General features: G+C 72.6%; 52 protein-coding genes (1 of these 52 running past the window's edge). 26 read left to right on the top strand and 26 right to left on the bottom strand.

What is annotated here, in order from left to right:
- Window positions 1-15, top strand: the 3' end of a protein-coding gene (locus tag IEZ00_RS33910; protein WP_189227473.1) for an MFS transporter. 1161 nt of this gene lie to the left of the window's left edge; the window shows 15 of its 1176 coding nt (coding positions 1162-1176); its start codon lies beyond the left edge, outside the window; it ends in the stop codon at window positions 13-15.
- A gap of 30 nt (window positions 16-45) precedes the next feature.
- Here the strand turns inward: IEZ00_RS33910 and IEZ00_RS33905 are convergent, their stop codons facing one another.
- From IEZ00_RS33905 to IEZ00_RS33895, 3 genes are all read right to left on the bottom strand, one after another.
- On the bottom strand, window positions 46-603 hold the full coding sequence (locus IEZ00_RS33905) for a nucleotidyltransferase family protein (RefSeq protein ID WP_189227472.1): 558 nt from the start codon (window positions 601-603) through the stop codon (window positions 46-48).
- 5 nt (window positions 604-608) lie between these two features.
- Window positions 609-794, bottom strand: a complete 186-nt coding sequence (locus tag IEZ00_RS33900; protein WP_189227471.1) for a helix-turn-helix domain-containing protein — start codon at window positions 792-794, stop codon at window positions 609-611.
- 61 nt (window positions 795-855) lie between these two features.
- Window positions 856-1686 (bottom strand): alpha/beta fold hydrolase, encoded by an 831-nt coding sequence (locus tag IEZ00_RS33895; protein ID WP_189227470.1) that lies wholly within the window; start codon window positions 1684-1686, stop codon window positions 856-858.
- Window positions 1687-2036: 350 nt separating this feature from the next.
- On the opposite strand from IEZ00_RS33895, the gene shbA reads away from it, so the two are divergent.
- From shbA to treZ, 12 genes are all read left to right on the top strand, one after another.
- Window positions 2037-2717 (top strand): RNA polymerase sigma factor ShbA, encoded by a 681-nt coding sequence (gene shbA, locus IEZ00_RS33890; protein ID WP_189227469.1) that lies wholly within the window; start codon window positions 2037-2039, stop codon window positions 2715-2717.
- 22 nt (window positions 2718-2739) lie between these two features.
- Window positions 2740-3780, top strand: a complete 1041-nt coding sequence (locus tag IEZ00_RS33885; RefSeq protein WP_189227468.1) for a carbohydrate kinase family protein — start codon at window positions 2740-2742, stop codon at window positions 3778-3780.
- A gap of 234 nt (window positions 3781-4014) precedes the next feature.
- Window positions 4015-6105, top strand: coding sequence for a transglycosylase domain-containing protein (locus IEZ00_RS33880; RefSeq protein WP_229796372.1), 2091 nt, complete (start codon window positions 4015-4017; stop codon window positions 6103-6105).
- 460 nt (window positions 6106-6565) lie between these two features.
- Window positions 6566-7414 carry a M23 family metallopeptidase gene (locus IEZ00_RS33875; protein ID WP_229796371.1) on the top strand — a complete coding sequence of 283 codons (849 nt, stop codon included), beginning with the start codon at window positions 6566-6568 and terminating at the stop codon, window positions 7412-7414.
- Window positions 7415-7485: 71 nt separating this feature from the next.
- Entirely contained in the window at window positions 7486-8436 is a 951-nt protein-coding gene (locus IEZ00_RS33870; RefSeq protein WP_189227491.1) for an LLM class F420-dependent oxidoreductase, read from the top strand.
- A gap of 130 nt (window positions 8437-8566) precedes the next feature.
- Entirely contained in the window at window positions 8567-9115 is a 549-nt protein-coding gene (locus tag IEZ00_RS33865; protein ID WP_229796370.1) for a TetR/AcrR family transcriptional regulator, read from the top strand.
- A gap of 94 nt (window positions 9116-9209) precedes the next feature.
- Entirely contained in the window at window positions 9210-10130 is a 921-nt protein-coding gene (locus IEZ00_RS33860) for a LacI family DNA-binding transcriptional regulator (protein WP_189227489.1), read from the top strand.
- Window positions 10131-10248: 118 nt separating this feature from the next.
- Window positions 10249-12117, top strand: a complete 1869-nt coding sequence (gene malQ, locus IEZ00_RS33855; RefSeq protein WP_189227466.1) for a 4-alpha-glucanotransferase — start codon at window positions 10249-10251, stop codon at window positions 12115-12117.
- 86 nt (window positions 12118-12203) lie between these two features.
- Complete coding sequence (locus IEZ00_RS33850) at window positions 12204-12548, top strand: hypothetical protein (protein ID WP_189227465.1); 345 nt, start codon at window positions 12204-12206, stop codon at window positions 12546-12548.
- 47 nt (window positions 12549-12595) lie between these two features.
- Window positions 12596-14719: a glycogen debranching protein GlgX gene (glgX, locus tag IEZ00_RS33845; RefSeq protein WP_189227464.1), complete on the top strand. Its 2124-nt coding sequence runs from the start codon at window positions 12596-12598 to the stop codon at window positions 14717-14719.
- Window positions 14716-16890, top strand: coding sequence for a malto-oligosyltrehalose synthase (gene treY / locus IEZ00_RS33840; protein WP_189227463.1), 2175 nt, complete (start codon window positions 14716-14718; stop codon window positions 16888-16890). Before glgX ends, treY begins: the two co-directional genes overlap by 4 nt.
- Window positions 16887-18632, top strand: a complete 1746-nt coding sequence (treZ, locus tag IEZ00_RS33835) for a malto-oligosyltrehalose trehalohydrolase (protein WP_189227462.1) — start codon at window positions 16887-16889, stop codon at window positions 18630-18632. Before treY ends, treZ begins: the two co-directional genes overlap by 4 nt.
- Here the strand turns inward: treZ and IEZ00_RS33830 are convergent.
- Window positions 18581-19072, bottom strand: coding sequence for an ANTAR domain-containing protein (locus IEZ00_RS33830; RefSeq protein WP_189227461.1), 492 nt, complete (start codon window positions 19070-19072; stop codon window positions 18581-18583). The genes treZ and IEZ00_RS33830 overlap by 52 nt on opposite strands.
- A 282-nt stretch (window positions 19073-19354) precedes the next feature.
- On the opposite strand from IEZ00_RS33830, the gene IEZ00_RS33825 reads away from it, so the two are divergent.
- Both IEZ00_RS33825 and IEZ00_RS33820 read left to right on the top strand, forming a co-directional pair.
- Window positions 19355-19534, top strand: coding sequence for a CsbD family protein (locus IEZ00_RS33825; RefSeq protein WP_189227460.1), 180 nt, complete (start codon window positions 19355-19357; stop codon window positions 19532-19534).
- On the top strand, window positions 19534-20160 hold the full coding sequence (locus tag IEZ00_RS33820) for a UdgX family uracil-DNA binding protein (protein WP_189227459.1): 627 nt from the start codon (window positions 19534-19536) through the stop codon (window positions 20158-20160). Before IEZ00_RS33825 ends, IEZ00_RS33820 begins: the two co-directional genes overlap by 1 nt.
- Window positions 20161-20415: 255 nt before the next feature.
- Here IEZ00_RS33820 and fxsT (IEZ00_RS33815) read toward each other — a convergent pair whose 3' ends face one another.
- The 5 genes from fxsT (IEZ00_RS33815) to IEZ00_RS33795 form a co-directional block, all read right to left on the bottom strand.
- Complete coding sequence (gene fxsT, locus IEZ00_RS33815) at window positions 20416-24597, bottom strand: FxSxx-COOH system tetratricopeptide repeat protein (protein WP_189227458.1); 4182 nt, start codon at window positions 24595-24597, stop codon at window positions 20416-20418.
- Window positions 24594-25652 (bottom strand): AAA family ATPase, encoded by a 1059-nt coding sequence (locus tag IEZ00_RS33810; RefSeq protein ID WP_189227457.1) that lies wholly within the window; start codon window positions 25650-25652, stop codon window positions 24594-24596. The genes fxsT (IEZ00_RS33815) and IEZ00_RS33810 overlap by 4 nt, the downstream gene beginning before the upstream one ends.
- On the bottom strand, window positions 25649-27136 hold the full coding sequence (locus IEZ00_RS33805; protein ID WP_189227456.1) for a VMAP-C domain-containing protein: 1488 nt from the start codon (window positions 27134-27136) through the stop codon (window positions 25649-25651). The genes IEZ00_RS33810 and IEZ00_RS33805 overlap by 4 nt, the downstream gene beginning before the upstream one ends.
- A 70-nt stretch (window positions 27137-27206) precedes the next feature.
- Window positions 27207-28109 carry an effector-associated domain 2-containing protein gene (locus IEZ00_RS33800; protein ID WP_189227455.1) on the bottom strand — a complete coding sequence of 301 codons (903 nt, stop codon included), beginning with the start codon at window positions 28107-28109 and terminating at the stop codon, window positions 27207-27209.
- Window positions 28096-28281 carry a hypothetical protein gene (locus tag IEZ00_RS33795; RefSeq protein WP_189227454.1) on the bottom strand — a complete coding sequence of 62 codons (186 nt, stop codon included), beginning with the start codon at window positions 28279-28281 and terminating at the stop codon, window positions 28096-28098. The genes IEZ00_RS33800 and IEZ00_RS33795 overlap by 14 nt, the downstream gene beginning before the upstream one ends.
- Here IEZ00_RS33795 and IEZ00_RS33790 point away from each other — a divergent pair.
- Complete coding sequence (locus IEZ00_RS33790; RefSeq protein WP_189227453.1) at window positions 28274-29002, top strand: SDR family NAD(P)-dependent oxidoreductase; 729 nt, start codon at window positions 28274-28276, stop codon at window positions 29000-29002. The genes IEZ00_RS33795 and IEZ00_RS33790 overlap by 8 nt on opposite strands.
- Before the next feature lie 76 nt (window positions 29003-29078).
- Here IEZ00_RS33790 and IEZ00_RS33785 read toward each other — a convergent pair whose 3' ends face one another.
- Entirely contained in the window at window positions 29079-29594 is a 516-nt protein-coding gene (locus IEZ00_RS33785; RefSeq protein WP_189227452.1) for a lytic polysaccharide monooxygenase auxiliary activity family 9 protein, read from the bottom strand.
- A gap of 291 nt (window positions 29595-29885) precedes the next feature.
- Between IEZ00_RS33785 and IEZ00_RS33780 the strand changes: the two genes are divergently transcribed.
- From IEZ00_RS33780 to IEZ00_RS37555, 5 genes are read left to right on the top strand one after another with little or no spacing between them, the layout of a single operon-like run.
- Window positions 29886-30644 carry a TnsA-like heteromeric transposase endonuclease subunit gene (locus IEZ00_RS33780; RefSeq protein ID WP_189227451.1) on the top strand — a complete coding sequence of 253 codons (759 nt, stop codon included), beginning with the start codon at window positions 29886-29888 and terminating at the stop codon, window positions 30642-30644.
- Entirely contained in the window at window positions 30641-31801 is a 1161-nt protein-coding gene (locus tag IEZ00_RS37570) for a hypothetical protein (RefSeq protein WP_229796369.1), read from the top strand. Before IEZ00_RS33780 ends, IEZ00_RS37570 begins: the two co-directional genes overlap by 4 nt.
- Before the next feature lie 33 nt (window positions 31802-31834).
- Window positions 31835-31996: a hypothetical protein gene (locus IEZ00_RS37565; protein WP_229796368.1), complete on the top strand. Its 162-nt coding sequence runs from the start codon at window positions 31835-31837 to the stop codon at window positions 31994-31996.
- 45 nt (window positions 31997-32041) lie between these two features.
- The gene (locus tag IEZ00_RS37560) at window positions 32042-32683 is read left to right on the top strand and encodes a Mu transposase C-terminal domain-containing protein (protein ID WP_229796367.1); all 642 of its coding nucleotides are present in this window, start codon (window positions 32042-32044) and stop codon (window positions 32681-32683) included.
- A complete protein-coding gene (locus tag IEZ00_RS37555) occupies window positions 32680-34374 on the top strand; it encodes a TniB family NTP-binding protein (protein ID WP_229796366.1) in 1695 nt (564 codons plus the stop codon). The genes IEZ00_RS37560 and IEZ00_RS37555 overlap by 4 nt, the downstream gene beginning before the upstream one ends.
- Window positions 34375-34621: 247 nt before the next feature.
- Here IEZ00_RS37555 and IEZ00_RS33765 read toward each other — a convergent pair whose 3' ends face one another.
- Both IEZ00_RS33765 and IEZ00_RS33760 read right to left on the bottom strand, forming a co-directional pair.
- Window positions 34622-35179, bottom strand: a complete 558-nt coding sequence (locus tag IEZ00_RS33765) for an SMI1/KNR4 family protein (RefSeq protein ID WP_189227450.1) — start codon at window positions 35177-35179, stop codon at window positions 34622-34624.
- Between the two features lie 39 nt (window positions 35180-35218).
- Complete coding sequence (locus IEZ00_RS33760; RefSeq protein WP_189227449.1) at window positions 35219-35971, bottom strand: class I SAM-dependent methyltransferase; 753 nt, start codon at window positions 35969-35971, stop codon at window positions 35219-35221.
- Between the two features lie 83 nt (window positions 35972-36054).
- Here IEZ00_RS33760 and IEZ00_RS33755 point away from each other — a divergent pair, with 83 nt between their 5' ends.
- Window positions 36055-36561 (top strand): GNAT family N-acetyltransferase, encoded by a 507-nt coding sequence (locus IEZ00_RS33755; RefSeq protein ID WP_229796365.1) that lies wholly within the window; start codon window positions 36055-36057, stop codon window positions 36559-36561.
- 21 nt (window positions 36562-36582) lie between these two features.
- Here IEZ00_RS33755 and IEZ00_RS33750 read toward each other — a convergent pair whose 3' ends face one another.
- On the bottom strand, window positions 36583-36909 hold the full coding sequence (locus IEZ00_RS33750) for a hypothetical protein (protein ID WP_189227447.1): 327 nt from the start codon (window positions 36907-36909) through the stop codon (window positions 36583-36585).
- A 116-nt stretch (window positions 36910-37025) separates the two neighbouring features.
- On the opposite strand from IEZ00_RS33750, the gene IEZ00_RS33745 reads away from it, so the two are divergent.
- Together IEZ00_RS33745 and IEZ00_RS33740 are read left to right on the top strand one after the other, a co-directional pair.
- Window positions 37026-37199 carry a hypothetical protein gene (locus IEZ00_RS33745; protein ID WP_189227446.1) on the top strand — a complete coding sequence of 58 codons (174 nt, stop codon included), beginning with the start codon at window positions 37026-37028 and terminating at the stop codon, window positions 37197-37199.
- Window positions 37192-38931 carry an HEXXH motif domain-containing protein gene (locus tag IEZ00_RS33740; RefSeq protein WP_189227445.1) on the top strand — a complete coding sequence of 580 codons (1740 nt, stop codon included), beginning with the start codon at window positions 37192-37194 and terminating at the stop codon, window positions 38929-38931. The genes IEZ00_RS33745 and IEZ00_RS33740 overlap by 8 nt, the downstream gene beginning before the upstream one ends.
- A 7-nt stretch (window positions 38932-38938) precedes the next feature.
- Here the strand turns inward: IEZ00_RS33740 and fxsT (IEZ00_RS33735) are convergent, their stop codons facing one another.
- The 4 genes from fxsT (IEZ00_RS33735) to gabT form a co-directional block, all read right to left on the bottom strand.
- The gene (gene fxsT, locus IEZ00_RS33735) at window positions 38939-43393 is read right to left on the bottom strand and encodes an FxSxx-COOH system tetratricopeptide repeat protein (RefSeq protein ID WP_189227444.1); all 4455 of its coding nucleotides are present in this window, start codon (window positions 43391-43393) and stop codon (window positions 38939-38941) included.
- On the bottom strand, window positions 43390-44970 hold the full coding sequence (locus IEZ00_RS33730) for a VMAP-C domain-containing protein (protein WP_189227443.1): 1581 nt from the start codon (window positions 44968-44970) through the stop codon (window positions 43390-43392). Before IEZ00_RS33730 ends, fxsT (IEZ00_RS33735) begins: the two co-directional genes overlap by 4 nt.
- Window positions 44971-45510: 540 nt before the next feature.
- Window positions 45511-46485 (bottom strand): LacI family DNA-binding transcriptional regulator, encoded by a 975-nt coding sequence (locus IEZ00_RS33725; RefSeq protein WP_189227442.1) that lies wholly within the window; start codon window positions 46483-46485, stop codon window positions 45511-45513.
- A gap of 33 nt (window positions 46486-46518) precedes the next feature.
- Complete coding sequence (gabT, locus tag IEZ00_RS33720) at window positions 46519-47799, bottom strand: 4-aminobutyrate--2-oxoglutarate transaminase (protein WP_189227441.1); 1281 nt, start codon at window positions 47797-47799, stop codon at window positions 46519-46521.
- A gap of 73 nt (window positions 47800-47872) precedes the next feature.
- On the opposite strand from gabT, the gene IEZ00_RS33715 reads away from it, so the two are divergent.
- Entirely contained in the window at window positions 47873-49201 is a 1329-nt protein-coding gene (locus tag IEZ00_RS33715) for a serine/threonine-protein kinase (RefSeq protein WP_189227440.1), read from the top strand.
- A 30-nt stretch (window positions 49202-49231) separates the two neighbouring features.
- Here the strand turns inward: IEZ00_RS33715 and IEZ00_RS33710 are convergent, their stop codons facing one another.
- The 8 genes from IEZ00_RS33710 to IEZ00_RS33675 form a co-directional block, all read right to left on the bottom strand.
- Window positions 49232-50194, bottom strand: a complete 963-nt coding sequence (locus tag IEZ00_RS33710) for an LLM class F420-dependent oxidoreductase (RefSeq protein WP_189227439.1) — start codon at window positions 50192-50194, stop codon at window positions 49232-49234.
- Between the two features lie 124 nt (window positions 50195-50318).
- Window positions 50319-50969 (bottom strand): HAD family hydrolase, encoded by a 651-nt coding sequence (locus tag IEZ00_RS33705; RefSeq protein ID WP_189227438.1) that lies wholly within the window; start codon window positions 50967-50969, stop codon window positions 50319-50321.
- 40 nt (window positions 50970-51009) lie between these two features.
- A complete protein-coding gene (locus IEZ00_RS33700; RefSeq protein WP_209620952.1) occupies window positions 51010-51726 on the bottom strand; it encodes an alpha/beta fold hydrolase in 717 nt (238 codons plus the stop codon).
- Window positions 51727-51777: 51 nt separating this feature from the next.
- Window positions 51778-52296 (bottom strand): GNAT family N-acetyltransferase, encoded by a 519-nt coding sequence (locus IEZ00_RS33695; protein WP_189227437.1) that lies wholly within the window; start codon window positions 52294-52296, stop codon window positions 51778-51780.
- Window positions 52297-52306: 10 nt separating this feature from the next.
- Window positions 52307-52678, bottom strand: a complete 372-nt coding sequence (locus tag IEZ00_RS33690; protein WP_189227436.1) for a hypothetical protein — start codon at window positions 52676-52678, stop codon at window positions 52307-52309.
- Window positions 52675-53070, bottom strand: coding sequence for an STAS domain-containing protein (locus tag IEZ00_RS33685; RefSeq protein WP_189227435.1), 396 nt, complete (start codon window positions 53068-53070; stop codon window positions 52675-52677). Before IEZ00_RS33685 ends, IEZ00_RS33690 begins: the two co-directional genes overlap by 4 nt.
- A gap of 12 nt (window positions 53071-53082) precedes the next feature.
- Window positions 53083-54003, bottom strand: coding sequence for a Ppx/GppA family phosphatase (locus tag IEZ00_RS33680; protein ID WP_189227434.1), 921 nt, complete (start codon window positions 54001-54003; stop codon window positions 53083-53085).
- A 215-nt stretch (window positions 54004-54218) separates the two neighbouring features.
- Window positions 54219-54602: an ATP-binding protein gene (locus IEZ00_RS33675; protein ID WP_189227433.1), complete on the bottom strand. Its 384-nt coding sequence runs from the start codon at window positions 54600-54602 to the stop codon at window positions 54219-54221.
- 136 nt (window positions 54603-54738) lie between these two features.
- Here IEZ00_RS33675 and IEZ00_RS33670 point away from each other — a divergent pair, with 136 nt between their 5' ends.
- Window positions 54739-55065, top strand: coding sequence for an STAS domain-containing protein (locus IEZ00_RS33670; protein WP_189227432.1), 327 nt, complete (start codon window positions 54739-54741; stop codon window positions 55063-55065).
- 16 nt (window positions 55066-55081) lie between these two features.
- Here the strand turns inward: IEZ00_RS33670 and IEZ00_RS33665 are convergent.
- The coding region (locus IEZ00_RS33665) for an ATP-binding protein (protein WP_189227431.1) at window positions 55082-57161 on the bottom strand (2080 nt) is incomplete at its 5' end.

Below are 57161 nucleotides of genomic sequence, written 5' to 3'. Positions count from 1 at the left end.
CCCGCGAACCGCTGACGCCGCGCGCAGGCGGGTCAGGGCAGGCCGTCAGGGCAGGTCGTCGGGGTGGTCGATGTCGCGCCCGTCGGCGACGTCCTCGCAGGGCACCAGCAGGACCCGGTGCTCGGCGAGGTAGTCGCGCGCGCCGGCGTCGCCCACCGCGGCCAGCGCGACGCCGGGCCAGTGTTCGCGACCGAGCAGCACCGGGTGCCCCGGCACGCCCTCGTAGGAGGCGCGCGCCAGGGCACCCGGAGCCGCCAGTGCCGCGAGCCGGGACACCGCCGCGGCGGTGATGCCCGGCGTGTCCACCGGCAGCACCACCACCGCGTCGACGTCTTCCGCCGCCGCCAGGCCCGCGCGCAGGGACGACCCCATGCCCGTGGGCCAGTCGGCGTTGTCCACCACCACCGCGTCACCCAGGGCCGCTGTCGCGCGGACCCGTGCCGCCTCGGCGCCCAGCACCACGACCACCGGGTCGCACCCGGCGGCGCGCAGCACGCCGCCCGCCGACTCGACCCACCGCGCACCGCCGTGCGACACCAGCGCCTTGGGCCCGCCGAACCGGCGTCCGGCACCCGCGGCGAGCAACAGCCCCGCCACCCGCATGGGGGTCAGACTAGGGCGCTGTGCCCCTTCAGCTCCGCCCGGCTGGCGACCGCCAGCTTGCGGTACACCCGCGTCAAGTGCTGCTCCACGGTGCTCACGGTGATGTGCAGCCGCATCGCGATCGCACGGTTGCTGTGGCCACACGCGGCGAGGGTCGCGACCCGTCGCTCCGAGTACGTCAACTCCGTCATGTGGGTGAACACGTGCCACGCCGGGGGGTCGGTTCAACTCCGGGCCGAAATCAGGAGGAAATCACCGTTGCGACAGGTGCTCCAGCAGCAGCGAGGTGAGCGTCTCGGCCGCCTCCTCGGGCACCCAGTGGGAGACGTCCTCCAGCATCTCGAACCGGTACGGGCCGGTCACCCAGTCCCCGGTGGACAGCGCCGCGGTGGAGCCGAACGCGACGTCCTCGGTGCTCCACACGTACAGCGTGGGCACCGACACCTTGCCGAGCCCGTTGCCCACGCCGCCCGCCCGGTACCAGTTCAGCGCCGCGGTCAGCGCGCCCGGCTCGGCCAGCCTGCGCATGTACTCGTCCACCCGGCTGGCGGGCACCCGCCGGTCGAAGATCCGCCGCAGCGCGGCGGCGTCGTCGGCGAGCATCCGCTTCTCGGTGCCGCGGTCGCGCCACTCGGCCATGTAGGCCGACCGCCGCTGCTGCTCCTCGTCGGTGCGCAGCGCTTCGGCCAGCGCGCCGAGGTGCGGCGTGGACACGGCGGTCAGCGACCGCAGCCGCTCGGGGTGCTCGGCCGCGGTCCACCAGGCCACCGCGCCGCCCCAGTCGTGGCCGACCAGGTCGAACCGCGACCAGCCCAACGCGTCCGCGATCGCCAGCACGTCGCCGACCAGCGATTCCATCCCGTACTCGGCGACCTGCTCGGGCCGCACGCGGGGGGAGTAGCCGCGCTGGTCGGGGGCCACCGCCCGGTAGCCGTGCCTGCCCAGTGCCGCGACCTGGAACTCCCACTCCACCGCCGCCTGCGGAAAGCCGTGCAGCAGCAGCACGGGTCGGCCGTCCTCGGGGCCCGCCGCGATGGCGTCGAACGCCCCCGCTTCCGTCTTCACGCTCAACTGGTCGATCACTGTCTTCGAAGCCCCCTCCGGACATCGGATGTGCGGCACATTGTGGTCCCAGGTGTGATGTCCGCCGCGAAGCCGGGGTGTCGAGGAGCCGGGAGGGCGCCGTGCCGCGGCCACCGGGGCTACTCCGAACCGGGCGACCACGTGCGCCACCGGGTGTCCGGTGCGCCACCACGGTGGCGCGAGCGTTCCCGGCGTTGGGCCGTTCGGCTCATCCAGCGGGGCCACTCGGGTGCTGTGGGGACCGCTCCCATGGCGTTCGTGGTCAGCTTGGTCAAATCCGGTATCAGGGGCGGCTCCTCGTCCTCCTACATGTAGCCGGGTGGGCCGGGGGGAGTTGAGGAGGTCGCCGGATGGGGCATCACGCAGTCGCGCGAGCGGGGACCGCGGTCGGGGTCGGCGTCGCACCGCCCCGTCCGCGGGTCCGGCTGGTCACCGGGGGGCCGTCGCGCGCGCTGACCGCGCAGTGGCTGGCCGACGCCGAGCTCACCGACCTGGTCGACCACGCGCTGGCGGGCCAGTCGCGCGCGGTCGACCAGCTGCTGTTCCGCCTCCAGCCGCTGGTGCTGCGCTACTGCCGGGCCAGGGTCGGCACCCGCGAGCGGACCCTGGTCTCCGCCGAGGACATCGCCCAGGAGGTCTGCCTGGCGGTGGTGTCCGCGCTGGGCAAGTACCGCTACGAGCCGGGTTCCTTCCTCGCCTTCGTCTACGGCATCGCCGCGCACAAGGTGGCCGACGCCCGGAGGCGAGCTGTGCGCAGTCGGGCGGAAGTCGTGCCCGAACTGCCCGACTCGCCGACCCTGGAGGACGGGCCGGAGCAGCGCGCGGTGAACGGCGAGCTGATCGAGCACGTGGCGCTGCTGCTGCGCAAGCTGCCCGAGCGGCAGCGGGAGATCCTGGTCCTGCGGGTCGCGGTGGGCCTGTCCGCGGAGGAGACCGCCGCCGCGGTCGGCTCCACCCCCGGCGCGGTGCGCGTGGCGCAGCACCGCGCGCTGGCCAGGATGCGGGAGATGTTCGCCGCTGCGAACGGCTGAACGGGCCTGGCATCGTGTGGGGATGACGACCGCCGACGAGCCCCAGTTCGACGTGCTGCTGTCCGGCACGGTGTTCCTGGACATCATCTTCACCGGCCTGCCCCGACCGCCCGCGCCTGGCACGGAGGTGTGGGCGGAGGGGCTGGGCTCCTGCCCCGGCGGCATCGCCAACCTGGCCGTGGCGTTGCGCAGGCTCAACCTGCGCACCGCGCTGTCGGCGGCGTTCGGCGAGGACGTCTACGGCGACTTCTGCTGGGAGGTGCTCGCCGAGCAGGAGGGCGTGGACCTGAGCTACTGCCGCCGGTTCTACGGCTGGCACTCCCCGGTGACGGTGTCCATGGCGATGGACCGCGACCGCAGCATGGTCACCCACGGCCACCGGCCCCCGGTGCCCGCGGACGAGCTGCTCGACCCGCCGCCGCGGACGCGGGCGTGCTTCGTCCACATAGGGCCGGAGGAGGAGGCGTGGGTGCGCAGCGCCAGGCAGGGCGGCGCGCTGCTGTTCGCCGACATCGGCTGGGACCGCACCGAGGTCTGGGCCCCGGAGCTGCTGCGCAGGCTCGACGGCTACCAGGTGTTCCTGCCCAACGAGGTCGAGGCCACCCGCTACACCCGCTGCGACTCCGCGGAGCGGGCCGCCGCGTCGCTGGCCGAGCACGTGCCGGTGGTGGTGGTCACCAGAGGAGGACGGGGCGCGGTCGCGGTGGACTCGGCCACCGGCGAGGTGGTGGACGTGCCGGGGCTCAACGTCGCGGCGCTGGACTCCACCGGCGCGGGGGACGTGTTCGGCGCGGGCTTCGTGGTGGGCACGCTGGCCGGGTGGCCGCTGGAGCAGCGGGTGCGCTTCGCCAACCTGTGCGCGGCGCTGTCGGTGCAGCACTTCGGCGGGTCGCTGTCGGCGCCGGGCTGGGGCGACATCGCCACCTGGTGGCGCACGGTCAGCAGGCGCAGCGCCGACGACCCGGAGCTGCGCGCCTACGGCTTCCTGGAGGACCTGCTGCCCGACCACGGGGACGCGGAGGTGCGCCGGGCCAGCGCCACCATCCGGCTGCGCACGAGGTGACCGGGATCGCAGTGAGAGCTGGACCATCCGGGTGAGGGGGTTTCACGTCGCGCTCAACCGGGCAGGAGTAACTTCGGGACCCGTCGCCGAAGATCGCTGGGAGAAAACTGCCGACTCCAGGCAACCCGAAGCGATCTCGGACGACTTTATTGGGTGGGGGCGTCGGGTCCCGCCGGTCCGGAAGGGGTTGCTGGTTCAGTGTTCGCCGCGCGCGCGACAAGTCTGGTCAAGTTGGTGGGGTTGTGCCTGACGGCGGGCGTGCTCGTCGCCGCGCTGCTGTTCCCGGTCGTGGGCGGCCTCGGGCTGGCCTCCAACCGCGCGGCCGACACCGTGGACCAGACCTCCGGTGAGCTGGCCAAGGCCGAGCTGCCGCTGGTGACCACGGTGCTGGACATGAACGACCAGCCCATCGCCTACCTCTACGACCAGTACCGCATCCCGGTCGCCTTCGAGGACATCGCCGACACCATGAAGGCGGCGATCATCGCGATCGAGGACAAGCGGTTCTACGAGCACAAGGGCGTGGACTGGCAGGGCATCGCCCGCGCCGCGGCCAAGGCGGGCGTGGACGGCGAGACCTCGCAGGGCGCCTCGACGCTGACCCAGCAGTACGTGAAGAACTACCTGGCGTTCGTGGTGGGCCAGGGCTCGGAGGAGGCCTACGAGAAGGCCACCGAGGTCAGCCTGGGCCGCAAGATCAGCGAGGCGCGGATCGCGACCCAGCTGGAGCAGACGATGACCAAGGACGAGATCCTCGCCGGCTACCTCAACATCGTCCCCTTCGGCAACGGCACCTACGGCGTGGGCGCGGCCGCGGCGACCTACTTCAACACCACCCCCGACAAGCTCACCGTGCCGCAGGCCGCACTGCTGGCGGGCCTGGTCAACCGACCCAGCGCGCTCAACCCCGAGGCGGGCCCGGAAGCGGCGATCAAGCGCCGCAACACGGTGATCGACGCGATGCGCGACAACGGCGCGTTCGGCGACGACCCGGCGGTGGCCGAGCAGAAGGCCGAGGAGTACAAGGCCACCGAGATCGGCGTGGTGCCCGACCTGGACCTGCTGCCCAACGGCTGCGTCGGCGCGGGTGACGGCCCGGTGTACGGCTTCTTCTGCCGCTACCTGGTGGACTACCTGGACAAGGTGGGCCTGTCGACCGACGAGCTGCTCAAGGGCGGCTACACGATCCGGACCACGATGGACCCCGACGCCACCAGGGCGGCCAAGCAGGCGGCGGAGAACCAGGTGCCCAAGACCGCGCCCGGCATCGCCAACGCCATGGCGGTCGTGCAGCCCGGCACGGACAAGCACCGGGTGCGCGCGCTGGCCGCCAACCGCGACTTCGGCAACAACGCCGAGGCGGGGCAGAGCGCCTACTCCATCCCGGCCGAGGTGACCCGCTTCGGCTCGGGGTCGATCTACAAGGTGTTCACCGCCGCGGCGGCGCTGGAGAAGGGCGTCGCCCGCATCGACCAGATGATCGAGGTGCCGCGCACCTACACCTCGCGGGTCTACAAGGACGGCAACAAGGGCTACACGGTCAAGAACTACTCCGACAACTACAAGGAGCGGATGACGCTGACGGAGGCGCTGGCGACGTCCCCGAACACCGGCTTCATCATCCTGGAGGAGAAGGCGGGCCTGAACAACGTCGTGGACATGGCCTACCGGCTGGGTCTGCGCGAGTCGATGCAGGGGGTCAACGCCAAGGGCGAGCCGCTCAAGGCCGACGGCTCCAACGGCCCCTCGCAGGGCGACCAGTACAAGCGCGACAACAGCGGCTCGTTCACCCTGGGCGCGGGCCCGACCAGCGTGCTGGAGATGTCCAACGTGGCGGCCACGCTGATGAGCGGCGGCACCTGGTGCCCGCCGACCCCGGTGGAGCAGGTGATCGACCGGGAGGGCAAGCCGGTGCAGCTCAAGGAGCTGCCCTGCGAGCAGGCGGTGGCCCCGGAGCTGGCCAACAGCCTGGTGGTGGGCATGAGCGCGGACACCAAGCCGGGGGGCACGGCGGCGGGCGCGGCGTCCAGGACGGGCTGGAACCGGCCGATGATGGGCAAGACCGGCACCACCGAGGACCACTGGTCGGTGGGCTTCATGGGGGCCACCCCGCAGTACGCGGGCGCGGTGCTGACCTTCACCGACGGCGTGGCCCCGCAGGTGATCTGCCCCGGCAACCCGCCGTACCTGTGCGGCCGGAGCGGCACCGGGGTCACCGGTGGCGACGTGGCCGCGCCGACCTGGTTCAACGCGATGAAGGCCATCCACGACGGGAAGGGCCTGGAGGTCAAGCCGCTGCCGGAGGCGTCGCCGCAGTACCGCTGACCTGGACGAATACCCGCTCACCGGGGCCGGAACCCAGCTGGGTTCCGGCCCCGGTCGCGTTGCGGCCCAACCCGCTCGGATGCCCCGGACGCCACCGTCCGAAACCACCCCCGCGCCTCGGTGACCTGCGAAGATAACGGCCCTTTATCGAGACGTCCCGGTCTATGATCACTTAGAGTGATAAACAGTGGGCTTTCTCACCGATTGTCGCACTTCGGGGGCTAGCTCTTGCCTTTCGCCGTCACGTGGGGTTACGTTTCCGGCCGCAAGTTACGGTTCGGTCACCGAAGGGACACGTCGTCGCTCCCCGAAAGCGGCGCCACCTGGTTCCCCCGCCAGCGTCCCCGGCCCGGGCTCCCCGAGGCAGGAAGGCACAGCAGTGGCACGGCATTCAACAGCCCGCGGTCGAAGCGCGTTCGTCGCTCCCCCGAAGTGCGACGGCCAGCGCGGCGCGCACCGCGTGGCGGAGAAGTCCCCCCTGACCGGCCGGGTCGCGGCCGCCGTCGTGGCGGCGAGCGCGCTGGCGGGCGGCGTCGGCGTGGCGCAGGGCGCGGGCACCACCGGCGTCCCGCTGGCGGCGGGCGCGGACTTCGCGGCGGCGCTGGCGGCCGAGAGCACCAGCGTCCCCGCCGGCTACCAGGCCAGGACGGTCCACGCCATCGAGCCCGGCCTGGAGGCCGCGAAGCTCCTGCGGACCGAGGCCCTCTACGCCCGCCAGCACGTCGACGAGGCCATGAGGCACGCGGCCGACGGCTACGCCGCGCGGCAGGCCGAGCAGAAGAAGCAGCAGGAAGCCGAAGAGGCCAGGAAGGCCGAGGAAGCGCGCGTCGCCGCCGAGCGGGCCGCCGCCGAGGAAGAGGCCAAGAAGAAGGAAGCGGAGCAGGTCGCCCGGCCCGCCGAGGCCCCCCGCACCGCCAGCAGGCCCACGGCGGTCAAGCCCGCCCAGGGCCAGTTCACCTCCGGCTTCGGCGCCCGCTGGGGCACCACGCACTACGGCGTCGACATCGCCAACGCCATCGGCACCCCGATCCTGTCGGTGATGGACGGCGTGGTCGTCGAGGCGGGTCCGGCCAGCGGCTTCGGCCTGTGGGTGCGGGTGCAGCACGACGACGGCACGATCACCGTCTACGGCCACGTCGACACCATCACCGCGGCGCGCGGTCAGCGGGTCCAGGCGGGCGAGCAGATCGCCACCATGGGCAACCGCGGCCAGTCCACCGGTCCGCACCTGCACTTCGAGGTCTGGATCGGCGGCTCGCAGAAGATCGACCCGATCGGCTGGCTCAACCAGCGCGGCATCTCGCTCTGACCCCGTCCCGGACGTCATACCGACCGGTCGGTACCTGAGGTACGGTGACCCCCGAACCTCGGGAGGCGATCGTGGGTCGTTGGGGCATCACCCTGCCGTTGACCGGCGTGCCGGTGCTGGAGCACCGCGAGCTGGTCGCCGAGCTGGCCGACCTCGGCTGCACCGACGTGTGGTCGGCGGAGACCAGCGGCACCGACGCGTTCACCCCGCTCGCGCTGGCCGCCCAGTGGTCGGGCTCCCTGCGACTGGGTACCGCGATCGCGCCGGTCTACACCCGAGGACCCGCGACGATGGCTATGACAGCGGCCACACTGGCCGAGGTCTCCGGCGGGCGGTTCGTGCTCGGCATCGGCTCCTCCTCGCCCGCCATCGTGCGGCGGTGGAACGGCGTCGAGTTCACCGAGCCCTTCAAGCGCACCCGCGACACGCTGCGCTTCCTCAAGGCCGCGCTGGCGGGCGAGAAGGTCGACCACGAGTACGAGACCTTCTCGGTGCGCGGGTTCCGGCTCGAACGCGTGCCCCAGCGGCCGGTGCCGATCATGCTCGCCGCGCTGCGGCCGGGGATGCTGCGGCTGGCCGCGCGCGAGGCCGACGGCGCCATCACCAACTGGCTCGGCGCCGACGACGTGCCCAGGGTGCGGGCCGAGCTGGGCCGGGCCGAGCTGGCCGCGCGGATCTTCGTCTGCCCCACCGAGGACGCCGACGCCGCGCGGGCGCTCGGGCGGATGCTCATCAGCACCTACCTGACCGTGCCCGCCTACGCGGCGTTTCACGACTGGCTCGGCCGGGGCGAGGCGCTGCGGCCGATGCACGAGGCGTGGGCCGCCGGGGACCGGCGCGGTGCGGGCGCGCTGGTCCCCGACGAGGTGGTCGACGAGCTGGTCGTGCACGGCAGCCTGCCCGCCTGCCGCGAGCGGGTCGCCCGGTACGTCGCCAACGGCGTGGACACCCCGATCGTCGCCCTGCTGCCCACCGGGGCCGACCCGCTGGAGCTGGCCCGTGGTCTCGCGCCGGGCGCCTGACCCCGCCGGACCCGATCGCGCCGGACCCGATCGCGCCGGACCCGATCGCGCTGGACCCGATCGCGCCGCACCCGATCGCGCCGCACCCGATCGCGCCGGACCGGATCGGAGTGCCACCGCCGCGCGGATCGTGCGCGCGGCGGTGCGGCTGTTCGCCGCCCAGGGCTTCGACGCGACCACCGTGCAGCAGGTCGTCGAGGCGGCCTCGGTCACCAAGGGCGCGCTCTACCACCACTTCGGGTCCAAGGACGACCTGCTGTTCGAGATCTACCGGTCGCTGCTGGACAGGCAGGTGGCCGACCTGCGCCGGGTGCTGGCGCTGGGCCTGGACCCGGCGACCACCGTGCGGCTGGTCCTGGTCAGCCTGGTGGAGACCACCGCGGACAGCGCCGACGAGACGGTGGTGTTCCTGCGCGAGGCGCACCGGCTCGGCGCCGAGCGGCGGGCCGCCTTCCGGGCCGAGCGGCGGCGCTACCACGAGGCGTTCCGCTCGGTGGTGGAGCGGGCCCAGGCCGCGGGCGAGTTCAGCTCCGCCGTGCCCGCGGAGACCGTCGTGCTGATCGCGCTGGGCGTGGTGAACCAGCTGCCCACCTGGTACCGGCCCGACGGCGCCAAGTCGCCCACGCGGCTGGGCGAGGAGATCGCGGACTTCGTGCTCGCCGCCCTGCGTCCCGCGTGAAGACCATGCGCAAGCGCTTGCCGGTGTCGCCGCGAGGGGGGTGCCACCCGCGTCGCTACCCTCGGGTGAGGCAAGGAGGTGTGGGTTGACGAGCATGTCCGACGTGGCGCGGGCCGCCGGGGTGTCCGCGGCGACGGTGTCGCGGGCGCTGCGCGGGGAGCCGGGGGTGTCCGAGGCGACCCGCCGGTACGTCACCGAGGTGGCCAAGCGGATGCGCTACGCCATCGCCCGCGACGCCTCCAGCCTGGCGGGCGGGCGGCGCTACGCGGTCGCCGTGCTCACCGCCGACGTCGGGCGGGGCGACCTGCTCGCCGGGGCCGAGAGCGCGCTGCGGCAGGCCGGGTACGACGTGCTGCTGTACGTGCTGCACGACGCCGAGGCCCGCGCCCGGTTCTTCGACGACGTGCCGCTGGGGCGCCGGGTGGACGGCGTGCTGGCGCTGGCGGTCCGCCTCAGCGAGGACGAGCGCGCCGCGCTGGGCGGGGTGGGCGTGCCGGTGGTCGCGGTGCCCGAGGACGACCTGCGCGAGTCGCTGCGGCTGGCGGTGGGGCACCTGATCGGGCTGGGGCACCGGGACGTCGCGCTGGTGCTGGCCGAGGGCGTGGACGAGTCCTACGACGAGGTGCTGGTCGCCGAGGGGCTGGCGGTGCGCCCGGAGTGGACGGTGTGGTCCTCGCCCACGGTCGTGGGCGGTGAGCAGGTGGTGGACGCGCTGCTGGACGGCGGCAGGCTGCCCACCGCGGTGGTCAGCTCCAGCGGCGAGGTCGCGCTGGGGCTGTTCCTGCGGCTGCGCCGGGACGGCCGCGAGGTGCCCGCCGACGTGTCGATCGTCAGCCTGGAGGGGCCGGAGCTGGCGCGGGCGGTCGGGCTGACCGCGGTGGAGGGCGCGTGGCGGGAGCGCGGCGAGCACGCCGCCGCCGAGCTGCTGGGCCTGCTGCGCGGCGAACGGGTCGAGAGCGGCCCGCCGTCGGCGCACTTGGTGGTGCGGAACTCCACCGGCCCCTACATCGGATGATCTCCTCCGGGTGATCACCTGACAGGGGCATCACCAGCCGTTGAACTTCGTGCGACCATCGGGTGACCGGCCTAACCCCAACTGGCGGTTGGGTAAGGGTGACGCGAAGCTGTCCTCTGTGAACGACGAGCTGGCCGCGTTGGCCGAAGCACATGGTGTGGCCACTTGGTACGAGGACGCCAACCGGGAACGGGCCGAGGTCGACGAGGACGTGGTGGTGGCCGTCCTGGCGCAGCTGGACGTCGACGCCTCCACCCCGGAAGCGGTGCGGCGCGCGCTGGCGGCTCCGCGCCCCGCGCCCCGGACGCTGGTCCTGCGCGAGGGCGACGTGCTCGACGAGCCGGGCTCGGTGGTGCTGGAGGACGGCGGCGAGGTCGAGCTGCCCGCGGCGCTTCCCCTGGGCTACCACCGGCTGGGCGAGCGGACCGTGGTCGTCGCGCCGCGCGCCCTGCCCCCGGTGCCCAGGACCTGGGGCTGGATGCTCCAGCTGTACTCGATGCGCTCGAACGGGTCGTGGGGCATGGGCGACTACGGCGACCTGGCCGCGGTCGCCGAGCGGTCGGCCCGCGAACTGGGCGCGGGGGTGCTGCTGGTCAACCCCGTGCAGGCGGTCAGCCCCACCCACCCGGTCGAGCGATCCCCGTACTCGCCCAGCAGCCGCCGCTTCGCCAACCCGCTGTACCTGCGCGTCACCGACCTGCCCGCGTTCGCCCGCGCGGACGATCGGACCCGCGCCAGGGTGCTGGCGCTGCGGCCGGACAACGACACCGAGCTGATCGACTACGACGCGGTGTGGGCGGCCAAGAAGGCCGCGCTGGAACTGCTGTGGCGGCAGGAGGAGCCCGAGGAGCCCACCGGGGAGCTGCGCGACTTCGCCCGGTTCTGCGCGCTGGCCGAGGTGCACGGCCCGGACTGGCGCACGTGGCCGGAGGAGCAGCGCGACCCCGCGACCGCCACCCCCGACCACGACCGGGTGGTCTTCCACGCCTGGCTGCAGCGCCTGTGCGAGTCGCAGCTGGCCGCCGCCCGCGCCGCCGCCCACAATGCCGGCATGTCGGTCGGCATCGTGCACGACCTGCCGGTCGGGGTCCACCCCGGTGGGGCGGACACCTGGGCGGTGCGCGACGCCTTCGCCGCCGACGTCCGCGTGGGCGCCCCGCCGGACGCCTTCAGCCAGCTCGGCCAGGACTGGAACCTGCCGCCGTGGCGGCCCGACCGGCTGGCCGAGCAGGGCTACGAGCCGTTCCGCGCGGTGCTGCGCAGCGTCCTGCGGCACGCCGACGGCATCCGGGTCGACCACGTCGCCGGCCTGTGGCGGCTGTGGTGGATCCCGCCGGGCGAGCCCGCCAAGCGCGGCACCTACGTGCACTACGACGCCGAGGCGATGCTGGCCGTGCTGACCCTGGAGGCCCACCGGGCGGGCGCCGTGGTGGTGGGCGAGGACCTGGGCACCGTCGAGCCCAAGGTGACCGAGGCGCTGCACGCGCACGGGATGCTCAGCTCCGCGGTGCTGTGGTTCCAGCGCGAGTACGACCTGCCCGACCAGCCGCTGGTCCCGCCGGAGAAGTGGCGGCCCACCGCGATGGCCAGCATCTCCACCCACGACCTGCCCACGGCGGCGGGCTTCCTGGCGGGGGAACACGTTCGGGTGCGAGCCGAACTGGGGTTGTTTGAAGGATCGCCGGAGGGGGAATACGAAGCCGCCGCGGCTGAACGAGACCAGTTGGTCGAGCTGCTCCGGCAGGAGGGAGTGCTCGACGATGATCTGGTCATCGCGTTCCACGCGCTGCTGGCGAAGGCGCCGTCGGTGCTGCTGCTGAGCTCGCCGCAGGACGCGCTGGGCGAAGTGCGCCAGCCCAACCTGCCAGGCACCGTCGACCAGTACCCGAACTGGCGCATCCCGCTCCCGGTCCCCCTGGAAGCGGTCTTCGCCGACCCCCGCGTGCGCGCCGCGGCCGCGGCGTTGCGGGCCGGGCGTTCCGGATGAGTGAAACAAGCACGTCACCGCAGGCGGCGTGCCCGCGCAGTATGGTCAAACGTCACCCACGTCACGGTTGGAGGTGGCAATCACCCGTGAACACCGACCTGGTGTCCCGCACCGGGCTGATGCCCGAGATTCCCGCGCAGATGAGCAAGAACCCCGTCGACGAGCTGGAAGTCGCCGTCGAGCGGGTGCTGGCCGCCGTGCGGCCGAGCAGCCTCACCGACCCCATCGAGAGCGCCCACAGCGCCGAGACCGCGTTGCGCACCGCGGTGAGAGCAGCCGCCGACGGCGTGCCCGACGACGCGATGTCCCAGGCGCTGGCGTGCGCCGAAGCGGCCTGCGAGCACCTGCGCTACCTGGAGTTCCAGGAGGCCCGGCTGCTGCTGGTCGCGGCGCGGGGCCAGCTGGTCCGGTCGCACGGCCGCAGAGCCTGATATCTGCAACGGATAGGGATTCCCCGCGTAGGACTTGAGGAGCACTGTTGCGGCCCTGGCCAGGAACGCCCTACCCGCTCGGCGCCACGTACGACGGCGTCGGCACGAATTTCACCCTCTTCTCCGAAGTGGCCGAGTACGTCGAGCTGTGCCTGTTCGACGACGACGGCCAGGAGACGCGGGTCAGGTTGCCGGAGGTGGACGGCTTCGTCCACCACGGCTACCTGCTCGGCATCGGACCCGGTCAGAAGTACGGCTACCGGGTGCACGGGCCGTACGACCCGGAGCAGGGGCTGCGCTGCAACCCCAACAAGCTGCTGATCGACCCGTACGCCAAGGCGATCACCGGTGAGGTGAAGTGGCACGAGTCGCTGTTCGGCTACCCGTTCGGGGAGCCCGACCAGCGCAACGACCAGGACTCGGCGGGGCACGTGCCGCTGTCGGTCGTGGTCAGCCCGTTCTTCGACTGGGCCAACGACCGGCCGCCGAAGACGCCGTACAACGAGTCGGTCATCTACGAGACCCACGTGCGCGGCCTGACCATGCAGCACCCGGAGGTGCCCGAGCGGCTGCGCGGCACCTACGCGGGCCTGGCCCACCCGGTGATCATCGAGCACCTGCAGAAGCTGGGCGTGACGGCGGTGGAGCTGATGCCGGTGCACCAGTTCGTCACCGACCACGGCCTGGTGGAGAAGGGGCTGCGCAACTACTGGGGCTACAACACCATCGGGTTCTTCGCCCCGCACGAGGCGTACGCGGCGCTGCCGGAGAGCGCGGGCCAGGTGCAGGAGTTCAAGGGCATGGTGCGCGCCCTGCACGAGGCGGGCATCGAGGTGATCCTCGACGTGGTCTACAACCACACCGCCGAGGGCAACCACCTGGGGCCGACGCTGTCCATGCGCGGCATCGACAACCAGGCGTACTACCGGCTGGTCGACGACGAGCCGAAGTACTACATGGACTACACCGGCACGGGCAACTCGATGAACGTGCGCAGCCCGCACACCCTGCAGCTGATCATGGACTCGCTGCGGTACTGGGTGACCGAGATGCGGGTGGACGGGTTCCGCTTCGACCTGGCCGCCACGCTGGCGCGCGAGTTCTACGACGTGGACCGGCTGTCGACGTTCTTCGACCTGGTGCAGCAGGACCCGGTGGTCAGCCAGGTCAAGCTGATCGCCGAGCCGTGGGACGTGGGGCCCGGCGGCTACCAGGTGGGCAACTTCCCGCCGCTGTGGACCGAGTGGAACGGCAAGTACCGCGACACGGTGCGCGACTTCTGGCGGGGCGAGCCCGCCACGCTGGGGGAGTTCGCCTCGCGGCTGACCGGCTCGTCGGACCTGTACCAGGAGGACGGGCGGCGCCCGTTCGCCTCGATCAACTTCGTCACCGCGCACGACGGGTTCACCCTCAACGACCTCGTCTCCTACAACGACAAGCACAACCTGGCCAACGGCGAGGAAGGCCGCGACGGCGCCGACGACAACCGGTCGTGGAACTGCGGGGTGGAGGGGCCCACCGACGACCCGGAGGTCAACGACCTGCGGGAGCGGCAGCGGCGCAACCTGCTGGCCACCCTGCTGCTGTCGCAGGGGGTGCCGATGCTGCTGCACGGCGACGAGATCGGCCGCACCCAGCTGGGCAACAACAACGCCTACTGCCAGGACAACGAGCTGTCGTGGGTGGACTGGACGCTGGCGGAGAAGAACCGGGACCTGCTGGAGTTCACCGCCGCGCTGACCGCCTTCCGCAAGCAGCACCCGGTGCTGCGCAGGCGGCGGTTCTTCCAGGGCAGGCCGATCCGGCGCGGCGACGAGCTGCGCGACATCGCCTGGTTCACCCCCTCCGGGCAGGAGATGACCGAGCAGAACTGGGGTGACGGCTTCGGCCGCTGCCTGGTGGTCTTCCTCAACGGCGAGGGCATCCCCGACCTGGACCAGCGCGGCATGCGGGTGCTCGACGACTCGTTCCTGATCGCCTTCAACGCCCACCACGAGGAGATCGCCATCACGCTGCCGGACGAGGGCTACGGCCCGCAGTGGACCGTGGTGATCGACACCGCCACCGGTCAGGTCACCCAACCCGAGCTGGGCGAGCCGATCCCGGCGGGCGGCACCCTGCCGCTGGTCGCGCGGTCGCTGGTGGTGCTGCAGCGGACGGGCGTGGCATGAGCGGGGCACCCAGCTCCACCTACCGGCTGCAGTTCACCCCCGAGTTCACCTTCGCCGACGCCGAGGCGGTGGTGGACTACCTGGACGCGCTGGGCGTCGGGGCCCTCTACGCCTCCCCGCTGCTGGAGGCCGTCAAGGGCTCCACGCACGGCTACGACGTGGTCGACCCGACCCGCGCCCGCGAGGAGTTCGGCGGCGAGGCCGGGCGGGTCGCGCTGAGTCGGGCCGTGCGCCGGGCCGGGCTCGGGTTCGTGGTCGACGTCGTGCCCAACCACATGGCCGTCGACCACGACGACGCCAACCCGTGGTGGTGGGACGTGCTCCAGCACGGCCGCGAGTCCGCCTACGCGAAGTACTTCGACATCGACTGGGAGGCCGGACCGCTGCTGCTGCCCTTCGCGGGCGACGAGGACTCCGAGGAGGAGCACGAGCACTACCGGCTGGCGTTCTGGCGGCGCGGCAACCAGGAGCTGAACTACCGGCGGTTCTTCGACATCACCACGCTGGCCGCGGTGCGCGTGGAGGACCCGGAGGTCTTCGAGGCCACCCACGGCGAGGTGCTGCGCTGGGTCGCCGCGGGCGAGGTGACCGGGCTGCGGGTGGACCACCCCGACGGCCTGGCCGACCCCGGCGGGTACGTGCGACGGCTCAAGGAGCGCTCGGGCGTCTGGGTGGTGGTGGAGAAGATCCTCGGCGCGGACGAGTCGCTGCCGGTGAGCTGGCCGGTCGAGGGCACCACCGGCTACGACGCGCTGCGCGAGGTGTGCGGGCTGTTCGTGGACCCGGCGGGCGAGGCGCCGTTCACCGCGCTGGCGCGGGAGCTGGGCGTGCCCACCGACTTCGACGAGGTCGACCGGGCCAGCCGGGAGCTAGTGGTGGGCTCGATCCTGCGCGCCGAGGTGCGCCGGATCGCCGCCCTGCTCGACCACCCCGACCGGGACCAGGCCGAGCGGGCGGTGGCCGAGGTGATGGTCAACTTCCCGGTCTACCGGTCCTACCTGCCCGAGGGCGGGCGGGACTGGGCCGAGGCGGTGCGCCGCTGCACCAGCCCGGCGGTGGAGGCGCTGGACCGGCAGGTGCGCGCCGACCCGCGCGGCGAGCTGGCCACCCGCCTCCAGCAGACCTCCGGCATGGTGGTGGCCAAGGGCACCGAGGACACCTCGTTCTACCGCTACACCCGGTTCGTCGCGCTCAACGAGGTGGGCGGGGCGCCGGACCGGTTCGGCGTGCCGGTGGCGGAGTTCCACCGCCGGGCCGCCGCCCGCGAGGCGGGCTCGCCCCTGGCGATGACCGCGCTGTCCACCCACGACACCAAGCGCTCGGAGGACGTGCGGGCGCGGCTGGCGGTGCTGGCCGAGGTGCCCGACGAGTTCGCCGAGGCGGTGCGCCGGTGGACCGCCGCGCACCCGATCGACGAGCCGTCGCTGAACCTGCTGGCCTGGCAGTCGCTGGTGGGAGCGTGGCCGATCACCGCCGACCGGATGCGCGCCTACCTGGAGAAGGCCGCCAAGGAGTCCAAGGTCCGCACCACCTGGGTCGACCACGACGAGGAGTTCGAGGCGGCGGTGGACGCCTGGCCCGCGCGGGTGCTCGACGGCGAGGTCGCGGGTGAGGTGGCCGCGTTCGTCGACACCATCGCCCAGCCCGGCTGGTCCAACGCGCTGGGGCAGAAGCTGGTGCAGCTGACCGCGCCCGGCGTGCCCGACGTCTACCAGGGCACCGAGCTGTGGGACCTGTCGCTGGTGGACCCGGACAACCGCCGCCCGGTGGACTACGGGCTGCGGCGCAGGCTGCTGGCCCGCCTCCAGCAGGGCTGGCTGCCCGAGGTGGACGACTCGGGCGCGGCCAAGCTGCTGGTGGTGCACCGCGCGCTGCGGCTGCGCCGGGAGCGGCCGGAGCTGTTCCGCGGCTACCGCCCGGTGCGCGCCGAGGGCGAGGCCGCCGAGCACGCCGTGGCGTTCGAGCGGACCGGTCTGATCACGGTGGCGACCAGGCTGCCGGTGGGCCTGGCGCGCTCGGGCGGCTGGCGGGACACCGTGCTGCCGCTGCCGCCGGGGGAGTGGACCGACGTCCTGACCTCCCGGCCGGTGTCGGCCCCGTCCGGCTCGGTCCGGCTGGCCGAACTGCTGGACCACTACCCCGTGGCACTGCTGGTGCGAGGAGATCGGTGAGCTTTTCGGTGTGGGCGCCGCTGCACGAGCGCGTCCAGGTGAGGGTCGACGGCCAGGACCACGAGATGACCGCCGGGCAGGGCGGTTGGTGGCACTCGGACGCGGAGGGTCGCGCGGGCGCGGACTACGCCTTCGTGCTCGACGGCGAGCCGCTGCCGGACCCGCGTTCGCTGTGGCAGCCCAACGGCGTGCACGAGGCGTCGCGGGTCTACGACCACGGCGCGTTCCGGTGGACCGACGACGGCTGGACCGGCAGGGCGCTGCCCGGCGCGGTGATCTACGAGCTGCACATCGGCACCTTCACCCCCGGTGGCACCTTCGACGCCGCGATCGAGCGCCTGGACCACCTGGTGGACCTGGGCATCACGCACGTCGAGGTGATGCCGGTCAACTCCTTCGACGGCACCGCGGGCTGGGGCTACGACGGCGTGCTGTGGGGCGCGGTGCACGAGCCCTACGGCGGCCCGGACGGGTTCAAGCGCTTCGTCGACGCCTGCCACGCGCGCGGGCTGGCCGTGCTGCTGGACGTGGTCTACAACCACCTCGGACCGTCCGGGGCCTACCTGGACCGGTTCGGGCCGTACTTCGCGGGCAGCAACGAGTGGGGGCCGGGCCTCAACCTCGACGGCGAGGGCGCCGACGAGGTGCGCCGCTACGTCATCGACAACGCGCTGGGCTGGCTGCGCGACTTCCACGTCGACGGGCTGCGGCTGGACGCGGTGCACGCGCTGGTCGACCGCAGCGCGCTGCACGTGCTGGAGCAGCTGGCGGCCGAGGTGGACGCGCTGGCGACGGCGCTGCGGCGGCCCCTGTCGCTGATCGCCGAGTCCGACCTCAACGACGCCAGGCTGGTGACCGCGCGCGAGGCGGGCGGCTACGGGCTGACCGCGCAGTGGGCCGACGACCTGCACCACGCGCTGCACGTGGCGCTCAGCGGCGAGACGCACGGCTACTACCCGGACTTCGAGGGCGAGCTGGCCACCACGCTGCGCCGGGTGTTCCTGCACGCGGGCACCTGGTCGTCCTTCCGCGGACGCACCCACGGCAGGCCGGTGGACACCGCGCGCGTCCCCGGCTACCGGTTCCTGGCCTACCTGCAGAACCACGACCAGGTCGGCAACCGGGCCGTCGGCGACCGGCTGTCGGCGACGGTGTCGCGGGCGAAGCTGGCGGTCGGCGCGGCGGTGGTGTTCTGCTCCCCGTACACGCCGATGGTGTTCATGGGCGAGGAGTGGGCGGCCAGCACGCCGTGGCAGTTCTTCGCCTCGTTCCCCGACCCGGAGCTGGCCGAGGCGGTGCGCACCGGGCGGCGGCGCGAGTTCGGCAGGCACGGCTGGGGCGAGTCCGAGGTGCCCGACCCGATGGACCCGGAGACCGCGCGGCGCTCGACGCTGCGCTGGGACGAGGTGGACCAGGAGGGGCACCGCGAGCTGCTGGAGCTCTACCGCGCGCTGATCGCCCTGAGGCGGGCGCGGCCGGAGCTGTCGGACCCGAGGCTGGACCGGTTCCGGGTGGAGCAGGACGGCCCGGTGCTGGTGCTGCACCGGGGCGGCCTGCGGGTGGCGTGCAACTTCGGCGGGGCCGCGGAGGTGCGGCTCGACGGCGAGGCCGCGGAGGTGCTGCTGGCCTCGGCGGAGGTGGTCCCCGCCGGGCGGTCGCTGCACCTGCCCGCCGAGTCGTTCGCCGTGGTTCAGCTGTCCGGCAGCCACCCGACCTCGGTGAGCCGCTCGGCCAGCAGCTGACCCGCCAGGGTCACCTGGTCGGCCAGCTGTCTTCGCACCTCCGGCCGCTGGTCGGAGGTGGCGGTGGCCGCGTCGTAGGCCGCGACCAGTTGCCGTGCCGCGTGCACCACCTCCACCCCCGGCCAGTCGACGACCTCGGCTCGCCCGTTGGACTCGCCGGACAGGTGCACCGCGCGCACGGCCTGGCGCGGCCCCAGCTCGACCGCCAGGTCGATCAGCTTCACGGCGATGGTGTGCAGCTTCACGTTGTGGTGCTGCGACATGCGCACCAGCAACTGGAACCCCTGCTGGGGAGTGCAGCCCTGCACGGCCGCGATCAGGCCGGTGGCCTGACCGATCACGGTGCGGGTCTGCACCGCGTTGCGCAATCCGATCACCTCGGCTTCGAGGCTGGCGATCCGCGCGGTCAGCGAATCGTCCTGGCCCATGTCCCCGACCACGGTCGGGCTCCTCTCGCACGTACGGAACTGGTCAGCCTTGCCAGCGGTGCGAGGGACGTGGCGCGGCGAGAGAGCCCGCTCGGCAAGCCCTCAGCGCCTGTTCCTCGCTGACCCTGGTACCCCTGGCGGGGGTGCCCGGTGGCTTGCGGCTGGCTTTTCAACCGCGTGGACGATCACCGTAGTAGAGGCGGGGGAGCGGGGTGAACAGCAGGTACCGGTTTCCGGATGACCCCACCGGGTAATCCTTCGGCGACAACGGCGTCGAGGGAAGGGGAACCGGCCATGGGGGCCGACGACAAGATCAGCAACAAGGCCGAGGAGCTCAGGGGCCGCGCCAAGGAGGCGGTCGGCGACGCCACCGGCAACGAGCAGTGGCAGACCGAGGGCCGCGTCGAGCGGGGCACCGGTGCGCTCAAGCAGGCGGCCGAGAAGGTCAAGGACGCCTTCCGCCCCAACCGCTGATGCCCACCCGCCGCAGCGCCGCCGAGTTCGTGCCCGAAGGCGCGGACCTGGCGGCGCTGCGCTCCGCCGCCCAGACCTGCCGGGGCTGCGACCTGTACGCCGACGCGACGCAGGTGGTGTTCGGCGACGGGCCCGAGTCGGCCGAGCTGGTGGTGGTGGGGGAGCAGCCCGGCGACGTCGAGGACCGCCGGGGCGAGCCGTTCGTCGGGCCCGCGGGCAGGTTGCTGGACAAGGCGCTGGCGGAGGCCGACCTGATCCGCGGCGGCGTCTACCTGACCAACGCGGTCAAGCACTTCAAGCACACCGAGCGCGGAAAGCGCCGCATCCACAAGACACCGGGGCGCACCGAGGTGGTGGCCTGCTCGCCGTGGCTGACGGCGGAGCTGGCGCTGATCCGCCCCAGGCTGGTGCTGTGCCTGGGGGCGACCGCGGCCAAAGCCGTGCTGGGCAACGACTTCAAGGTGACCGAGCGACGCGGGCAGGTGGTGGCGCTCGACGAGTACGAGGTGGTCGCCACCGTGCACCCCTCGTCGGTGCTGCGCGCGCCCGACCGGGACGAGGCCTACCGCGCTTTCGTGGCCGACCTGCGCGGCGTGCGCGAACACCTCGGGAAGCTCGGGAAGTAGAACGGCCCCCGGATCACTTCCCGCCTCGCGGCGGGCCGAGCTGGACTGAGCTCGGGATCACGGGGGCCGGGTGGCCGCCTGGTATTCACCAGGACCACCGTCGCCTGGGAAAGGCCAGGTCCTAGCGGACAGCCACCTCACAAGTCCTGCAGCTATACAACTTCGGACCACCTCCTTCCTTGTGTACTGCGAACCTATGCGCTGCCGGGCGGGGCTCGCAACGGAAAATCCGCGTGAGGTTCGCCATGCGTCGAACTACAGCTGCATGGTGTCGATGTCGCTGTTGGCCCGGACGAACCCGGCCGCCAGGATCGTGGTGGGGTGCGCGTCGCCGAGCACCCGGCGGAAGCTCTCGACCACGCGCGCGTGCCGCCGCGAGGACTCGTCCCGCTCCCCGGTCCGGCGCAGGTCGATCGCCAGGTTGAGCGCCACGGCCAGCGCGGAGGGGTGCTCGGGGCCCAGCACGCGGCTCGACCTGCGCAGCGTGTCCTCGTCCGCGGCCAGCGCGCCCGCGTGGTCGCCCAGCGCCGCCAGGTCGCTTGCCAGGTTGGTCGAGGCGACCAGCGTGAAGGGGTGGTCGCTGCCGAAGAGCCGCCGCAGCGCGGAGGTCGCGGCGGCGTTGAGCTCCTGGGCGTGGTGCGGGTCGCCGGACAGCCGGTGGGCCACGGCGAGGTTGGTCGCCGCGATCAGCGTCGTCGGGTGCTCCTCGCCCTGGGTCTCGACGAGCAGGCGGTGGCTCCGCTCGGCCAGTTCCGCCGCGCCGGGCGTGTCGCCCAGGTGCCGCAGGACCACCGACAACGTCATCAGGGCGGTGGCGGAGTCCAGGTGCTGTTCGCCGTACTTGCGCCGGTAGCGGCGCAGGCAGTCCTCGGCCAGCGTCCTGGCCCCCTCGTGGTCGCCCGCCCGGCAGCGCGCGACGGCGAGGTTGCGCACCGCGCCGATCGTGGAGGGGTGGTCGTCGCCGAACAGCTCGCGCTGCCGCCGCAGCGTGCTCTCCTGCATCGACCTGGCCGCCCGGTAGTCGCCCAGTTCGCGCAGGTCCATCGCCAGCCCGTTGAGCGACCGGAAGGTCAGCAGGTGGTCGGCCCCCAGCACGGTGGTCCTGCGGTCCAGGGTGTCCTGGTCCAGCAGGCGGGCTCTGCTGAACAGGCCCATCAAGCGGTAGCAGCCCGCCAGGTTGTTGGCGTACCGCAGGGTCGCCGGGTCGTCCTCGCCCAGGACGCGGCACGCCTTGGCGTAGACGGTCTCCTGCAGTCCGAGCTCATCCGCGAACCTGCCCTCGGCGCGGTAGCCCGCCGCGACCGTGTCCATCATGCTGATGACGGTTTCGTGGTCGTCACCCAGCTGCGCGCGCAGTTTCTCGTAGGTGGTGTGGTTGAGCCCCGTCGCCTCCGCCACGCGGCCCGCGCGGAGCAGGCCCGACGCGTGCAGGCGGGACATCTCCAGCGTGTCCAGGTCGTCTTCGCCGCGGATCGACCGCCACGCCCGCACGCCCTGCCCGGACAGCTCGATCGCACCGTCGTAGTCGCCGCTGGCCAGCAGGTACTTGACGAAGTTGATCATCAGGGCGCAGGTCCAGCTGTCCGTGCACGCGATCGCCTCCGACATCACCGCGTGCGGCAGGAGCGCGGCGTAGCGCGGCCACGTCGAGGCCACGGCGGGGTAGTTCGGGTCGCCGTTGACCAGCAGCATGTGCACCGCGTGCCGCATCCGCTCCCGCTCCTCGGCGTCGAGGCGGTCTTTCACCACCGCCTGGACCAGGCGGTGCAGTTGGAGGGTGTTGTTCCGGTGGTCGATCTTGGCCAGGCCGTAGCGGGTGATCTCGCGGGTCGCCCGGTCGAGCTTGATCGGCGCCCTGAGCGCCTCGGCCAGCGCGTCGGGCACCGGGGCGTCGCGGATGCCGCGGAACAGCTCCAGGGAGATGGGCTCCGGGCCGAAGAACGCGCACACCCGCAGCAGCTGCAGGGCCGCCGGGTGCTCCTCGGCCAACCGGTTGAGCGGGACGCTCCACGCCGCGGCGATGGGCAGCCGGTCGTCCGACGCGCCCGCGGCCGACCGCTGCGCCCGGTCCTGCTCCAGCAGCCGCAGGTACTCGGCGACCGCCATGCCGGTCTGCGCCCGCCACGCCGCCGCCTGCTCGATCGCCAGCGGCAGGTCGCCCAGCGCCTCGGCCAGCGCGTCCGCGTCGGCGTCGGCCAGCTCCCGGTCGCGCCGGTGCAGCAGCTCGATGCTCTCGGCACGGGTGAACAGGTCGACTTCCACCGGGTGCGCGTGCTCGTCCCAGGCGGGGTTGCGCGAGGTGATCACGACGTGGCCGGTCCCCGAGGGCAGGAACGGCAACAGGTCGTCGGGGTCGTCCGCGTTGTCGAACACGAGCACCCAGCGGGAGTAGGGCTTGCTGTCGCGCAGCGCCGCCAGCACCGCGGGCACCGCCGCGTCCGCCGTGCTGGGCAGCCCGAGGCGCTTGGCCAGGTCGATGAAGCTCGCCTTGACCTGCGCCTGCCGCTCGGCGGGCACCCACCACACCAGCTCGTAGTCGGAGGCGTGCCGGTACAGGTACTCCACGACCGTCTGGGACTTGCCCACGCCGCCCATGCCGTGCAGCGCCTCGGGCAGCACCGCCGTGGTGCCGCCTTCGGCCAACCTCCTGCGCAGCAGGTCCAGCAGTTCCTCGCGGCCGGTGAAGTCGGGGTTGCGCAGCGGGACCTCACCCCACACCGAGGGGCGCCGGTCGGGGTCGCCGCTGTCGGTCACGTCGCCCTCCGAGGAGCCACCGCCCCGCTGCCGCGCTCCCGGCAGCAGGGCCGCCAACCGCTTCGCCCTGGCCAGGTAGGGTCCGGACAGCGCGCGGAACACCGCCGCCTGCACGCGCACGTGCCGCAGGTCCTCGGGCAGCGCCGAATCGGGGTCGTCCAGCGCGGCGGCGAAGTCGCGCAGCGCGGTCGCCCCCGGAGGGGCCTGCTCCGCCACCAGCCGGGCGACCCGGACGGTGTCCGAGCGCCGTGCGGCGGCCAGCAGCTCCTCGCGCACACCGGGGCGGAAGTCGTAGGCCGCCACCGCCGGGTCCGCCGCCCGGTCGCGGACCAGCAGGCCCCCGAGCACGACTTCGGCCAGCACCGACAGGCCGCTGCGGGGCAGCAGCGCCCGTTGCACCAGCTTCATCGTCGGCAGGTCCAGCGGGGCCGCCGCCAGCAGGCCCGCCAACCGGAACGCCGCGGTCGAGGCGACGGTGCGGAAGTTCAGCACCCGCTCCCGCGCGGTCGGCTCGACCGCCGGCTCCTCCGCGGCCTCCTCCTCGGCCTCCGGCGCGCTCTCCCCGTCGAACGGCCGCACCAGCGCCGCGGTGCACTCGACCCACTCCGGGCCCGGCGCGCTGACCAGCCGCGCCCACGCCGTCGTCCAGGTCCCCGGCAGTTCGAGCACCGGCACGGGGGTGGCGGGAGCCCCGGCGACAGCGCTGAAGCCGAGCTCCGGCCGGACCGCCGAGACGCGCAGCCGCCGGTTGGCCACCCAGGGGGCGGGCGCGGACAGCCGGACCCGCCGCGCGTCGAGCCCGCCCCAGTGCCACAGGCGCTGCTCGAGCACGTGCACCACGGCCACCGGCATCCGCTGCGCCCACTGGTGCAGCACGTGCTCCGCCGCTCCGCTGTGCCAGGCCCCGCCCACCGCGTCGGTCAGCACCAGCACCAGGCGCCTGCCGGTCGGATCGGTCAGCCTGGCCCAGCGCACGGGCTTCGCCTCGGCGTTCTCCGGGCGCAGCACCACCTGCCCTGGCCGGTCCACCGAGAAGTCCGCGTGGTGCAGCCGCACGTCGCGGAACGCGCCCTGGCGGGTGAGCAGGTCGTGGAACTCCCGCGCGGTGTGCCGCCAGATGGCCATGGACGGCGAGTCGTCCACGACCAGCGCCACCTCGAAGCGGTGCCAGGCAGCGGGCCGCCACTCGGGCACCCACAGGGCGTCCTGCGCCGCGCGTTCGGCGGTCCGCTCCTCGTCGAGCACCTGCCGCCAAGGCGAGGGAGCGCTGCGCATCAGCGGCCGCAGGGCACGGGCGATCCGCGTCCGGGCGGGCAGGGCGGGCAGTGCCGTCGGCACGGCCACGCCTGGTCCGCCGTCGTGGGCGCGCTCTTCCGCGCCCACGACAGCGGACCACTCCCACGCCCGCGAGGCGGGTGGTGGGTCCTCCGGGTCAGGCGGCGACGAGGACCGCGCACCTCCCTCCGGCGGACCCGCCGCGGAGCCGTCCGCCGAGGCCGGGGACAGCGGAGGCGGAGACCACGCGGCGGGCGCCGCGCCCCGCAGGCGCAGTGCCAACCACAGCGCGTCGCGCAGCTCCCGGTGGGTCAGCTCACGGGTGCCCAGTGCCGCCTCGGTCGGAGGGGTGCGCTCACCGGCGCCCGCCCTCGCGCCGGTGGACGCACCCCTCCCGGCGCCGGTCATCCCACTTCGGCCGACAGCGGGTGCCAGATCGCCCGCAGCAGGTCTTCCCAGTCCCGGTCGGGCCGGTACGCGCCGGAGGTGACCAGCTGGGCGGCCAGGTGCACGGCGTTGAGCAGCTGGTCGGAGGCCAGTCCGCCGACCTCCTGGCTGCGCTCCAGGAAGGTGCTGATCAGCCGCGCCAGGTCGATGCCCTCGGCCTGCCCGAAGTGCGCGGCCACCATCTGCCCCAACTGGTCGTAGTCGGGCGGGGGCACGTGCAGCCGCAGGCAGCGGCGCAGGAAGGCGGGCGGGAACTCGCGCTCGCCGTTGCTGGTGATGATGACGATCGGGAACTCGCGGCAGCGCACCGAGCCCTCGTGGACCGTGGCCGTGCCGCCGTGGTCGGCGGTGAGCACCTGCACCTCGGGCCTGCTCTTGGCGATCCGGACCAGCTCGGTGATCTCGTACTCGCCCTCCTCGAACACGTTGAGCAGGTCGTTGGGCAGGTCGATGTCGCCCTTGTCCAGCTCGTCGATGAGCAGCACCCTGGGCAGGTCGTAGGGCAGCAGGGCGGTGCCCAGCGCGCCGAGGTGGATGTAGTCGCCGATGTCCGGGTCCGCCGCGCCCCGCCCGCCCGCGCCCGCCGCCTGCACCCGGCCGATGGCGTCGTAGCTGTAGAGGCCGTCGCCGAGCTTCGTGCGGCTGGTGATCGGCCACCGCAGCACCGGTCCCAGGCCCAGCTCGCGGGCGATCAGGTAGGACAGCGACGACTTGCCGGTGCCGGGGTTGCCGGTGACCAGCAGGGGGCGCCGCAGGTGGATGGCGGCGTTGACCATCGCCACTTCGTCGGGGTAGGGCGTGCGGGGCGTGGTCAGCGCCCGGCCCAGGTGGCGGTCGGCTTCCCCGCCGTCGTCCAGCGGTCGGGGCGCGTTGCCCCGACCCGTGAACCTGCGCCACGGCGGCGCCTCGGGCCACGGACCCACGGGCTCGGTCGCCCGTTCCGCGGTCCCCCGGTAGACGTGCCACGGCGGACCGGGTTCACCGCTCGGCCGCTGCGCACCCGCGCTCGCGTTCATGCCGCTGAAACTCCTTCCGGTGGGGTCGGGCGGACGGGCGCCACCACCCGCGCGGGGTCGTCCCACAGCACGGTCAGCGCGGCGCCGCAGTGGCGGCTGCCCGGACCCTGGTGGAAAGCGCCGGTGCGGGCCAGCCGGACCCGCTCCAGCAGGTCCCGCGGATCGCTGTCGTGCAGCAGGCGCCGGGCCGCGTCGGTGAAGGCGGCACCGCAGTCCTCGCGGTGCCACAGCATCACCGGCACGCCCGCGCGCAGCCCGACCGCGACCTCGTCGCGCCCGGCCGACTCCGCGCGCGGCGGTGAGCTGAGCACGAGCGAGACGGCGGAGGGCTTGCGGTCGAACGCGGCGATGAGCTCGCGCAACCCGTCGGCGCTGCCGTCACGACCCCAGCAGCCCGCCTCCTCGGCGATGGCGCCGCTGCCCTCCAGCTGGGACCGCAGCTCGCGCCAGCGCGTGCGCCACATGCGGTGCCACTTCCGCTTCCCCATCCGCTCCAGGCTGCGCACCACGACCGGGTAGCGGCAGCCCAGCGGTTCGGGGAGCGGGTTGTCGGTCTCCCACGGCCACTGGTCCACGTCGAGGTTGAGGACCTCGGCGGAGAGGACGAACTCGACGTGGATGGCGGGGGCCTGCTCGCTCCACGCGGCCTCCACCTCCTCCAGCACGTCGGCGACCCGGTGCTTGACCGAGGCCAGATCGCCGGTGTGGTCCTCGCCGCGCTCCGGGTACCAGCCCCCGGACAGGTCGAGCTGCCGCCAGTGCAGGAGGCGGTAGACCTCGCCGGAGGTGCCCTCCGGCTGGAGCTGGAAGACCACGTAGGCGTTGGCGGGCCGCGCCTGCGCGGGGGCGGGCGAGCCGAGCTTTCGCCGGAGGTCGTCGAGTTCCGCGGTCAGACCCATGTCGACGGCGCGGGCATCGGACCACCGGCGCAATTCCGACGCCAGTTCGGCGGAGGCCACCGCGGCGACGCGCTCGACGAAGAGCAGCGGTTTCGGCAACCCGTCCGGTTCGGCGTTGAGGGTTTCCAGTAATCGGAGGGCGTCGAGCGGGGTCGACCGCTCGCGCAGCGGGGGCGCCGAGGGGCCCGCCGTCGCCCGGTAAATCTCCGGGAGGTCGTCCACGACCACGCCGCGCAGGAGGTCGAAGACGGGACGGCGCTCTTCGTGCGACCACAGCGGAAGCGCGCTCATGCCGCGCACGGCCGCGCGCACCTCGGCCATGGGTTTCGATTCCTGCTCTATCCGGCCTAATACCCGCACTAATGCGGATAAACCATCGGGTCGCTGTCCGCACACCTCGACGATGCTGAACAGGTGGCCGAATGCCAGTCGGTGCTCCTCGACCGGCAACTCCTCGCGCAGTTCATCGCACAGCATCCGGACGAGGAGGTTCCGCCCGTTCCGGTCGGCCAACGACGGTATCCGCCGCAAAGCCTCCACCAGCGGCCACAGCACGCCCCGCGCGGAGCCCCCTTGCGTCCACACCCGTGTGCTCCCTCGTGGTCGACGGAGTGCCCGATCGCGCACATCGTAAGGCTGAATCCGGCGATCGACTTCAGTTTCCGCCGCGCAACCAATGGCGCGCCGCGGTTTCGACCCCGCGCACGGCTGTCGAGTCGCCTTCGAGTTCGCGAACGGCGGCCAGCAGGTTGGCCAAGCCGTCCTCGTAGTCCAAGCACGTGCGCACCAGTTCGACCACCTGCAACCGAGGGCGGCGCTGATGCGGCACGGCCTGCCGAACTTGCGGTGGGAGCAGGCCGAGCAGCGTTTCGCGGCCCGCCTCCTCACGCACGCTCGGCACCTCCAGCAGCGCGTCCACCAGGCTCGACAGCCGCTCGGCGGGGCTGGTCGAACGCTGCGGCGACGACTGGGGGCTCGGCGGTGTGGAATACTTGATCCACGCCTTCACCCGCAGTTCTTTCACCCGCACGAAGACCGGGTGGAACTTCTCGGGCTCGGTTCGCGGGTCGTGCCGGACCACGTCCCGGTGGAAACCATCGGAAACGATTACCGCGATCGCCTCTGCGGATTGCCGCAGCGCTTCCCGTAGTTCTGCGGAGTCGAGCAGCCTGCTGGCGTGGATGACGCCTTCGCCGACGATGCCGTGGTCCACCCGGCGCACCTCGCCCGCGTGCAGGGCGAATCGCAGCCGAATGCGCTCGGGCGCCGGGGCGAGGGCGTTGTGGTCCTCCAGTTCGGCGGCCAGTTTCGGCAGCACGTCGGTCAGCAGGACGTTCTTGGGGGTGCTCGCGGGCACCAGGACGAGCGCACCGTCGCCCCCGTCCTGCACGACGCACCGGTCCCAGTCGATCGACGCCTGGGCGAAAGCGTGGCGCAAGGCGCGGTTGAGCCCGTTGTGCACCGCCGCGCGGTGGTGGTCGGTTCTCTCCGGGGCCCCGTACCGCTCGACGTCGACCACCAGGATCGTGTGGTGCAGGGGCAACTCATGCGATAACACGAACGATCACCTCGATCGGCTCCGGGGATCGGTTCCGGACAGCGGACACGAGGCAAAGGTAACCACCGCCGACCTCACTCGTCAGCTTTTCACCGGACGAGCGCGACAGGGTGAAGTCTGTTTTCCGCCGGATTTCGGGTTCCCCGCGCGACAAGGTGATCCACATGGACATCGGGAACAGGGTCGCGTTCGTGACGGGTGGCAGCCGGGGGATCGGCGCGGCGGTGGCGGTGCGGCTGGCGCGCGCCGGGGCCGAGATCGCGCTGACCTACCGGGACAACGCCGACGACGTGGTCGAGCGGATCAAGGGCATCGGGCGCCGCGTGGTGGCGATTAAGGCGGACAGCGGGGACGCCGAGGCCGTCGCGGCCGCGGTCGAGGAGGCGGCCGGGGTGCTGGGGCGGTTGGACGTCGTGGTCAACAACGCCGCGGAATTCCCCGTCGGACCGCTGGAGGCGTTCTCGGTCGACGAGTTCGACCGGACCTTCGCGGTGAACGTGCGCGCGGCGTTCGTCGCCGCCAAGGCGGCGCTGCCGCACCTGGGCGAGGGCGGGCGGATCATCAGCGTCGGCAGCAACCTCGCCGAGCGGGCGGTCTTCCCCGGCTTCTCGCTCTACACGGCCAGCAAGACGGCGCTGGTGGGCTTCACCAAGGGCTTGGGCAGGGAGTTGGGGCCGAAGGGGATCACGGTCAACCTGGTGCACCCCGGCCCCACCGACACCGACCTGAACCCGGCCGACGGCCCGAACGCCGAGCACATCAGGGGGATCACCGCGGTGGGCCGCTACGGGCGGCCCGAGGAGGTCGCGGAAGCCGTGGCGTACCTGGCGTCCCCCGAGGCGGCCTGGGTCACCGGAGCGGTGCTGAACGTCGACGGCGGCTTCACCGCCTGAGTGCGCTTGGATGGCCCGACTCGCGTGATCGGGGACCGCGACGCGAGCCGGGCCGTCCGGGGCTGCTCGGCGCGGATCAGCCGACGTTGACGTCGACGCAGGCGTAGAACGCGTTGCTGGTGTCGCCGATGTTCCAGATGGCGAGCACCTTCTGCCTGCCCGCGGGCAGGGTCACGGTGTGCGACACGGTGGCGCCGGGGATCTGGTTACCAGCGTCGAAGTAGCCGACGCGCGTGCCGCCGACGTAGTACTCGTAGTTGGCCGTGCGGTGCCGGACGGTGAAGGTCCAGTTGAAGGTCACGTCGCGCCCGACGTTGGTCACCCTCCAGCCCTTGTTGTCGTCGTTCAGGTCGGCGAACCGGGACACGCCGCCGTTGCAGCTGCGCAGCCCCTTCGGGCCCTCGACGCTCTGCGGCTCGTACTTGATGTCGCCGCAGGGCACCAGGTTCTGGGCGCACTGGGCCTGCCTGCTGGGCGGCGAGGAGATGTAGCCGTGGGCGAACGCGGGGGCGCTCGGCAGCGCCACCACCATCAGCGGCGCGGTGAGGGCGCCTGCCACCATCGCGGCGACCCTCTGGCGGATCTTCGTCATGTCAGCTCCCATTGGACGGGCGGAACGCTGGAGGCGAACGCCTACCTTCTTGGCAGCGGTCTTGCGGAGGACCGCATTGGACGAGTCGTTCACCAATGCGGCGGCCGGTCTAGACCATACTCTCCGTGAGCAGCAGGTGACAACTAGTCGGATCACCAGTTCCAGCTGCTCGTGTCCTGTCCGGCTGAAGTTGTCGGTGTCCGGACCTAGTTGTCGGTGAGGGTGTCGGTGTCCGGAGGTAGTTGTCGGGGGCGGTGAGTAGGCGCTTGCGCCGCCCGAGAGAATGCCGCGGTGCCGACGCTTGATCTTGTACCCGGCGGCGCGCGGTCGTCGCTGGCTGAGCGGTTTGAACTCGCGTACGCGGACGAGCGTGGTGAGCAGCGCGTTCGTCTCACCGAAGCTTGGTCCGTGCCGTTCGAGCACTGCATACCGGTGCGCGGTTTCCCGTCGTACAAGGGACAGCGCCATCACACCGGGCGCTGGTGGACGGCGACGACAGGCAGTCTGGTGGGCTACGAGTCGTGGTTGGAGCGAGACCGGCTGGTCCTGCTGGACTTCGATCCCGAGGTAGTCGGCATCGCCTCCCAGCCGTTCTGGCTGTTCTGGGCCACAGCGGAAGGCAAGACCCGCTCGCACGCTCCGGACTACTTCGCCCGCCTGGCCGACGGCTCCGCGCTGGTGCTCGATGTCCGCTCGGCGGACCGCATTAAGCCCCGTGACCAGGTCGCGTTCGACGCGACGCGGGCGGCCTGCGACGCACTGGGCTGGCACTACGACGTCGCCGGAGCTCCACCGAGGTCGTTGCTGGCCAACGTCCGCTGGCTGGCCGGCTACCGCCATCCCCGCCACCACCTACCGGACGTCGCCGCCGCGCTGCGCGCGGCGTTCGCCGCTCCGACTGGCCTGCTGGACGGCGCCGAGCAGGTCGGCGATCCGATCGCGGTATTGCCGGTGTTGTTCCACCTGCTCTGGCGACGTGAACTGCACACCGACCTGGACCGGCCGCTGCACCCCGACGGCTTGGTCATGACCGAGGCGGTGAGGTCGTGACCTCGTCCGGTGCGGTTCTGCGCGTCGGCGACCGCGTCGCCTTCGACGGAGACGACCACGTGGTGGTGGGGCTCGCGGGCTCCACGGTCCGGCTCCGGGCCGACGCCGGCGGCGAGCAGGTCGTGCTGGCAGGGCATCTGATGGCCGCTGCAGATTTCGCCGTCCTGGAGGGCATCAGCCTGCCCGTCATGGAGCTTTTCGGGCTGCTGGAGTCCCTGCCCGCCGAGGTCGTCGCCGAGGCCGAACGCTGGCGCGATCACCTCGTGGAGATCGAGACCGGGCTGCCGCCCGGTGCTACGCCGGGCACGGCCGCACGCCCCGGCTTCGACCCGAACACCACCTCGGCGACCGACCGCTTGCAGGCCAAGGCCACTGAGTTGGGCCTCAGCACGCGCACGATCGAACGCAAGCGCGCCCGGTTAGAGGCGCAGGGGCTATGGGGCCTGGTTGACCAGCGCGCCGCGCGAACTTTCGACGTCACCGGGCAGGCCGACGCGCGGCTGGTCGAGGTGCTGCGCGAGATGATCGCGGCGGAGACGGACCTGTCCACGGGCACGCGGTCGCGGCTGATCCGCCGCGTGACCAAACGTGTCGAGGAGCTGCACGGCGAGGGAGTCGTGCCGCTACCGGGCCGCAGCGCTTTCTACGAGCTGGTCGACCGGCTGACGGTCGGCTGGCACACCTTCGGCTCGGCGGTCACCCGGCGGCAGACGGCGAACCGGCCGTCCGGCGCGTTCACCGAGACAGACGCCTCACGCCCCGGTGAGCAGGTCCAAATCGACTCCACCCCGATCGACGTGATGGTCCTGGCCGCCGATGGTGTCCCGGTCCGCGCCGATCTCACGATCGCGGTCGACGTCGCCACGCGCACTATCTGCGCGGCGGTATTGCGCCCGGTCGGCACCAAAGCCGTCGACGCGTCGCTGCTGCTGGCGAAGATGCTCGTTCCCGAGCCGATGCGGCCCGGCTGGGCCAACGCGCTACGGATGTCGGCGTCCCGGCTACCGCACGAGCGGCTGCTCACGATCGACGCGCGGATGCGCGAGGCTGCGGCCCGGCCGGTCATCGTCCCCGAACAGGTGGTGATCGACCACGGCAAGGTGTTCGTCTCGGAGACCTTCACCCGCGCCTGCGAACGGCTGGGCATCTCCATCTAACCCGCACGCAAGGACACCCCGACCGACAAGGGCGTGGTCGAGGCAACCTTCAAGGCGATCAAAACCCTGTTCGCCCAGCACGTCGCCGGATTCAAGGGCGCCAACACCACCCAGCGCGGCCGCGACATCGCCGCCGTCTGGACCGTCGGCGACTTGCAGGACCTGCTGGACGAGTGGTTGATCGTCGGCTGGTAACACCGCCCACACGACGCGCTGCGCGATCCGCACACCCCACGCCGGATGCTTACCCCCAACGAGCGCTACGCCTCCCTGGTCGCTATCGCCGGTTACCTGCCGATCACGCTGACCGGCAGCGACTACCTGGAGCTGCTGCCGGTGAAGTGGCGGGCGATCAACGACTACGGGATCCGCATCGACTACCGCACCTACGACACGCCCGTGCTTGGACCGTTCCGGCGTCAGCACTCCGGGCTCATCGGCAAGCGCGGCCTCTGGGAAGTTCATTACGATCCCTACGACCTCTCACAGGTGTTCGTCCGCACACCCGAGGGCTGGATCACCGCGCCTTGGACGCACCGCGCGATGGTCACTGCGCCGTTCGCCGACTTCACCTGGCGCCACGCCCGCCGTCTCGCCGAACAGGCTGGCCGGCACAAGCATGAACAGGCGACCGAAACCGAGATCGCCCGCGCGTTGGACGCCCTGCTCACGCGCGCCGAGCACGGCCCGGACAAGGCTGGCGCACGTATCGCCGCCCGCACCCGCACCGCCGCGGCCGCGCACCGGCCCGAACTGCCCGCAGCGGCCGACGTCGATGACAAGCACGCATCCCAAGCCGACCCGGCACCCGCCGCGCAGAAAGCGCAGGTGATCCCGTTCGGCGTGTTCGACGCCGACGCAGAAGCGGAAAGGTGGCTATGACCACGCTGCAAGCCGAGCTCGACGACGTCGACCAGCTCGCACCCGACGAGTCGCTGACCGCCAGAGAGGGCTGGCGGCGGTTCGTCGAGCACCAGAGCGCTCCACCGGTCCTCCCGACCGCCGCCGAACTCGCCGCGTTGTCGGCTCGGGCTCGCGCCGAGCTGGTCCAAGCCCGCCGCGACTACCACAGCGACCTGCCACTGGCCCACACCCCGGTCATCCGGAAACTGCTGACCACCGGGCGCTTGCTGGTCCAGCTCAACCGCGGCCAGACCTCCGCCCGGCGCGGAATGATCCTCTCCGGCGCGTCCGGCACCGGGAAGACCACCGCGCTCACCCAACTCGGCCGCACCCACGAACGCGCGGTCCGCAAACGCCATCCCGGCCGCGCCGGGCAGGACCGGATCCCGGTCGTCTATGTCACCGTCCCGACCGACGCGACCCCGAAGATGCTGGCGGTCGAGTTCGCGCGGTTTTACGGCGTCGAGTTCAACTCGCGCGCGACCATGCCCGACATCGTCAACACCGTCTGCGCCGTCGCCGCCCGGACCCACCTGGAACTGGTCCTGATCGACGAGATCCACAGCATCCTCGACACCCGCGCCCGCGCCGAGGTCTCCGACCAGCTCAAATACTTCGCCGAACGACTCCCGGCCACATTCGCCTACGCCGGGATCGAGGTCGAGGAACGCGGCATGTTCGCCGGACCCCGCGGACGCCAGATCGCCGGCCGGTTCACACTGATCGACTCCACACCGTTCGACTACGGCACCCCCGAGCAGAAGACGGCCTGGCGGTCGCTGATCGCCACCCTCGAACACTCCCTGCGCCTGCACCGGCACCAACCCGGCACCCTGGTCGAGCACGCCGACTACCTCTACGAACGCACCGGCGGCGCCATCGGCAGCCTCTCGGTGCTCATCCGCGGCGCCGCCGTCCTGGCCATCGAGGACGAGACCGAACAGATCACCCATGACCTGCTCGACCTGATCCCGCTCGATCACACCGCGACCAGCGCGAACTCAGCGGACCAGTGGATCAGCCAGCAACATCACTCGATCAAGCACCGGATCGAACCCGAGGACCGCGTGGTCCTGGCTTCCACCCTCCGACGTCATGAGCACCGGCTTGCCCAGTTTCCGCCCGATCTCGCCGAAGAACCCGCAGAGGGTGTCGACGCCATCCTGCCCCTGCAACTCCCGCAGATCGATGTCGAAGTCGATCTCCTCGGCCGACATGAGACGGAAGATCGCGAGCATCCCCGGAACCGGCCAGACCTTCAGTTCCACCAATTCGGCACCGGGCGGGCGGGCGAGCGCGTCAGTGGCCAAGGGCAGCGGCAGCGCCGTGTCGCCCTGGACGAATTCCCACTGCCAACCACGCGCCTCGACCAGATCGAACACAGCCTGCCAGTCCTCCGCCGAGGCATCCGGGACGAACACGTCAGGAAGCGCCCCCATGAGGTCAGGATCGAAGAAGCTCCTGACCTCATCCCAGTGAAGATCCGACACGCGGCCATGGTGCCTGGCCAGCGACGAGGTCGCAGCCCAATTTGCGCCAGCCGAGGTCGTCGGTTGACATGCCGCCGGGCACGACACTGCCGTTGGCATCAGCGAACATCCGGCGGTCGGTTCTGCCGGTCGGTCCAGGCGGCATCCAGTCGTGGCCGCAGAACGCGTTCTCTTCGGTGAGAACGGATACTGGAGGAGCCCAGGCCGGGTCTTTGGTCCATCGAATCCGTCAACTAGGTCCGGACACAGCAACCCGCCGCCGTCCGGGCCTAGTTGGCGGATCGCAGGTCAGCAGCCTCGTCATCCGCCAACTTCATCCGGACGGGACAGCTCGTGCTCCGCCGGGTGAGGCGACGGTGTCCGGGGCGGGATGGTGGGCGGGGCTGCCGACCGGGCAGCCGGTCGCGAACCGCCGTCGCGCTCCCGGTCAGCCGCCTGCTGTGAAGTCGGTCAACTGGGGATCGAGAGCGCCGGTCAGCTCGGCGACGAGCAGTTCGGTGAGCGTCCCGTCGAAGGTGTGCCGATCGAATTCCACGTCCCACAGGACCGGCCAGCGGTCGGGGTCCGGGTTCGACGTGTCCCACCACAGGACGTCACGGCCCTCGGTGGTCGCGCACAGCAGCAACCCACCGGGGTCCGGGTGGATCGGCCGAGCCCCGCCGGGCTCGTCGGCGAACCAATCACGAAGGCCGTTGGCCTGCACCTCGTGCTCGGCCGGGAGATTGTCCGGGGAGACGATGAAGATCCCGCCCACGACGAGATCGCCGTAGCCGTCCATGAGCCGCTTGTAGTCCGTCGGAAGCCCGATGCCGACACCGTCGTCGACAGCCGTCCAGTCGTGGGCATGACTGGACGGGTCGTACAGCAGGCCGGACATGTCGTAGGCGAGGCCGGTGGGGAAGCAAGCCAGGACAGCGCGCAACCGTGCGAGTGGCTCGAGATCCATGCGCTGATCCTCCCGGACCCATCGCGGCACGAACTCCACCGCGTGCCACAGGTCCCTGGCCTTGTCCAGCAGTACCGGTCAGACAGCCTCCAGGACGAAGAACAGGAAGCTCAGGAAGGAACCGGAGGGGAACCGCGCGAGTTCGTCGGGGAAGAGCTCGCGGGCTTGCGGTGCCGGGGGCGGTTCGCTGATGACGGCCGTGCGGAAACCCGCCGCGGTGAAGGCGTCGGTCATCGCGTGCAGCGGCCGGTGCCAGTAGGTGAGCACGGCCTTCTGGCCGTGGAAGGTGTACTCCTGGGACCACTTGCTGATCGCGAAGTAGTCGGCTTCGCGATCCACCAGCTTGAGGATGATGGGGTGGTTGACCGCCACGATCAGCCTGCCGCCGGGCTTGAGCACGCGGCGCAGCTCGGCCAGCGGTGCCGCCCAGTCCTGCAAGTAGTGCAGCACCAGGGCGGCGATGGCGTCGTCGAACGCGGCGTCGGGGTACGGCAGCGGACCGGTCAGGTCGGCGACCCGCAGGTCCGCGTCGTCGCCCAGGCGTCGCCGGGCCAGCTCCACCATCTTGGCGCTGCGGTCGAAGCCCGCGACGACGGCTCCCCGGTCGCGCAGTCCGGCCGACACGGTGCCCGAACCGCAGCCCGCGTCGAGGATGCGCCTTCCCGCCACGTCCCCGGCCAGGTCGAGGATCGCGGGTTGCGCGTAGTAGGCGTTGACGAGGCTGGTCTCGTTCTCGGCCGCGTAAGCCTCGGCGAAGCTGTCGTAGTCGTTCTCCGCGACCGCTTCGGCGGCTCGGGTGGAATCGCTGGGGTCGGTGGACACGGCGCCCATGCTGCCGAATGATCGGCAAGGATGTCGGTGAATCGCGATCACCGGTAGGGCGGTCCGCCGGGTTCGCGGGCCGGAACGAGGACGTGATGTCGATCGAGGTTCGCCCCGCCTGCCCCGCCGACCTCGAAGCCGTCGCCGGGTTGCGGTGGCGCTGGGTGGCCGAGCGGGACGGACCGCCCGGCACCGACCGCGACGAATTCGTGCGCGGGTTCACCGCGTGGGCACGTGAGCACGCGGCCACGCACCGGTGCCTGGTGCTGGTGGATGAGGACCGGGTGATCGGAATGGGCTTCCTCGCGATCGTGACGCGCGTGCCGACGCCGCCGAGGTTCTCGCGGGCCTCCGGCGACGTGCAGTGCGTGTACGTGGTGCCGGAGGCCCGTGGCGGCGGATTGGGCGGCCTGCTGGTCGACGCGATCCTGCGCCTGGCGGTGGAACTCGGGCTGGAGCGGGTCACCGTGCACTCGTCGGAGCGCGCCGTGTCGGTCTACGAGCGACACGGGTTCGCCGTGTCACCGAACCTGCTCCAGGCCTGGACGCGGCCGAATCCCCGGCAGGCGGGTAAACCGGATGAGTTCACCGTCCTCTGAGGACACCCGCTGGTGTCGTCCTCACGTCCTGCCGGGGCTCCGGTTCGCGTCGCGGCGGTAGGTGTAGAGGATGAGCCCTTCGGCGAACCTGCCCACCTCGTCGTACAACGCGCGAGCCGGGGCGTCCGCCAGGTGGCACCTCCCGGCTCCCCAAACACTGGGGTGGAACAGGTAGTGCGCGATGCCGACCACCTCGCCGTCCATCCGAGCGGCGGCTCCGCGGATCCGCTCGGCGTCGAAGAGGAGCCGCCAGGTCCGCTCGTAGCGCCCGTCGTCGACCTCGACGCCGAAGTGCTCGTGGTGGCCCGGCGGATTGCGCCATCGGGGTGAGGATTTCCGCTGATTCACTTCCCGATCGCCGACCGGAATAGACCTGTTGGCCTCTCCCCGGTATCCGGCTGGACGCTGACGGGCCTGTTCCTCCTCGGGCATGATGGGGCGTGCCGGCACGAGAGGCGGTCGACATGGCAGTGAAATCGACGGATGAACTCCCCTCGGAGGTGCTCGACCTCACCTCGACGACCCTGTTCGAGATGAGAGCCCTGCGCACCCCCGAGCTGGAACGGGCCATCCAGCACACCATTCGCGAAATCCGGCTGGGCCGGTTCGGCGACTGCGTCCAGGGACAGCGTGACTAGTGGCGACGCGGCCGCCGCCGGACCGGGCACGCACCGATTGCCCCGTTTCGTCTTCGACCAGTTCCTCACCGGAGCGGTGTCGAGCGCGGGAATCGCATTTCTGCGGAAAGGGCAGTACAGCCTGCGCAGGCTGAAGTTGCGCGTGCTGGCGGACGCGGCGGCCGAACTCGCCCACCGGCTGGGGCCGTTCGCCGACGTCGACGCCGCCTGGCGGGTTCTCGCCGAAGTCGAGCGGTCCGACGCGGCCGTGGTCGAGGACGTGCTGCTGTACCCCTCGGTGGGGGTGTGGCTGAGCCGGGCGCTGCGCCACGTGCTGGGCGGCATCGAGGACCCGACGCCGATGTGGTCCGAGGTCGGCGGGTTCCACGCCCTCGCGGCGGCGGCCGCGGTGCGCGGCGGAGTGCCGTGCGAGCTGGCCGTGCCGGTGGTGCACGGCTCGGTCGCCCTGCCCTCGGTGGGGCTGTTCCGGCTGTCGACCGGTTTCCCGGTCGGTCACGCGCGGTTGCGCAACACCGCGACCGAGACCGTGGTCACCGCGTTCGGGAGCACCTCGCCCGCGCGGTTCGAACCGGTGAAGCGGTACTCCGAGCACCGCCGGGGACACCGGGTGCGAGTGGTGTTCGACGACCTCGACCCCTACCGGGGGTTCGGCGGCCCGAAAGCCGCCGACCCCTTGGACGACAACGAGTACGACCAGTGGCGCAAGCTCATGGGCGAGGCGTGGGACCTGCTGACCGCCCACCACTCGAGGTGGGCGGAGGAGCTGTCGGCGACGCTGGCGACCGTGATCCCGCTGAGCGCCGAGCACGACGTCTTCGCCGCTTCGTCCTCCGCCGCGTTCGGCGGCATCGCGATGTCGCCCAAGCGCTCGGCCACCGAGTTCGCCGAAGCGCTGGTGCACGAGGTGCAGCACTCCAAGGTCAACGCCCTGCTCGACCTCGTCGACCTGCACCACGGCGACGAGACGCCCCGCTACTACGCGCCGTGGCGCGACGACCCGCGGCCCGTCGTCGGCATGCTGCACGGGATCTACGCCTTCATCAGCGTCGTGGAGTTCTGGAACGCCCAGCGCGGCTCCGCGCCGCCCGCGCTGGCCCGGCGGGCCCACTACGCCTTCGGGCTCCGCGCGCACCAGGTCGGCCAAGCCGTGCGCACCCTGCTCGCGGTGGAGGGGCTGACCGGGTTGGGCCGCGAGTTCGTCACCGCGGTGGCCGACCGGTTGGCCGCCTGCGGTCCGGTGGAGCTGCCGGGGGAGCTGGCCGCGACCGTCGAGGCGATCACCACCGAGCACCGCGGCCGGTGGCGGGTGCGCCACGTCCGGCCCGAACCCGCCGTCGTGGCGGAGCTGGCCGACGCCTGGCTGAGCGCGGGCAGCGCGTTCCCCGTCGTCGGGCCCGACCACGTCGTGCTCGCGCCGTCGTCGGGTGGGTCTCGCCTGGGCGAGCTGCTCAAGCGCCGCGCGATGGGGACCGACCGGCTCGACTTCGGCGACGGTCCGGATTCCGCCCTGGCGCGGGGCGACCGCCGTGGTGCGGTCGAGGGCTACGCCGCGCTGATCCGGGCCGCGCCGCACGAGGAGGCGGCGTGGGTGGGGCTCGGCCTCGCCCTCGGCTCGACGGCGCTGCGGCGCACCCCGGAGGTGGTGCGGGCGGTGCACCTGGCGGCGACGCGGTCCGGCGCGGCGCCGGACCCGGTCGAGCTGGCGGCCTGGTTCGACCGGACCGCCAGCTGAGACCACCTCACAGCTGCATGGTGTCGGTGTCGCAGTTCGCCCTGGCGCTCTGCCCCGCGGCGATCGTGGCCGGGTGCTCCTCGCCCAGCACCTTGCGGAAGTTCGCGACCGTCGCCGCGTGCAGCACCGCGGCCTCGGTCTTCTCGCCGAGGCCGTCCAGGTCCAGCGCCAGGTTCAGCGCGACCGCCAACGTGGACGGGTGCTCGACGCCCAGGACGCGGGTGGTCCGCTCCAGGGTGTCCCGGTCGAGGTCGCACGCCGCCTTCAGATCGCCGAGGGCGGCCAGGTCGCTGGCCAGGTTGGTGGCCGCGACGAGGGTGTAGGGATGGTCGGCGTCGAAGACCTCCAGCAGGTCGTCGTGCGCCTGCCGGTCGATCTCCAGCGCCTGCGCCACCTCGCCGCGCAGCCGCAGCGTCACCGCCAGGTTCAGCGCGGCGATGATGGTGTAGGGGTGCTTCTGGCCCTGCACCGCGCGGAGCACCTCGTGGCTGCGCCGCGCCCGGTCCCGCGAACCGTCGAGGTCGCCCAGGTGCCGCAGGTCGGTCGCCAGGTTCATCATCGCGGTCGCGGTGTCCGGGTGGTTGTCGCCGTGCCTGCGGCGGTAGAGCAGCAGGCACTTCTCGGACAGCTCCTTGGCCCGCTCGTGGTGGCCCGCCTTGCGCAGCGCGACCGAGAGGTTGCGGGTGGCGCCGATGATCAGCGGGTGGTCGGGCTCGAACACCTCCGCCGCGGCGGCCAGCACGTACTCCTGCTCGCCCGCCGCTTGGCCGTACTGGCCGACCTCGCGCATGTCCATGGCCACCGCGTTGCGGGAGCTGAAGGTCTGGGGGTGGCTGGTCCCCAGCACCGCCGTGCGCCGCCTGAGGTTCTCCTGGTCCAGGTCCAGCGCCCGGCCGTACTGCCCCATGAGGCGGTAGCAGCTGGCGAGGTTGTGGGCGTACCTGAGGGTGTCCGGCTCGTCCTCGCCGAGGAGGTCCCGCGCCCGCGAGTAGACCTTCTCCTGCAGTTCCAGCTCCTCGGCGAACCTGCCCTGCGAGCGGCGGTCGGCGGCCACGGTGTCGAGCATGTCGATGACCGCCTCGTGCTCCTCGCCGACCACTTCCTGGAACAGCCGGAAGGTCTTCTCGTTCAGCCGCGCGGACTCCTCGTTGTGGCCGAGCCTGCGCATGGCGATGGCGTAGCGGCGGGACATCTGCAGCGTGTCCAGGTCCTTCTCGCCCAGGTGCTCGCGCCACGACCGCACGGCCTGCTCGGCCAGGTCGCGGGCGCCGCCGTAGTCGCCGCTGCTGAGCAGGTAGCGGACCAGGTTCTGGATCAGCTGCCGGACCCACTTGTCCTGGCACTCCACCGCCCGCGACACCAGCGCGTGCGGGAGCAGCTCGGCGTAGCGCGGCCAGTTCACCGGCGTGTCCGGGTCGGCCGGGTCGCCCTTGAGCAGCAGGATGTGCACCGCGTGCCGCATGGTCCGCTGCTCGTCCGGGTCGAGGCGGTTCTTCAGCACGGTCTGCACCAGTCGGTGCAGTTGCAGCGCGTTGTTGCGGTGGTCCAGCTTCGCCAGGCTGTACCGGCTGATCTCGCGCACCGCCCGGCTGAGCTTGATCGGGTCGCTGAGCGCGTCGCTGAGCGCGTCGGGCACGGGCACGTCGGTGACGCCGCGGAAGAGCTTCTGGGAGATGGGTTCCGGGCCGAAGAAGGCGCAGACCTGGAGCAGTTGCAGCGCGGCGGGGTGGTCCTCGGCCAAGCGGTTGAGCGGGACGTTCCAGGCCGCCGCCACCGGCAGCTGGTCGGCGCTGGACGTGCCCGCTTCGAGCAGTTCGGTGCGGTTCTGCTCCAGCAGGCTCAGGTACTCCGAGACCTGCATGCCGGTCTGCGCCCGCCACGCCGCGGCCTGCTCCACGGCCAGCGGGAGGTCGCCGAGGGCTTCGGCGAGCGCGTTGGCCTCCTCCTGCTCCAGGTCACCCGCTCGCCGGTGCAGCAGCTCGATGCTCTCCTCGCGGGTGAACAGGTCCACCTCGACGGACCGGGCGAACCCGCCCCACTCGGAGTTGCGCGAGGTGACGACCACGTGGCCGGTGCCGGTGGGGAAGAACTGCCGGACGTCCTGCGGGCGGTCGGCGTTGTCGAACACCAGTATCCAGCGCTTGTACGGCTCCCCCTTGCGCAGGGCTTCCAGCACGGCGGGCACCGCGGTGTCCGCCGAACCGGCCGTGGCCACACCCAGCCGCCGGGCCAGCTCCACCAGGCTCGCGGTGATCTGCGCCGGGTGCTCGGCGGGAATCCACCACACCACCTCGTACTCCGAGGCATGTCGGTGGATGTACTCGACGACGGTCTGCGACTTGCCGACGCCGCCCATGCCGTGCAGGGCCTCCGGCAGCACCGCGGTCGTGCCCGGCTCGGTCAACCGGACGCGCAGCTGCTCCAGCAGTTCCACGCGGCCGACGAAGACCGGGTTTGGCAGCGGCACCTGGCCCCAGACCTGCGGCTGGTTGCTGGTGGGACGTCGTTGGCTGAACGCGGGGGAGGCGCCGGGAGTGGTGGAGGTACCGGGAGTGGCCACGTCGTCTTCTCCTTCCGGCGGTGCTCCTGTTTTCACCGCGGGTACCTGCTGCGCGTCGATGATCTTCACGGGGGCCTCCCGGTTCGCCTTCGATGTCGGATCACGCCCTTCCGGCCGTACTGGTGGGGACGTGGCGTCGAGGCGTTGCCCAACGGCGAGCTGCCCGCCGGGGAACTGGCTTGCGCGGAACTGGCTCGCGGGGAGGCGACCGTGGCTGAGCAGGGAGCGGTAGATCCGCTTCGACCTGCGGGCGTAGGGGCCGCCGAGGGCCCTCAGGACGGCGGCCTGCACGCGGAGGTAGGGCGCGTTGTCCGGGGAGACCTCCGGCTCCTCGGTGTGGTCGGGGGCGTCCAGGGCGGCCCCGAAGTTGCGCAGCGCGGCGATGTGCGGGCCCGCGTGCTCGTCCAGGACCCGCGCCACCCGCGCGGTGTCGGCGCGGCGGCAGGTGGCCAGCAGCGCCTCCCGGACGCCGTCGTCGAACTCGTAGGCGACGGCGTCGGGGGTGCCCGGCGAGTCGGGCAGCCTGCGCATCAGCCCGCTCAGCATCACCTCGGCGAGGGAGGTCGTGTCCGAACCGGGCAGCAGCACCTGCTGGACCAGCTTCATCAGCCGCAGGCTCAGCGGCGTCGCCGCCAGCAGGCCCGCGAGCTGGAAGCCGTCGGCTGAGGCGTAGGTGCGGAACCGGCGCACCCGGTCGGCGGCGGAGAGGTGCTCGTCGCCCCCGTGGTCCACCGAGGGGGCCTCGCCCTGGGGGCCGACCAGGGTGGCGGTGGTCTCGACCCACTCCGCGCCGGGGGCGGTGATCAGCCGCGCCCACCCCGCCATCCACTCGGCCGACAGGCCGAGCACCGGGACCGGCACCAGGTGGGGGGCCTGCCTGCCCGCCGCCACCCGCAGCAGGCGGTTGGGGGCACCCGCCGCGGGGGCCGACAGGCGCATCCGCCGCGCGCTCAGCCCGCTCCAGCTCCACAGGCGCTGGGCGAGCACCTGCACCACGGCCACCGGCATCCGCTGGCCCCACGCGTGCAGCACGTGGCCCGCCGCGCCGCTGCGCCAGGCGGGTTCGGTGGCGTCGGTGAGCACCAGCACGATCCGGGTGCCGGTGGGTTCGGCCAGGTGGCGCCAGTGGTGCCGGGCGCCGCCCTCGCCGCGCAGGGCGAGAGCGGCGGCGTCGGTGCCGGAGCTGTCGAGCAGGTAAGTGCGGACGTCCCGGAACGCGCCCTGCCGCCGCAGCAGGGTCTGGAACTCCTCCACGGTCTGCTGCCAGATGCTGCCGGTCAGCGAGGTGTCGACGACCAGCGCCACCTCGTAGCGGCGCCAGGGCTCGGCCCGCATCACGGGAATCCACAGGCCGTCCTCGGCGGCGCGGACGGCGGTGGCGACCTCGTCCAGCGCGGAAGCGCGCGGCGAGGGGGCGCTGCACGACACCGGCCGCAGCGCGCGGCTGATGGCGCCGCGGTCGGGCAGTCCGGGGACGGTGGGCCACGCCGACCGGGCGACCGGTCCACCGTCGCGGGACCGGGCACCGCCCGCGGGCACCATGGTGACCGGGCCGGGAACCCACTTCTCCAGGGCCGGTGAACGAGGGGGCGGCCGGTCCCGCTCGGCGACCGGCGCGGAGTCGGACGCGGGATCGGGGCTGGGATCGGGCGGGGCGTCGGACGGGGGAGCGGGTGGGGGACGCTCGTCCGGGGGCTCGGCGGGGGTGGGGGAGTCGGCCGGTCGCGGGGCGGGTGCCTGCGCGTCGGGCAGCAGCGCCCGGCCCGCCAGCCACAGCGAGTCGCGGACCTCGGCCAGGGTGAGGTCCGCCGTGCGCAGCGCTTCGCCGCGGTGACCGCCGGGCGGGTCGAGGTGCTGGAGCACCACCTCCCGGACCGGGTGCCCGTTGTGGGACGCGGTCATCCCGGCTCCGCCGGGTGCGCGTCGAGGTCGTGGGCCAAGCGACCGCTCGCCGTGCTCGCCGCCGTGCTGTTCACCGCGTTCCCCACCGCGTTTCCCCCCGCGTTCCCCACGGGGGCGCGGGGCTGGGCGGGCACGACGGGGCGGTCGGGGTCGTCGTAGAGGACGGTCAGCGCGCCGCCGACGTGGCGGCTGCCGGGGCCCGCGCGGAACGCGGCCGTGCGGGCGCGGCGGGCGCGCTCCAGCAGGTGCTGGTCGTCGGCGTCGTGCAGCAGCTTCTCGGCCAGGGCGGTGAACTCGGCGGAGGCGCAGTCCTCCCGGTGCCACACCATCACCGGCACGCCCGCCCGCACCCCGGCGGCCAGCTCGTCCCAGCCCGGCGTGTCGGGCCGGGGCGGCGCGCTGAGCACCAGGCAGACCAGGTCGGGGCGGTCGTTGAGGGCCGCCATCAGCTCGCGCAGGCCGTTCTCGCCGGTCCGGCCGCGGCAGCTGGACCCGGCCCGCACCGAGTTGCCCGTCCTGAGCTGGTCGGTCAGCTCCGCCCAGCGCTTGCGCCACGCGCCGTGGTAGCGGCGTTCGGCCAGCCGCACAGCCACCGGGTACCGGCAGCCCATGGGCTCGTCCAGCAGCGGGTCGTCGTCCCACGGCCACTGGTCGACGTCGAGGTTGACCGTGTCGCGGCCGAGCACCCACTCGATGTGGATCTCGGGGTCGTAGGCGGCCCACTCGTGCTCGACGCGGCTGATGATCTCGGCCACCCGCGACTTGATCGCCTCCAGCGTGCCGGTGACGTCGTGGCCGGGCAGGGGCGCCCACTCCTCGCGCAGGTCGAGCTGGTGCCAGTGGCGCAGGCGGAACACCTCGCCGGTGGGGCCCTCCGGCTCCAGCTTCAGCACCAGGTAGGCGGGGGAGCTGGGTGGGGGTGTGCCGACCGGGACCGCGCCGTGCCCCAGTTCGGCGCGCAGCGCCTCCAACTCCTCGGTGAGGTCCATCTCCGCGGCCCGCTGGTCGGCCCAGCGCCGCAATTCGATGGCGAGTTCGGCGCGCACGGCCATGGCGACGCGCTCGACGAACAGCAGCGGCAGGGGTATTCCAGAAGGAGTGGAATTCAAGGTGCCCAGGACCCGGAAGACCTCGGGGTAGGTCGTCTGACCGCGGAGCGCGGGGGCGTCGGGGCCCGCGACTTCCCTGTAGATGTCCGCGATCTCAGGAACGACCACTCCAGCCAGCAATGTGAACAGTCTTCCCAGTTGGTCCTGTTGGAACAACTCTAGCGGAGTCAATTCGTCGATGACGCGGCGGACCTCGTAGAGCGGTTTGGCGTCCTGCTCGATCAGAGTGAGAACCCGCAATAATGCGGGAAGGCCATCCGTGCGTTGCAGGCAGGCCAGTGCGAGGTTGGACAGGTGGATGCCCTGGTGGTGGCTTTCCGGCACGGACAAGGGCTCCCGCAGCTCGTTGCCCAGCAATTGGACGACGGTGTTGCGACTGGCCAAGTCGTTCAGGCAGGACACCCGGCGCAGCGCCGAGACCAGCGGCAGGAGCAACCGCCGTCCCGTGCTGTCCTCGGCTTCCAGCATCCCTCGCACACCACCCGCGCTGTCGTCTCCTACGTCGTCTCTCCGGGGTGCTCGCGCGTTACCGCGCCGCCGCGGAATCGCGCGGCCGAGCGCCCGCCACCGCGGATTCCTGCGGCGTGCCGCAGTGCCCGCCCACGCGAGGTCGGGCCGCCCACCCTAGTGAAATGCGGTGCCGGTCAGCCACGGATTACCCATAGTCGCAGGTGGTGGTGGTCGGGTGTGGCGCGAGAGCGCGTGGTCCGGCAAAGCGACCACCTCCAGTGGAAGGTGCATGGCCACCGCTACCTAGCCACGTCGGGGCTTCGGCGTCAACCGCTGGCCAAGGTGCAACTCGATCAGGCGGTCAGATCTAGGGTGAACGCTCGAGTTCGGCCCATGCTCTAGGCAACGACCGCGCGACGGTGGATTTGTCGCCTGATCGGACGTACTTATCAAGAATCTTTCGGACCGTAATCGAGCGGGACGGCTGTCGCGCCGGATGACCTACTCCGCGGTCGCGAAACAGCACCGGAATTTCGGACTTCCGTGACGCGGCGTGATTCATCCCACCGGGGCGGTGCTGGCGCGCACGCGCAGGGTCGTGGGCAGGGTGCGAGTGGCCGGGCCCGCCCCGCCCAGGCACTCCAGCAGCAGGTCCACCGCGGCCCGCCCGCCCGCCCGCATGGGCAGGGCCACCGTGGTCAGCGGGGGCGCGCACATCGCGGCGTAGAGGATGTCGTCGAAGCCGAGCACGCTGACCCGCTCCGGCACGGCCACCCCCAGCTCGGCGAACCGCGCGAGCACCCCCAGCGCCATCAGGTCGTTGAAGGCGATGACCGCGGTCGCCCCCGTGGCCAGCGCCAGGTCGGCCGCGCCCGCGCCGCCCGCGAAGTTCGGGTCGAACGGGCCCAGCTGGTGCACCGCCACGCCGTGCTCCTCCGCCGCCGGGAGCAGGCCGCGCAGGCGGCGGTGGTTGGACCAGGCGCCCGCCGGGCCGGAGAGGTAGGCGCACTCGCGGTGGCCCAGCGCGGCCAGGTGCGCCACCGCGTCCGCCATGCCCGCCGAGCTGTCCATCAGTACCGAGGGCACGCCGGGCAGGACGCGGTTGATCAGCACCGTGGGGCGCACCGAGGCCAGCTGGGCCAGGTGGTCGTCCGCGGCGAACGGCGCGCACAGGATCAGCCCGTCCACCTGGCCCGCCATGCCCCGCACCAGGACCTCCTCGGTGGCCGGGTCCTCGCCGCTGTCGCTGAAGAACACCGAGCAGCCCACCTCGCGCGCCCGCGCCTGCACACCGCTGAGCACGCCGGGGTAGAACGGGTTCTGCAGGTCCGGCACGACGATGCCGAGATTGCCTGTGCGACCCGTGATCAGGCTGCGGGCGGCGCGGTTGGGCTGGTAGCCCAGCTCGTCGGCGACGTCGAGCACCCGCTGCCTGGTGGTCTCGCGGACCAGGGCGGGGGCGCTCAGCGCGCGCGACACGGTGGACACCGACACCCGAGCCTCGCGGGCGACGTCCCGGATGGTGACCGGCATGGCTGAGAGGATGCGAGGGGGCGCGCGGGCCCGTCAAGATCCGCGCGCGGCGGTGATCGCGTCCTCCAGCACGGCCAGGCCCTCGGCCAGCAGGACGTCCGGGATCACCAGGGGCGGCAGCAGGCGGATCACGTTGCCGTACGTGCCGCAGGTCAGCACGACCACCCCGGCGGCGTGGCAGGCCGCGGCCACCCGCCCGGCCACTTCGGGAGTCCGATCGGCGAACTCCACGGCCAGCATCGCCCCCCGACCGCGGACCTCGGCGACCAGCGGCGAGTCCAGCGCGCGCAGCCGGGGCAGCGCGGTCGCCCCGATCCGCCGGGCGGCGGCGCCCAGGTCCAGCTCGCGCATGGTGTCGATGGCGCCCAGCGCGGCGGCGCAGGCGATCGGGTTGCCGCCGTAGGTGCCGCCCAGGCCGCCCGCGTGCACCGCGTCCATCACCTCGGCCCGGCCGGTGACCGCGGCCAGCGGCAGGCCGCCCGCGATGCCCTTGGCGGTGGTCACCAGGTCGGGCACCACGCCCTCGTGGTCGCAGGCGAACCAGGCGCCGGTGCGGCAGAAGCCGGTCTGGATCTCGTCGGCCACCAGCAGTACGCCCCGTTCCCGGCACCACCGGGCCAGCGCGGGCAGGAACCCCGGCGCGGGCACGATGAACCCGCCCTCGCCCTGGATCGGCTCGATCAGCACGCACGCCAGGTCGTCGACCCGCTCGATGGCGGCGATGGCCCGCCGGGCGGCCTGCTCGCCGGTCAGGCCGTCGTGCAGCGGGTAGGAGCCGGGCACCCGGTGCACCTCGGGGGCGAAGGGGCCGAAGCCGTGCTTGTAGGGCACCTCCTTGGCGGTCAGCGCCATGGTCAGGTTGGTGCGGCCGTGGTAGGCGTGGTCGAACACCACCACCGCGGCGCGCCCGGTGGCCCGCCGGGCGATCTTGACCGCGTTCTCCACCGCCTCCGCGCCGGAGTTGAGCAGCACCGAGCGCTTCTCGTGGTCGCCGGGGGTCAGCTCGCCCAGCCGCTCGCACACCTCCAGGTAGCCCTCGTAGGGCGTGACCATGAAGCAGGTGTGGCTGAAGCGGTCGACCTGCTCGCGCACCGCCCGCGCCACCCGAGGCGCCGGGTTGCCCACACTGGTCACCGCGATGCCCGAGGCGAGGTCGATCAGCCGGTTGCCGTCCACGTCGACCAGCAGGCCGTCCTCGGCGCGCTCGACGAACACCGGCAGCGCCGAGCCGACCCCCGAGGCCACCGCGCTCCCCCGGCGCGCGGTCAGCTCGCGGGAGCGGGGACCGGGGATCTCGGTGCGCAACCGGGTCATGCCCCCAGCATCCGCTCGCGGACCGGGCCGCGCACGAGGCCGGGTGCTCCTCGATCGCGGCCATTCCGCGATCATGGGTTTGCGGCCCGTCCGGCACGGGTACGAAAGCCCGAATGGCGAGTCGGCGGCGCGGGAGGCCAGCGGCATGTGGGACGGCGAGCTGACCGGTCAGGTGGTGGGTGGGCGGTACGCGCTGGGCGAGCTCTACGGCTCCGGCGGCATGGCCGACGTGTACCGGGCGCGGGACACCCGGTTGGACCGCCCCGTCGCGGTCAAGGTCTTCCAGGGCGTGGCCACCTCCGGCGAGGAGGTGCGGCTGGACCGCGAGGCGCGGGTGCTGGCCGCGCTGCGCTGCCCCGGCCTGGTCGCCGTCTACGACAGCGGCGTGTTCCGCGGCCACCCCTACTTCGTGATGCAGGCCGTCGAGGGCGGCACGCTGCGCGCGCGGATGCACGAGGCGCTGTCCCCGGAGTCGGTGGCCAACCTCGGCGTCCAGATCGCCAGGGTCCTGGCCCACGTGCACGAGCGGGGCGTGGTGCACCGCGACGTCAAGCCCTCCAACGTGCTGCTCGACGTCGACGAGCGACGCGCCTACCTGACCGACTTCGGCCTGGCGCTGCAGCCGCAGCTGACCAGGGTGACGCGGTCGGGGATGATGGTCGGCACCGCGGGCTACCTCGCGCCGGAGCAGGTGCGCGGCGCCGAGGTCACCCCGGCCGTCGACGTCTACGCGCTGGGTCTGATGCTGCTGGAGTGCCTGACCGGGCGGCCCGAGTACCCCGGCGGCGACACCGAGGCCGCGCTGGCCCGGCTGCACCGCCCGCCGCGCATCCCGGCGGGGCTGCCCGAGCCGTGGGGCGAGGCGCTGGCCGCGATGACGGACTCCGACCCGGCCCGGCGGCCCACCGCGGCCGAGTGCGCCGAGCTGCTGCGCTCGGCGCAGCTGGCCAGCGGGCAGGCCCCGCCGCTGGACGAGGTGCTCACCGCCGAGGTGGAGCCTGCCGCCGCGAACGAGGCCCCGCCGTCCCGCCGCCCGGTGGGCGCGCTGGTGGCGGGCGCGCTGGCCGCGGTGGCGGTCACCTCGGCGGTCGTGCTCAACCTCGACGGCCCGCCGCCCGCCCAGCAGCGCTCCGAGGGCACCGCGACCACGAGCGAGCAGCCTGCCGCGCGAACCACCGCGCCCCCGCCGCAACCCGCTCCCTCGACGGTGACCGTGGTCCAGCAGATCCCCGTCCCCGCCCAGCCCCAACCGCGACCGAATCCCGACCCCCAACCGGACCAGCAGGTCGACCACGAGCCGGAACAGCAGGTCCGCGAACGCCTGGAAGCCGCCAAGTCCGAGGGCAAGTCGAAGGCCACCCCACCCGGCAAGGCCAGGAAGGAATCCGACGGCGACCGCTGACTCCGCCACACCCGCCCTGGCGGAGCCGGGTCAGTTCACCGCGGGCAGCAGCTCGCCCTTGGCGAAGTCCAGGAACTCCCGCTGGTGCTCGCCGCCGATCTGGATCAGCGCCAGGTCGGTGAAGCCCGCGTCGCGGAACTGCCCGACCGCCTCGACGATCGGCCCGACCTCCGGGCCGCACGGGATGCTCTCGGCCACGTCCTCCGGCCGCACGAACTGGGTGGCGCCCGCGAACCCGGCCGGACCGGGCAGCTCGGAGTTGACCTTCCAGCCGCCGCCGAACCAGCGGAACTGCTCGTGCGCCCGCGCCACCGCGGCGTCCCGGTCGCGGTCCCAGCAGATCGGCAGCTGGCCCACCTTGCGGGCCCCGGTCCCGTCGCCCTGGAACACGTCCCACTCCCGGCACAGCTCGGCGTCCGGCTCGGTGGTGATCATCACGTCGGCGAGCGGGGCGAACTGGCGCACCGACTGGCCGCCGGAGACCGCGACCCCGATCGGCACGCGCTGCTCGGGCAGGTCCCACAGCTTGGCCGAGTCCACCCGGAAGTGCTCGCCCGAGTAGTTGACGTAGCCGCCGTCGAACAGCAGGGAGATGATCTCGACCGCCTCGCGCAGCATCTCGTGGCGCACGTTCACCGGCGGCCAACCGCCCCCGACCACGTGCTCGTTGAGGTTCTCACCCGCGCCCAGCCCCAGGGTGAACCGGCCCTGCGACAGCAGCTGCACGGTCGCCGCCTTCTGGGCGACCACCGCCGGGTGGTAGCGCACGGTCGGGCAGGTCACGTAGGTCATCAGCTCGACCCGCTCGGTGACCTGGCTGACCGCGCCCAGCACGCTCCACGCGTACGGGGCGTGCCCCTGCTCCTCCAACCACGGGAAGTAGTGGTCGCTGATCACCTCGAAGTCGAACCCGGCCTGCTCGGCGAGCCCGGCGTGCTCCACCAGCGCCCGCGGCCCGGCCTGCTCGGTCATGAGCGTGTACCCGATGCGCATGGCAGTACCTCCTGTGTTGGATTGACCTGGCTCCGGCGCGGTGGTCGGTTGGGAGGATGTCCTCGGCCGGTCGAGCGGGCGGGTGACCGGTGACCGGTGGCATGGGGTGGAGGCGTCCGGACCTCTAGACGTCGGCGAAGGGGAGGTCGGTCAGGTCGGCGCGCAGGGCGTCGAGTTCCTGGTAGACGGCGGTCGCGCCGCGCTCCAGCAGTTCGGCCTCGGCGAACCCGCCGGTGAGCAGGCCCACCACCGGCAGCATGGCCTTGCGGGCGGCGTCGCAGTCCCACACCGAGTCGCCGATGACGACCGCGCGCCCCGCGTCCACCTTGCGCAGCGCGACCTCGATCAAGTCGGGGGCGGGCTTGCTCTCGGCGACCTCGTCGGAGGAGGTGGCGGCGAAGTCGCGGGCGTCGAGCAGGTCCAGGTAGTGGTCGACGTGGTGCTTCTTGCCGGAGCTGGCCAGCACCACGGCCAGGTCCTGCTCGGCGGCGGCGGCGAGCAGCCGGTGCGCGCCCTCCAGCGGCTGGACCTCGGCCAGCATCGGCTCGAACTCCTCTTCCCACGCCGCGCGCAGGTCGTCGCCGCGCTCGTCCTCCACCCGCTGCCCGGCGACGGCGGCGACCAGCTTGTCGCCGCCCATGCCGATGGCGCGGTGCAGCTTCCAGGTGGGCACGGTCAGGCCGTGGCGGCGGAACGCGCGGAACCAGGCGACGGCGTGGTGGTAGTTGGTGTCCACCAGCGTGCCGTCCACGTCGAGGACGAGCGTGTTGGTCATACCGCTCGGGTTAGCCCGAGCGGCGCAGGACCAAACCGGTTCAGATCTCCGCCAGGAAGCCCTCCACCAGCGCCACCCACTCGCGGGGCGCTTCCAGGGCGGGGGCGTGCCCGGTGGCCAGCTCGGCCCAGCGGGCGCCGGGGATCGCGTCGGCCAGCGCGCGGGTGCGGGCCGGGGTGATGAGCCGGTCGTGCTTGGTGCCGATGACCAGGGTCGGCACCGCGACGCGCGGGGCGTCGTCGGTGAGGTCGACCCGCCGCACCAGGTCGACCTGCGGCTCGGAGCCCTCGGGCACGGTGGCCGCGATCAGCTCCTCCAACCCGGCCAGCTGCACGGGGTCCATGCCGCGCTGGAACGGCTCGCCCAGCGCGGTCGACACCAGGAACCTGGCCAGCTCGGCGCGGTCGCCGCGCAGCAGCCGCTGCCAGCGGGCCAGCCGCGCGTCGGTCTCCGCGTCCACCTTGTCCAACCCGGCGGTGAGCACCAGCGCGCGGACGCGGTCGGGGTGGCGGACCGCCGCGCGCACGGCCACCGCGCAGCCCAGGGAGAAGCCCAGCACCGCGAACTCCTCGGCCGGGCCCGCGGCGGCCACCAGCCGGTCGGCCAGGTCGTCCAGCTCCAGCCTGCCCGCGACCTCCGGGCCGGGGTGGTCCACGCCGATGACCTGGCGGCCGCGCGACAGCGCCGGGACGGTCGAGCCGAAATTGGCGCGAACCGTGCCGCCCGCGCCGGGCACTAGGAGTAGTGGAGGAGTCACTCGATCGATTTTGCCGGACGCTGCGGCGTGAATCAGTCGACGTGGTTCCGATCACATCGCGGGTTCGGCCTCGGTCGCGGTCGGCGGGGCGACCGGGCGGCGCAGGCACACGCGCGTCGCCGGGTCCAGCCCGCGCGCGGCCTCGGCGGTCACCACCGCGCGCAGGCCCGGTGTCGGCTCGGTGATCTCCTCGAAGCCCAGCCGCCGGTAGTAGGGGGCGTTCCACGGCACGTCGCGGAACGTCGTCAGGGTCACCGCGGCCAGGCCCTCGTCCGCCGCCCACCGCCGCACCCGGTCCAGCAGCGCCGCCCCGATCCGCTTGCGCGCGTGATCGGGGTGCACGCTGATCTGCTCGACGTGGGCGTTGCCGTCGACCACCTCGACGGCGACCCAGGCGACCGGGTGCGGGTCGAGGGCCACCCACACCCGCGAGCGCTCCAGCACCGCCAGGGGCATCGGCTCGTCGTCGGCGATCCAGGGCATCCCGATCTCGCGGAACGCCTCGCCCGAGGCGACCTCGATCGGCGGCAGCAGGGGCAGGTCGGCGGCGACGGCCTCGCGGATCTCCACGCGCTGATGATCAGCCGTCGGTGAAGGCGCGCTCAACCTCTTTCCCCAGCGCCTCCAGCAGCCGGGCGGCCAGCTCGCCGTCGGGGCGGTCCAGCTCCAGCTCGGCCACGCTGCCCGCCGCCCCCGCCAGCTCCACCCGCAGCCGCGCGCCGCAGCCGTCCTCGGCCAGCGGCTGGAACACCAGCAGCAGCCGGTCGAAGTCGGCGGCCAGCCGGTACTGCCTCGGCTTGTCGTGGCAGCTCAGGATCAGCACGTCGTCGTTGCGGCCGAGCACGCCCAGTGGTTCGGGCAGCCACGAGGCCAGCCGCTCGGGCTCGGCGGCGGTGGCGAAGACCAGGTCGGGCAGCGCGGCGATGTCACGGCGGGCCCGCGCCGGCGTCACCGCGCCGCCCCCGCCGAGCGGCGCGGCGACCCCTGGCCTGCCGGGGCGGGCACCGCCCGGCCGGACACCGCGGCGGCCGCGTCGGGGTAGCGGGGGAACAGCCGGTCCAGGTCGGTGCGCTCGAACACCCGGCGCACGTGCGGCGGCACGGCCGCCAGCCGCAGCCAGCCGCCCTCCCGCTGCGCCCGCGCCCGCGTGCGCACCAGCGCGCTCATCGCCTGCGCGCCGCAGAAGGCCACCCCGGACATGTCCAGCACGATCCGGTTGCGGCCCTCGGCGATGAGCCGGTCGAGCTTGTCCAGCACCTTGCGCGCTCCCGTGAGGTCGATCTCCCCGGTCACCCCCACCACCGCGCACCCCGTGCGGTGGGTCACGACCGACAACGCCAGCATCAACGCTTCCTCTCACGCCACCCAGCAGATCTCGTCATCGCTGCCCGGCGCCTCGTCCTGCAGGCTCAGCAGCAGCCCCTCCCTGGTGGACCAGGGGCAGATGTCCACCACGTCGTGGCCGGTCACCGCCATCAGCGCCTCGGCGACCACCGCGCCCGCCGCCGACTGGGCCGCCCGGTGCGGCGAGATGCCGGGCAGCCGGGCCCGCTTGCGGGCGGGCATCGCGGCCAGCCGGGGCGCCCACCGGCGCAGGTCGGCCAGCCGCAGCACGCGCGGCACGTGCGGGCCGTCCCGCTGGGGCCGGGCACCTGTCAACCTGGCCAACTGCTGGAACACCTTCGAGCAGGCCACCCCGCGGTGGCCGCGCACGTCCACGTCCGCCAGTCCCGCGCGCACCCGGTCGCGCACCAGGGCGGGGTCGGCGCTGGAGCGGGCCAGGGTGCGCGCGCCCAGCGGCAGCGACCGCACCACGCGCGGCTGGCCCGCCTCGCCCGCGGCGAACTCCACCGTGCCGCCGCCCACGTCCAGCACCGCCAGCGGGCCCGCCGACCAGCCGTACCAGTGGCGGGCCGCCACGTAGGCCAGCCGCGCCTCCTCCTCGCCGCTGAACACCCGCAGCGCGATGCCGGTGCCGCGGTGGATCTCGGCGAGCACCTCGGCGCGGTTGGGGGCGTCGCGGATGACGGAGGTCGCGAACGGGACCAGCAGCGGCACGCGCTCGCGCCGGGCCGTGCGCCCGGCCTCCCGCACGGCGAGCACGAGCTGGTCCAGCCCCGCGCGGGTGATGCGGTTGTGTTCGTCCAGCGCCAGGTCCAGGCGCAGCCTGGTCTTGTGCGACAGCACGGGGTGCAGCGGCGACCCGTCGACCACCAGCAGGTGGGCGCTGAAGCAGCCGACGTCGAGGACACCCACCCGACCTGGTCTTCCGGACATGCCACCGCCCCTGCTCGACCGCCACCGACTTGAGAGCTGAAGCGGGATTCCCACTCGTCGGTGAGGTCAAACCACTGGAAGACGGGAAATTTCCGAAACGCACGGCGATCCGGACCCCAGGAGGAGTGCCCGTGATCGCGAACCCGGTGTCACCCTACCGGTGGGGCCGAGGCGGTGCGTGACACGACCGCGCGGGTGCGGGCCGAGCACCGGCGTCAGCCCAGCTCCACCCAGACCACCTTGCCGCTCGGCGTCGGCTCCGCCCCCCACGAACTGCCCAGCGCCGCGACGATGAGCAGGCCGCGCCCGCGCGCCGAGTCCACCTGCACCGGGCGCGGCTGCGGCATCGCCGACGAGGTGTCGGACACCTCGATGCGCATCCCCGCCGCCGTGCGCGACACGGTCAACCCCAGTGGCCCCGAGGCGTGGTCCACGCCGTTGGACACCAGTTCGGTCACCACCAGCGCCGCGTCGTCGGCCAGGTCGTCGGACAGGCCCCAGGCGCCCGCCGCCTCCGCCACCACCCGACGCGCCCGCGCCGACGAACCGCCCTCGGCGGGCAACGTCACCGCGATCGCAGCCGCTGGCTCGTTCCGCACATCCGCTCCCGTTGATCGGCTGTCACCGCATGGTCGCACATCGGTCTCTTCCACCACCCAGTGGTCGCGCCCTGGGTCGTCGTGTTGCACGATCTGTGGCGGCACGGCACCCCGTCGTGCGGAGAGGCTCGGTGTGATGGACTTGCAGGTGCGCAGTGAGGTCCGGGGGAGCTGGACCGTCGTCGCGGTGGAGGGCGAGCTGGACGCCGACACCGTGCCGGTGCTGTCCGATCACCTGGAAGGGACAACCGGCGGCCAGGTGGTCGTGGACCTCAGCGGGGTGCCGTTCATGGACACCACCGGCCTGTCCCTGATGCTGGACTGGCACCGCCGCCTCGACGCCGCGGGCGGCCAGTTCCGGATGGCCTGCCTGCAGCCCTCGGTGCACAAGCTGTTCCGCCTCACCGAGCTGACCGAGGTCATGCGCATCCACGACACGATCGCCTCCGCGACCGCGCAGTGACCGCCGCACCCACCTGCTAGTCCTGGTCGACGCCCAGGTAGAAGGCGATCAGGCGGAGCAGGTGGTCGGTGTCCACGGGCTTGGTGACGTAGTCGGTGGCGCCCGAGGCGAGGCTCTTCTCGCGGTCCCCCTTCATCGCCTTGGCCGTCACCGCGATCACCGGCAGGTCGGCGTAGCCGTCCATGGCGCGGATCGCCGACATCGTGGCGTTGCCGTCCAGCTCCGGCATCATGATGTCCATCAGGACCAGCGTGATGTCGTCGTACTGCTCCAGCGCCCGCACCCCGGTGATCCCGTTGTCGGCGTAGATGACCTGCAACCCGTGCAGCTCCAGCACGCTGGTCAGCGCGAACACGTTGCGCAGGTCGTCGTCGACGATGAGCACCTTCTCGCCGTGGAACCGCAGCGGCGCGGGCGGCAGCTCGGCGGGCGCGACCAGCGCCTCGGCCACCGGCTCGTCGACCGGGGTGATCAGCTCGGGCAGCGCGTCGGGCTCCGGCGCGGGCACCGCCGCCTGGCCCTGCGCGACCAGCGGCAGGTACAGCGTGAAGGTGCTGCCGTAGCCCGGTTCGCTGCGCACGTCCAGCCTGCCGTCGAGCAGGGCGGCCAGCTCCCGGCTGATCGACAGGCCCAGCCCGGTGCCGCCGTACTTGCGGCTGGTGGTGCCGTCGGCCTGCTGGAACGCCTCGAAGATCACCGACAGCTTCTCGGCCGGGATGCCGATGCCGGTGTCCTGCACGTCGAACGCGACCGCGCCGCCCGACCTGCGGATGCGCAGCCGGATCTCCCCCTCGTGGGTGAACTTCACCGCGTTGGACAGCAGGTTGCGCAGGATCTGCTGCAGCCGGTGCTCGTCGGTGTGCAGGGTGGCGGGCACGTCCGGGTCCACCGTGACGTCGAAGGCCAGCCCCTTCTCCGCGGCCAGCGGCCGGGTCAGCGACTCCACGTAGGCCACCACGTCGGCCACCCGCACCGAGTCGGTCTGCACCTGCATGTGCCCGGCCTCGACCTTGGTCAGGTCCAGGATGTCGTCGATGAGCTGCAGCAGGTCGGTGCCGGAGGAGTGGATGGTCCTGGCGAACTCCACCTGCTTGGGGTTGAGGTTGCCGTCGAGGTTGTCGGCCAGCAGCTTGGCCAGGATCAGCAGGCTGTTCAGCGGCGTGCGCAGCTCGTGCGACATGTTCGCCATGAACTCCGACTTGTACTTCGACGCCGAGGACAGCTGCCGGGCCCTGGCCTCCAGCTCCACCGAGCCCGCCCGCAGCTCCTCGGTCAGCCGCTGCGACTCGGCCAGCAGGCTGTCGGTGCGGGCGTTGGCCAGCATGGTGTTGACGTTGACGCCGATGTTCTCCTTGAGCTGGTCGAGCAGGTCCAGGTGCACGTCGCTGAACTCGCCGAACGAGCCGAGCTCGATCACCCCCAGCGTCTCGCCCTGGAACAGCACCGGCACGATCACCAGGTTCGCGGGCGCCGCCGCGCCGAGCCCGGAGCTCACCTCCACGTACCCCGGCGGCACGTCGGTGACCAGCACCGTCTTCTTCTCCACCGCCACCTGGCCGACCAGCGACTCGCCCGGCGCGTACCGGGTCGGCCGCTCGCCGCGCGGCCGGTAGCCGTAGGACGCGGTCAGCTCCAGCACCTCGGAGTCGTCCGCGACCAGGAAGAACGCGCCGTACTGGGCGGAGACCAGCGGGGTCAGCTCGCTCATCACCAGCGACGCCATCGCGCGCAGGTCGCGGTGGCCCTGCATCTGCCCGGACAGCCGGGCCAGGTTGGTCTTGAGCCAGTCCTGCTCGCGGTTGGCCCTGGTGGACTCCTTGAGGTTGCTGATCATCCGGTTGATGTTGTCCTTGAGCTCGGCCACCTCGCCGGAGGCGTCCACGGTGACCTGCCTGGTCAGGTCGCCCGCGGTCACCGCGGTGGCCACCGCCGCGATGGCGCGCACCTGGCGGGTCAGGTTGCCCGCCAGCTCGTTGACGTTCTCGGTCAGCCGCTTCCAGGTGCCCGACACGCCCTCGACCTCGGCCTGGCCGCCGAGCTTGCCCTCGGTGCCGACCTCGCGGGCGACGCGGGTGACCTCGTCGGCGAAGGACGAC

Source organism: Saccharothrix coeruleofusca, from assembly GCF_014648515.1.
GTDB classification, from domain to species: Bacteria; Actinomycetota; Actinomycetes; order Mycobacteriales; family Pseudonocardiaceae; genus Actinosynnema; species Actinosynnema coeruleofuscum.
The sequence above is the reverse complement of the archived record's forward strand: the minus strand, read 5'-3'. Positions and strand labels throughout refer to the sequence as shown.

Coding starts and splice junctions, on each gene's coding strand:
- shbA (WP_189227469.1), top strand. CDS start 2,037: ATGGGGCATCACGCAGTCGCGCGAGCGGGGACCGCGGTCGGGGTCGGC.
- IEZ00_RS33790 (WP_189227453.1), top strand. CDS start 28,274: ATGGACATCGGGAACAGGGTCGCGTTCGTGACGGGTGGCAGCCGGGGG.
- IEZ00_RS33680 (WP_189227434.1), bottom strand. CDS start 54,003: ATGTCCGGAAGACCAGGTCGGGTGGGTGTCCTCGACGTCGGCTGCTTC.
- treY (WP_189227463.1), top strand. CDS start 14,716: ATGAGCGGGGCACCCAGCTCCACCTACCGGCTGCAGTTCACCCCCGAG.
- IEZ00_RS33905 (WP_189227472.1), bottom strand. CDS start 603: ATGCGGGTGGCGGGGCTGTTGCTCGCCGCGGGTGCCGGACGCCGGTTC.
- IEZ00_RS33860 (WP_189227489.1), top strand. CDS start 9,210: ATGTCCGACGTGGCGCGGGCCGCCGGGGTGTCCGCGGCGACGGTGTCG.
- IEZ00_RS33795 (WP_189227454.1), bottom strand. CDS start 28,281: ATGTCCATGTGGATCACCTTGTCGCGCGGGGAACCCGAAATCCGGCGG.
- IEZ00_RS33820 (WP_189227459.1), top strand. CDS start 19,534: ATGCCCACCCGCCGCAGCGCCGCCGAGTTCGTGCCCGAAGGCGCGGAC.
- IEZ00_RS33785 (WP_189227452.1), bottom strand. CDS start 29,594: ATGACGAAGATCCGCCAGAGGGTCGCCGCGATGGTGGCAGGCGCCCTC.
- IEZ00_RS37560 (WP_229796367.1), top strand. CDS start 32,042: ATGCTTACCCCCAACGAGCGCTACGCCTCCCTGGTCGCTATCGCCGGT.
- gabT (WP_189227441.1), bottom strand. CDS start 47,799: ATGACCCGGTTGCGCACCGAGATCCCCGGTCCCCGCTCCCGCGAGCTG.
- IEZ00_RS33725 (WP_189227442.1), bottom strand. CDS start 46,485: ATGCCGGTCACCATCCGGGACGTCGCCCGCGAGGCTCGGGTGTCGGTG.
- IEZ00_RS33900 (WP_189227471.1), bottom strand. CDS start 794: ATGACGGAGTTGACGTACTCGGAGCGACGGGTCGCGACCCTCGCCGCG.
- IEZ00_RS33710 (WP_189227439.1), bottom strand. CDS start 50,194: ATGCGCATCGGGTACACGCTCATGACCGAGCAGGCCGGGCCGCGGGCG.
- IEZ00_RS33885 (WP_189227468.1), top strand. CDS start 2,740: ATGACGACCGCCGACGAGCCCCAGTTCGACGTGCTGCTGTCCGGCACG.
- IEZ00_RS33730 (WP_189227443.1), bottom strand. CDS start 44,970: ATGCTGGAAGCCGAGGACAGCACGGGACGGCGGTTGCTCCTGCCGCTG.
- IEZ00_RS37555 (WP_229796366.1), top strand. CDS start 32,680: ATGACCACGCTGCAAGCCGAGCTCGACGACGTCGACCAGCTCGCACCC.
- IEZ00_RS33670 (WP_189227432.1), top strand. CDS start 54,739: ATGGACTTGCAGGTGCGCAGTGAGGTCCGGGGGAGCTGGACCGTCGTC.
- fxsT (WP_189227444.1), bottom strand. CDS start 43,393: ATGACCGCGTCCCACAACGGGCACCCGGTCCGGGAGGTGGTGCTCCAG.
- IEZ00_RS33705 (WP_189227438.1), bottom strand. CDS start 50,969: ATGACCAACACGCTCGTCCTCGACGTGGACGGCACGCTGGTGGACACC.
- IEZ00_RS33825 (WP_189227460.1), top strand. CDS start 19,355: ATGGGGGCCGACGACAAGATCAGCAACAAGGCCGAGGAGCTCAGGGGC.
- IEZ00_RS33715 (WP_189227440.1), top strand. CDS start 47,873: ATGGGTTTGCGGCCCGTCCGGCACGGGTACGAAAGCCCGAATGGCGAG.
- IEZ00_RS33685 (WP_189227435.1), bottom strand. CDS start 53,070: ATGCTGGCGTTGTCGGTCGTGACCCACCGCACGGGGTGCGCGGTGGTG.
- fxsT (WP_189227458.1), bottom strand. CDS start 24,597: ATGACCGGCGCCGGGAGGGGTGCGTCCACCGGCGCGAGGGCGGGCGCC.
- IEZ00_RS33745 (WP_189227446.1), top strand. CDS start 37,026: ATGGCAGTGAAATCGACGGATGAACTCCCCTCGGAGGTGCTCGACCTC.
- IEZ00_RS33810 (WP_189227457.1), bottom strand. CDS start 25,652: ATGAACGCGAGCGCGGGTGCGCAGCGGCCGAGCGGTGAACCCGGTCCG.
- IEZ00_RS33760 (WP_189227449.1), bottom strand. CDS start 35,971: ATGGGCGCCGTGTCCACCGACCCCAGCGATTCCACCCGAGCCGCCGAA.